General features: G+C 38.2%; 45 protein-coding genes (2 of these 45 cut by a window edge). 25 read left to right on the forward strand and 20 right to left on the reverse strand.

The window, feature by feature from the left end:
* The 6 genes from MHB75_RS00235 to MHB75_RS00260 form a co-directional block, all read left to right on the forward strand.
* Positions 1–767, forward strand: the final stretch of a protein-coding gene (locus tag MHB75_RS00235) for a hypothetical protein (protein WP_340995085.1). Its footprint begins 2,095 nt before the window's first position; 767 of the gene's 2,862 nt are visible here — the last part of the coding sequence; its start codon lies beyond the left edge, outside the window; its stop codon occupies positions 765–767.
* A gap of 568 nt (positions 768–1,335) precedes the next feature.
* Entirely contained in the window at positions 1,336–1,665 is a 330-nt protein-coding gene (locus MHB75_RS00240) for a hypothetical protein (protein WP_340995087.1), read from the forward strand.
* Entirely contained in the window at positions 1,652–1,933 is a 282-nt protein-coding gene (locus MHB75_RS00245) for a hypothetical protein (RefSeq protein ID WP_340995089.1), read from the forward strand. The genes MHB75_RS00240 and MHB75_RS00245 overlap by 14 nt, the downstream gene beginning before the upstream one ends.
* Positions 1,934–2,888: 955 nt before the next feature.
* Positions 2,889–3,368 carry a sigma-70 family RNA polymerase sigma factor gene (locus MHB75_RS00250; protein WP_340995091.1) on the forward strand — a complete coding sequence of 160 codons (480 nt, stop codon included), beginning with the start codon at positions 2,889–2,891 and terminating at the stop codon, positions 3,366–3,368.
* 191 nt (positions 3,369–3,559) lie between these two features.
* Positions 3,560–4,906 carry an Ig-like domain-containing protein gene (locus MHB75_RS00255; protein ID WP_340995093.1) on the forward strand — a complete coding sequence of 449 codons (1,347 nt, stop codon included), beginning with the start codon at positions 3,560–3,562 and terminating at the stop codon, positions 4,904–4,906.
* A 1,551-nt stretch (positions 4,907–6,457) separates the two neighbouring features.
* Complete coding sequence (locus MHB75_RS00260) at positions 6,458–7,822, forward strand: Ig-like domain-containing protein (RefSeq protein WP_340995095.1); 1,365 nt, start codon at positions 6,458–6,460, stop codon at positions 7,820–7,822.
* 1,351 nt (positions 7,823–9,173) lie between these two features.
* Here MHB75_RS00260 and MHB75_RS00265 read toward each other — a convergent pair.
* The 6 genes from MHB75_RS00265 to guaD form a co-directional block, all read right to left on the reverse strand.
* Complete coding sequence (locus MHB75_RS00265; protein WP_340995097.1) at positions 9,174–9,701, reverse strand: hypothetical protein; 528 nt, start codon at positions 9,699–9,701, stop codon at positions 9,174–9,176.
* Between the two features lie 190 nt (positions 9,702–9,891).
* Positions 9,892–10,083, reverse strand: a complete 192-nt coding sequence (locus MHB75_RS00270; RefSeq protein ID WP_445666989.1) for a DUF4017 family protein — start codon at positions 10,081–10,083, stop codon at positions 9,892–9,894.
* A gap of 77 nt (positions 10,084–10,160) precedes the next feature.
* Positions 10,161–10,670: a hypothetical protein gene (locus MHB75_RS00275; protein WP_340995099.1), complete on the reverse strand. Its 510-nt coding sequence runs from the start codon at positions 10,668–10,670 to the stop codon at positions 10,161–10,163.
* Positions 10,671–10,686: 16 nt separating this feature from the next.
* The gene (locus MHB75_RS00280) at positions 10,687–11,214 is read right to left on the reverse strand and encodes a hypothetical protein (RefSeq protein ID WP_340995101.1); all 528 of its coding nucleotides are present in this window, start codon (positions 11,212–11,214) and stop codon (positions 10,687–10,689) included.
* A gap of 66 nt (positions 11,215–11,280) precedes the next feature.
* Entirely contained in the window at positions 11,281–16,605 is a 5,325-nt protein-coding gene (locus MHB75_RS00285; RefSeq protein WP_340995102.1) for a toxin Cry1Ac domain D-VI-related protein, read from the reverse strand.
* A 317-nt stretch (positions 16,606–16,922) separates the two neighbouring features.
* The gene (gene guaD / locus MHB75_RS00290) at positions 16,923–18,263 is read right to left on the reverse strand and encodes a guanine deaminase (RefSeq protein WP_445667011.1); all 1,341 of its coding nucleotides are present in this window, start codon (positions 18,261–18,263) and stop codon (positions 16,923–16,925) included.
* 811 nt (positions 18,264–19,074) lie between these two features.
* Here guaD and MHB75_RS00295 point away from each other — a divergent pair.
* Complete coding sequence (locus MHB75_RS00295; protein ID WP_141275092.1) at positions 19,075–19,656, forward strand: DUF1643 domain-containing protein; 582 nt, start codon at positions 19,075–19,077, stop codon at positions 19,654–19,656.
* Between the two features lie 8 nt (positions 19,657–19,664).
* Here MHB75_RS00295 and MHB75_RS00300 read toward each other — a convergent pair whose 3' ends face one another.
* Positions 19,665–20,144 (reverse strand): GreA/GreB family elongation factor, encoded by a 480-nt coding sequence (locus tag MHB75_RS00300; RefSeq protein WP_340995107.1) that lies wholly within the window; start codon positions 20,142–20,144, stop codon positions 19,665–19,667.
* An 86-nt stretch (positions 20,145–20,230) separates the two neighbouring features.
* Here MHB75_RS00300 and MHB75_RS00305 point away from each other — a divergent pair, with 86 nt between their 5' ends.
* Together MHB75_RS00305 and MHB75_RS00310 are read left to right on the forward strand one after the other, a co-directional pair.
* Positions 20,231–21,259, forward strand: a complete 1,029-nt coding sequence (locus MHB75_RS00305) for a helix-turn-helix transcriptional regulator (RefSeq protein WP_340995109.1) — start codon at positions 20,231–20,233, stop codon at positions 21,257–21,259.
* Between the two features lie 60 nt (positions 21,260–21,319).
* Entirely contained in the window at positions 21,320–21,505 is a 186-nt protein-coding gene (locus MHB75_RS00310) for a DUF3955 domain-containing protein (RefSeq protein ID WP_340995111.1), read from the forward strand.
* A gap of 896 nt (positions 21,506–22,401) precedes the next feature.
* Here the strand turns inward: MHB75_RS00310 and MHB75_RS00315 are convergent.
* The gene (locus MHB75_RS00315) at positions 22,402–23,334 is read right to left on the reverse strand and encodes a LysR family transcriptional regulator (RefSeq protein ID WP_340995113.1); all 933 of its coding nucleotides are present in this window, start codon (positions 23,332–23,334) and stop codon (positions 22,402–22,404) included.
* Positions 23,335–23,463: 129 nt separating this feature from the next.
* On the opposite strand from MHB75_RS00315, the gene MHB75_RS00320 reads away from it, so the two are divergent.
* From MHB75_RS00320 to MHB75_RS00345, 6 genes are all read left to right on the forward strand, one after another.
* Positions 23,464–23,721, forward strand: a complete 258-nt coding sequence (locus MHB75_RS00320; protein WP_068455689.1) for a YhdT family protein — start codon at positions 23,464–23,466, stop codon at positions 23,719–23,721.
* Positions 23,721–25,166, forward strand: a complete 1,446-nt coding sequence (panF, locus tag MHB75_RS00325; RefSeq protein WP_141275002.1) for a sodium/pantothenate symporter — start codon at positions 23,721–23,723, stop codon at positions 25,164–25,166. Before MHB75_RS00320 ends, panF begins: the two co-directional genes overlap by 1 nt.
* Positions 25,167–27,151: 1,985 nt before the next feature.
* Entirely contained in the window at positions 27,152–27,769 is a 618-nt protein-coding gene (locus MHB75_RS00330; RefSeq protein ID WP_087682296.1) for a LysE family translocator, read from the forward strand.
* 115 nt (positions 27,770–27,884) lie between these two features.
* On the forward strand, positions 27,885–28,496 hold the full coding sequence (locus MHB75_RS00335) for a DUF1643 domain-containing protein (protein ID WP_340995119.1): 612 nt from the start codon (positions 27,885–27,887) through the stop codon (positions 28,494–28,496).
* A gap of 68 nt (positions 28,497–28,564) precedes the next feature.
* Positions 28,565–28,996 (forward strand): universal stress protein, encoded by a 432-nt coding sequence (locus tag MHB75_RS00340; RefSeq protein WP_307723186.1) that lies wholly within the window; start codon positions 28,565–28,567, stop codon positions 28,994–28,996.
* 128 nt (positions 28,997–29,124) lie between these two features.
* Positions 29,125–29,748: a hypothetical protein gene (locus tag MHB75_RS00345; protein WP_340995121.1), complete on the forward strand. Its 624-nt coding sequence runs from the start codon at positions 29,125–29,127 to the stop codon at positions 29,746–29,748.
* Positions 29,749–29,817: 69 nt separating this feature from the next.
* Here the strand turns inward: MHB75_RS00345 and MHB75_RS00350 are convergent, their stop codons facing one another.
* On the reverse strand, positions 29,818–30,147 hold the full coding sequence (locus MHB75_RS00350; protein WP_340995122.1) for a hypothetical protein: 330 nt from the start codon (positions 30,145–30,147) through the stop codon (positions 29,818–29,820).
* A gap of 108 nt (positions 30,148–30,255) precedes the next feature.
* On the opposite strand from MHB75_RS00350, the gene MHB75_RS00355 reads away from it, so the two are divergent.
* Complete coding sequence (locus MHB75_RS00355; protein ID WP_340995123.1) at positions 30,256–31,641, forward strand: S41 family peptidase; 1,386 nt, start codon at positions 30,256–30,258, stop codon at positions 31,639–31,641.
* Here MHB75_RS00355 and MHB75_RS00360 read toward each other — a convergent pair.
* Both MHB75_RS00360 and MHB75_RS00365 read right to left on the reverse strand, forming a co-directional pair.
* On the reverse strand, positions 31,638–32,045 hold the full coding sequence (locus MHB75_RS00360; protein WP_340995124.1) for a PaaI family thioesterase: 408 nt from the start codon (positions 32,043–32,045) through the stop codon (positions 31,638–31,640). The two genes, MHB75_RS00355 and MHB75_RS00360, sit on opposite strands and share 4 nt — an antisense overlap.
* Positions 32,046–32,123: 78 nt before the next feature.
* A complete protein-coding gene (locus MHB75_RS00365; RefSeq protein ID WP_141274932.1) occupies positions 32,124–32,525 on the reverse strand; it encodes a PaaI family thioesterase in 402 nt (133 codons plus the stop codon).
* Between the two features lie 212 nt (positions 32,526–32,737).
* On the opposite strand from MHB75_RS00365, the gene MHB75_RS00370 reads away from it, so the two are divergent.
* Positions 32,738–33,190: a hypothetical protein gene (locus MHB75_RS00370; protein ID WP_068455661.1), complete on the forward strand. Its 453-nt coding sequence runs from the start codon at positions 32,738–32,740 to the stop codon at positions 33,188–33,190.
* Positions 33,178–33,468: a DUF2653 family protein gene (locus tag MHB75_RS00375; RefSeq protein WP_068455658.1), complete on the forward strand. Its 291-nt coding sequence runs from the start codon at positions 33,178–33,180 to the stop codon at positions 33,466–33,468. Before MHB75_RS00370 ends, MHB75_RS00375 begins: the two co-directional genes overlap by 13 nt.
* Before the next feature lie 40 nt (positions 33,469–33,508).
* Here MHB75_RS00375 and MHB75_RS00380 read toward each other — a convergent pair whose 3' ends face one another.
* Entirely contained in the window at positions 33,509–34,684 is a 1,176-nt protein-coding gene (locus MHB75_RS00380) for a tetratricopeptide repeat protein (protein WP_340995132.1), read from the reverse strand.
* Complete coding sequence (locus MHB75_RS00385; RefSeq protein ID WP_340995134.1) at positions 34,663–35,109, reverse strand: hypothetical protein; 447 nt, start codon at positions 35,107–35,109, stop codon at positions 34,663–34,665. The genes MHB75_RS00380 and MHB75_RS00385 overlap by 22 nt, the downstream gene beginning before the upstream one ends.
* A 720-nt stretch (positions 35,110–35,829) precedes the next feature.
* Here MHB75_RS00385 and MHB75_RS00390 point away from each other — a divergent pair.
* Positions 35,830–38,499, forward strand: coding sequence for an Ig-like domain-containing protein (locus MHB75_RS00390; protein WP_340995136.1), 2,670 nt, complete (start codon positions 35,830–35,832; stop codon positions 38,497–38,499).
* 1,381 nt (positions 38,500–39,880) lie between these two features.
* Here the strand turns inward: MHB75_RS00390 and MHB75_RS00395 are convergent.
* Entirely contained in the window at positions 39,881–40,609 is a 729-nt protein-coding gene (locus tag MHB75_RS00395; RefSeq protein ID WP_340995138.1) for a WecB/TagA/CpsF family glycosyltransferase, read from the reverse strand.
* A 290-nt stretch (positions 40,610–40,899) separates the two neighbouring features.
* Between MHB75_RS00395 and MHB75_RS00400 the strand changes: the two genes are divergently transcribed.
* The gene (locus MHB75_RS00400; protein WP_340995140.1) at positions 40,900–42,372 is read left to right on the forward strand and encodes a S1C family serine protease; all 1,473 of its coding nucleotides are present in this window, start codon (positions 40,900–40,902) and stop codon (positions 42,370–42,372) included.
* A gap of 433 nt (positions 42,373–42,805) precedes the next feature.
* Complete coding sequence (locus MHB75_RS00405) at positions 42,806–44,029, forward strand: ISL3 family transposase (protein ID WP_223196490.1); 1,224 nt, start codon at positions 42,806–42,808, stop codon at positions 44,027–44,029.
* 109 nt (positions 44,030–44,138) lie between these two features.
* Here the strand turns inward: MHB75_RS00405 and MHB75_RS00410 are convergent, their stop codons facing one another.
* From MHB75_RS00410 to brnQ, 4 genes are all read right to left on the reverse strand, one after another.
* Complete coding sequence (locus MHB75_RS00410; RefSeq protein ID WP_340995143.1) at positions 44,139–44,831, reverse strand: C40 family peptidase; 693 nt, start codon at positions 44,829–44,831, stop codon at positions 44,139–44,141.
* Between the two features lie 350 nt (positions 44,832–45,181).
* Positions 45,182–46,267, reverse strand: coding sequence for a C40 family peptidase (locus MHB75_RS00415; RefSeq protein ID WP_340995145.1), 1,086 nt, complete (start codon positions 46,265–46,267; stop codon positions 45,182–45,184).
* A gap of 617 nt (positions 46,268–46,884) precedes the next feature.
* Positions 46,885–48,483, reverse strand: a complete 1,599-nt coding sequence (locus tag MHB75_RS00420) for an FMN-binding glutamate synthase family protein (RefSeq protein WP_340995147.1) — start codon at positions 48,481–48,483, stop codon at positions 46,885–46,887.
* A 198-nt stretch (positions 48,484–48,681) separates the two neighbouring features.
* Positions 48,682–50,004, reverse strand: a complete 1,323-nt coding sequence (gene brnQ, locus MHB75_RS00425) for a branched-chain amino acid transport system II carrier protein (RefSeq protein ID WP_141274765.1) — start codon at positions 50,002–50,004, stop codon at positions 48,682–48,684.
* Positions 50,005–50,315: 311 nt separating this feature from the next.
* Between brnQ and MHB75_RS00430 the strand changes: the two genes are divergently transcribed.
* Together MHB75_RS00430 and MHB75_RS00435 are read left to right on the forward strand one after the other, a co-directional pair.
* Positions 50,316–51,992 (forward strand): methyl-accepting chemotaxis protein, encoded by a 1,677-nt coding sequence (locus tag MHB75_RS00430; protein ID WP_340995151.1) that lies wholly within the window; start codon positions 50,316–50,318, stop codon positions 51,990–51,992.
* Between the two features lie 285 nt (positions 51,993–52,277).
* Positions 52,278–53,315: a glycosyltransferase family 4 protein gene (locus MHB75_RS00435; protein ID WP_068455627.1), complete on the forward strand. Its 1,038-nt coding sequence runs from the start codon at positions 52,278–52,280 to the stop codon at positions 53,313–53,315.
* A gap of 605 nt (positions 53,316–53,920) precedes the next feature.
* Here MHB75_RS00435 and MHB75_RS00440 read toward each other — a convergent pair.
* Positions 53,921–55,123, reverse strand: a complete 1,203-nt coding sequence (locus MHB75_RS00440) for an LCP family protein (RefSeq protein ID WP_340995155.1) — start codon at positions 55,121–55,123, stop codon at positions 53,921–53,923.
* Positions 55,124–55,256: 133 nt separating this feature from the next.
* Positions 55,257–55,883 carry a YigZ family protein gene (locus tag MHB75_RS00445; protein ID WP_340995158.1) on the reverse strand — a complete coding sequence of 209 codons (627 nt, stop codon included), beginning with the start codon at positions 55,881–55,883 and terminating at the stop codon, positions 55,257–55,259.
* A gap of 191 nt (positions 55,884–56,074) precedes the next feature.
* Here MHB75_RS00445 and MHB75_RS00450 point away from each other — a divergent pair, with 191 nt between their 5' ends.
* Positions 56,075–57,223, forward strand: a complete 1,149-nt coding sequence (locus MHB75_RS00450; RefSeq protein ID WP_141274761.1) for a sensor histidine kinase — start codon at positions 56,075–56,077, stop codon at positions 57,221–57,223.
* A gap of 41 nt (positions 57,224–57,264) precedes the next feature.
* Positions 57,265–57,671: the 5' portion of a response regulator gene (locus MHB75_RS00455; RefSeq protein WP_068455618.1), read on the forward strand. The gene runs 268 nt beyond the window's last position; 407 of the gene's 675 nt are visible here — the first part of the coding sequence; the start codon lies at positions 57,265–57,267; the stop codon falls past the right edge of the window.

Genomic DNA, 57,671 nt, shown 5'->3' on the forward strand with positions numbered 1-57,671 from the left:
CAGGTACAGTAACAGATGTTCATACAAACGCTTCACAAGTAATTTCTGTAAATACTACTGTAGATTCAACAACTACAGATTTAAAAGCAACAGCATTTGCTAATTCTGGAACTAACCATTTCACAGTTGCATTTAATAAACCAGTTACTGCAGCGACAGCTTTAAATGCTGCAAACTATAAATTAGATGGTTCAGCTTTACCAGAAGGAACAGATATTTATTTCGATAGCACAGACACTGCTACTAAAGTACACATCGTATTACCAACAGGTTCAATTAATATTGGTAATCAAACTGATGGTGCTAAAGCTCGTTTAGCAGTATCAGGTGTACAAACTGCTTTAGGTCAAACAGTATTACCTACTTCAGATTCAGTAACTGTAAAAGATAATACATCTGCAACAGTTAAATCAGTTTCAGTTGTTGGTAACACAATCTTTGTTAAATTTAATGAAAACCTTCTTGGTTCAGTAGCACAAAACAACTTTGATATTACAGTTGATGGTGTAGCTCTAGATTTAGGTACAGCTGGTACAGGTGGTACAGGTGGTACAGCTGGTTCAGTTAATGCTACAATTGTATCTGGTCAAACTGATACAATTCAAATCACAGTAGCTCCAGCAACAGAAGGTACTGGTACTACAGGTTATGTAGCGTCTAACTGGAACCCTGCAAAAACAATTGCAGTTGCATACAAAGGCACAGGATTAACAGATGCTAATGGTTTTGCAGTATCAGCTTCTAAAGCTCCAGTAGCAAACAAATAATCTAACCGATTATTAAATCCACACCCCTTACCTTATTGGGCAAACGGATTCAAAGACTCCTATCTTCTTCGGAAGATGGGAGTTTTTTTGTATTTCAATCACATACTTTAATGAGATTTTTAGAATTCGATCAGTTGCTCTTTACACTTGTATTTGCCATTTAAACAGTGATTTTTCATTAGGCTGTTCTTTCATCGTTTCGTTTCTTACATCCTGTATTTTAGGGTAATCTGCTGCTTGTGTGCGTTCCTTCTTTCCTTTCCTTTCCGCCATTTAAGAACCGTATCTACTTCCTTTTTTAAATAGATATTATTTCTTTGATGTTTTAGCTCTTCTTTTTGAACAAGCTGTACATCTAATTTGATGAGTCCATTTGGTTGTTTATTTATTCTCTTATTGTACGAAACATCTACTTTTAAACGAGTAGGTGTTTTTCTATGGAAGAAATGGCTGTAAACGCGGTATTAGGCAATTATTCAAGGATATTTAAAAAAGCCTCTACTTTATACCTTCCTTCCAAAGGATAAGGGATTAACCACCAATCTGCTCGTTCTAGGGGGATTATAAAATGGTTCGACCAATTATTTATGCATTTGTTTTAAAACGTATTCATCAAAGCTTTTACATGTCCACACCTATTGTAGAAGTAACGGTAAATACATTACCTGTTCATCATCCAGATGTAGCACGCTATCAGTATCTTTTACCATCTATCGCTACATTAACGAATTGTACACATGCTTATCATTGTCAGTTAAAGAATGAAAGTGGTGAAGTGTGGACAGTCTATTTAGTCGGAACAGATAAGTCTGTCATGTTTGAATTGTGGAAGAAAGAAGATGAGGTCATTGCATATGAATACTATGAAATGGGAGGTTGTTTGTATGAAAACGTGTAAAGCCTACTTAATGAATTATTTACAGAAAGAATATGCTCTCGAGGTGAATGAGAAAGAGATAGGGATCGAAACAGTGGAACTGGAGAAAGAAGAGTTAGATAAGCGCTATTTTACAGAAGAAGAGTGGTTGTCTTTACCTGCTTCTTGTTTGATTACATCCGTAAATTACGACAATGGAAGAGACATGTACACACTCAATTGTGTTCATCAATACAAAATTCTTTTAAAAAATGATGAGCGAATCGAATGGAACTCACGAGAAAACTAACAAAGAACTCACGAAAAAAGTAGGGTGTATCAGGTGAAATGAATTAAAAGGGAGATACATCAACGAATTGTTGGTGATTTCTGAAAGAAAAACTCACGACATTATTATAAAACTGTCGTGAGTATGTGAAAGTGAGGTGAGCTGAACATGATTGAAAAATTACTCATTGCCGCAACGATTGCGGTTTTAACTACACTGATTACAGAATTGAAAGAAGAAATGTAAGCGATACACATAGAGACAAGGTGGCTACAATAGCGCCTTGTTCTTTTTTGTGGAGAAGGAGTGACGACACGATGACATTTGAACAGTGGTTGCATCATCCCCTCAACCATCCCTGAATCGTCGCTTTCGGCACGTCAAACTGGCGTGTGGCGTATCCAAGCGAGTGAGTTTTCGCCACAGTTGTCACAAGTTTTCGGTAGTTCGCTGTCGTCTTTTGGATCACACCGAGTCCACCGTCATGTCGCGTTGTTACGTGGCATGTCTGGCAGCGCTCATAGTACATGGTCAGTCTGATTGTGATCGTCCCGTACTCATAGGTGTACGAGTGGCGAATGTTCTGTTCCTTTTTATGATGAAGATGTCGCCTTCCACCACATGGACATATTTTGTCTCTTTTTGGTGTCGCATAGAGTATGTCGTCGATGAAGTCCAATTGAAATGTCAGTGGTATATTAAAAAATGTATGCATAAAAAAACTCCCCTTTTTCGAAAACAAGCCCTTTTTTCTTTCTATTTTCCTTCATTTTCAGAAAAAGACCTATTCAAAAAAGAGTGTACGAAAAGTATGGGGAATTGATAAAGAAATAGAGGTTTTTCAAGGATTTCCCCACCATATACATACGAAAAAATTCATTCGGAAAACGTCGTTTCGCCAACATTCGCACATTTTAGTAAGCTAGGTGTACCCAAGGGAATACAAGCATGGTCGACTGTGAGAAGCGAGTATAAGATGACGTTTGAAGCGATGTTAGAGAAGTTGGAGCCGATGATTTCCGCGCATATGCGCAAACTGCATATTTATAAGGAGCATGAGCAATTTCGCCAGTCTGCACGCGTAGCCATCTGGCGTGCGTGGCAACGATTCGATGCGGAAAAGGGTGATTTTGAACCGTATGCATTCCAGACAATTCGCGGTGCATTACTCGATGAATTGAAGATGAGCGCGCGTTACGAGGAACGATTCGTGCCAACAGAAGATGATGCCCTGCATGAGCAAATTCAAGGGGAAGGGTGCCAGCGTACACGCGACTTCGTGGAATTCCTAGCACCCCACACAACACCCGAAGAATGTATGATTCTCCACGCCTATTATATCGAAGGGTACGATCACACCGAGATTGCCGCAATGCTTGGCATGAGTCGCGCCGCCCTACAAAAGAAGAAAAGCCGCCTGTTGATACGCCTTCGAAAAGAGATGAGCCGACTATAAGAAAAAGCCGCGATTTGCGGCTTTTTTGTTTGGAATCGCATAAAAATATCATCATCTCTTGAAGAATTCCTTAAATAAAAAATATAAATAATAGATTTTTAATAGAATACTATAACTTTGCATCTATTTTGCTATCTCCAAGGAATAATTTTACTCTAGAATGGTATAATTAGTAAAAAAGGAGTGTTAAAATGAAAAAGTTTTTCTTCACATGTTTTATAGCGTTTGCACTATATTTCATTGTCGCAAGCCCACAAGCACAAGCAGCAGACTACCCAGTGATTCAATCAGGACAGACGATTGAAGGTACTTTAGCTGATGAGGATCGAGTACTGTATCAAGTGAATGTAACGAAGCCAGGCTATGTTAAATTCCAAGGAACTTCTTATTCACATGATTTGTATTTGTCTTTATTAGATGAAAATCATAATACAATTGTCGGTCTTCATAATAGTTTTGGTAACGCAACAGCTACGGCACCTGTTACACGAACTAATTGGGAATATGTAGAGCCAGGAATTTATTATATTGAGGCTTACAGTAGTGGATGGCATAATGAATATTTTAAATATCGTTTTACGATGACAGTCGTAGACAGTAAGACTACAGAAATTGAGCCGAATGATGGTTCTGAACTTGCGATGGCGATTAAACCAACACAAAAACCTATCACAGCACAACTTAGTTGGAGTGACAGTACGGATTATTATAAAGTAAAATTAGACCAAGCAGGTTTACTAAATGTTAAAATGACAGCGTACATGGATAGGATGTATGTACAAGTTTTTGATTCTGACTTATATGAAGTCGAAAGTTGGAGTAATTATTATGGTGGTTCTGAGCTTTCAGGTAAGGTGAGCCAAGATGGATATTATTTAGAAAAAGGAACGTATTATATAAAAGTTTCACAATGGGATTCCTACACTGGTAAATATAAAATCGAAACAAAATTTTCAAAAACACCTAATAATGAAAAAGAGCCGAATAATGGGCTTGAACAAGCTCAGAAAATCAAGCCGAATGTACAATCTGTGACGGGTTTAATTAGTTGGAATGATTCGTCTGATTTTTATAAAGTAGATGTTTCAAAAACAGGTGTATTAAATGTTCATTTGACAATTTATCAAAATAAGGATATCAAAATTTATGATCGAGATGGTGATACACTACTGGATCGTTGGATTTATAAATCGAGTAATACAAGTTCTGATAAATGGTCTACATCTTTAAATGTCAAAAAAGCAACGTACTATGTTCAAATTTATGGTAATACAGGACTTTATAAATTAAATGTAAAAGTACCTGAGATGTTACCAAAATCTCCAAAAGCAAAAGCCACAAAAACAAAAGTGACAGGTACAACGTATGCGAACAGCAAAGTCACAGTGAAAATCGGAAGCAAAAAATACACAGGCAAAAGTAACAGCAAAGGTGCATTCAGTATCAAAATACCAACACAAAAAGTTAAAACAAAAGTCTATGTATCCGTTACAACAGGTGCAGGAACGAGTAAATCAACTAAAGTACAAGTAAAATGAGCCGCGCATGCGGTTCTTTTTTTTATGGTAGTGGGCGAGATTCCCTTTCGTGCGTGGAATAGTCCCTTTCGGAGTGAGAGATTCCCTTTCGCGCGTGGAATAGTCCCTTTCGGAAGGTGAAATTCCCTTTCGCGCGTGGAATAGTCCCTTTCGGAAGGTGAAATTCCCTTTCGCGCGCGGAATAGTCCCTTTCAGAGTGAGAGATTCCCTTTCGTGTGCGGAATAGTCCCTTTCAGAGTGAGAGATTCCCTTTGGCGCGCGGATTAGTCCCTTTCAAAGTGAGAAATTCCCTTTGGCGCGCGGTTTTGTCCCTTTCGCGTGTGGATTTGTCCCTTTCAGAAGCCGAGATTCCCTTTCGCGCGTGGAATAGTCCCTTTCAAAGTGAGAAATTCCCTTTGGCGCGCGGAATAGTCCCTTTCGGAAGACGAGATTCCCTTTCGCGCGCGGATTTGTCCCTTTCAGAGTGAGAGATTCCCTTTCGTGCGCGGAATAGTCCCTTTCGGAGAGCAGAATTCCCTTTCGCGCGCGGAATAGTCCCTTTCAAAGTGAGAAATTCCCTTTCGCGCGTGGAATAGTCCCTTTCAGAGTGAGAGATTCCCTTTCGCGCGCGGAATAGTCCCTTTCAGAGTGAGAGATTCCCTTTCGAGCGTGGAATAGTCCCTTTCAAAGTGAGAAATTCCCTTTCGCGCGCGGAATAGTCCCTTTCAAATGCCAAGATTCCCTTTCGTGCGCGGAATAGTCCCTTTCAAAGTGAGAAATTCCCTTTCGCGCGCGGAATAGTCCCTTTCAAAGTGAGAAATTCCCTTTCGCGCGCGGAATAGTCCCTTTCAAATGCCAAGATTCCCTTTCGCGCGTGGAATAGTCCCTTTCAAAGTGAGAAATTCCCTTTCGTGAGTGGAACAGTCCCTTTCGGAGAGCAGAATTCCCTTTCGCGCGCGGAATAGTCCCTTTCAAATGCCAAGATTCCCTTTCGAGCGTGGAATAGTCCCTTTCGAGGAGCAGAATTCCCTTTCGCGCGCGGAATAGTCCCTTTCAGAGTGAGAGATTCCCTTTCGTGCGCGGAATAGTCCCTTTCAGAAGTAGAAATTCCCTTTCACGCGTGGAATAGTCCCTTTCGGAGAGCAGAATTCCCTTTCGCGCGCGGAATAGTCCCTTTCAAAGTGAGAGATTCCCATTCGCGCGCGGAATAGTCCCTTTCAATGGCGGGGATTCCCTTTCGCGCGTGGTTTTGTCCCTTTCAATGGCGGGGATTCCCTTTCGCGCGACCATTTGTCCCTTTCGGAGAGCCAGATTCCCTTTCGCGCGACCATTTGTCCCTTTCAACTGCATCGATTCCCTTTCGCGCGTGGTTTTGTCCCTTTCAACGGCGGGGATTCCCTTTCGCGCGCGGATTTGTCCCTTTCAACGGCGCGAGATTCCCTTTCGCGCGCGGTTTTGTCCCTTTCAAATGCCAAGTTTCCCTTTCGCACACGAATCAGTCTCTCACCATTGTCTATTCCCTCACTTAGTGAGATAATAATATGGAATAATTAGACATTAAAGGGGATTGACATGAAACGATTATATATAGTAGGAATTCTTTTGTTGGCCGCCATCTTTTTTATACCGCAACAAGCTTCAGCTGCAACAACTCTTACATCGGGAAAGTGGGTAACCGGTGAAATTACCGATACAACAACAAAGCAAACATATCAATTTAAGTTGACGAAGCCGAGTAAGGTGACAGTGGAAGTGAAGTCGTATATGAATGAATTGGAGGCATTCGTCTACAATTCGAAAGAGATAAGTATGGTGAAGCCGATGCATTTCTTCGCGGCAGATCCAACAAATCCAATTACACAAAAAGAGACGGTCTATTTGCAGGCTGGGACATACACAATTCATACGAATCGCGTAGCATTCTCTGGTCAGACGGGAAAATATCAAGTGAGAGCGTCTTGGAAGACGAATGGTTCGAATGAAGTTGAGCTGAATGATGAGCCGAACCAAGCGCAACCAATCGAAGTAAATAAAACGAAGATTAAAGGACAACTCGGACTCGACGATTTGGCAGACTATTATATGGTGGAAGTAGACCGAGCGGGGAAATTAACGATTCAAACAAAATCGTATATGCCTTTTTTACAAGTTGAACTATACAATTTAGCGCAAGTTCAAATGACGAAAGTGAATGATTTTCAACAAGCAACCAATACAAAAGCCGTAACAAGAAGCGGCTCTATGTACGTCGAAAAAGGACAGTATCTCATTAAAATATCAAATACAGGTGTCCTCGATAGTATGGGATTATACGAGATGCAGGCAAAATTTGTAGGGGCGAGTAATAATGAAAAAGAACCGAATAATAGCACAGAAAAAGCACAAATACTTAAGCCGAATGCTGCGCCAATTACAGGATTAATTAGTTTTGGTGATCGACTCGACTATTATAAATTGAATGTACCGAAGACAGCGGAAGTAAAGCTACAAGTAAAGTCGCATATGAAGTGGCTTGAGGTTTCGATTTATAACCAATCATTTAAAAGAATCGACACATATAATTATTTCCCAAGTGCGAGCGATCAATTACTCGTATCGAAAACACTAAAAAATAAATTAAAAACAGGCGTCTATTATATCGGTGTGAAAGAACTCGGTTACTTTGGCACATATCAAATAAAAGCGAGTATTCCAACCATTATGCCGAAAGCGCCAACTGTGAAAGCAGTGAAAAAAGGAGCGACACGTGTCACAGGAACAACGTATAAAAAGAGCCAAGTGACTGTGAAAATTGGCAAGAAAGAATACAAAGGCAAGAGTAATTCAAAAGGTGCATTTAGTATTAAAGTGCCGAAGCAAAAAGCCAAACAGAACATTTATGTATCAGTCACAACAGATAATGGAACAAGCAGTTATAAAAAAGTACAAGTAAAATGAGCCGCGAATGCGGCTTTTTTTATTTAGGGGGTTGTTTGTGCGAGTGGCCCATTTTCGTCCTCGAATGTCCCAATTTGACAGATGAGTGACCCAAAACGAGGAGCGAGTGACCCAACTACTTATTCGAATGACCTGTTTTGTCGGTCGAATGTTCGAATTTACCCACTCATAGTCAAATGAAGTCCTTTTGAATTACTCAAAAGCCTTGAAGAAAGTGCGGAAAGGGAGTAATTTAGTCTTTTGTGCGAGTGACCCGTTTTGCCACTCGAATGTCCTGTTTGATCGGGTGAATGTCCCAAAACGAGGAGCGAGTGTCCCAAACACTTCAGCGAGTGACCTGTTTTGCCGGTCGAATGTTCGAATTCACTCACTCATAGTCAAATGAAGTCCTTTTGAATTACTCAAAAGCCTTGAAGAAAGTGCGGAAAGGGAGTAATTTAGTCTTTTGTGCGAGTGACCCGTTTTGCCACTCGAATGTCCCAATTTGACAGGTGAGTGACCCAAAACGAGGAGCGAGATTCCCTTTGGGGCGAGGAATAGTCCCTTTCGTGGAGCAGAATTCCCTTTCGCGCGCGGAATAGTCCCTTTCGGAAGCCGAAATTCCCTTTGACGCGTGGATTAGTCCCTTTCAAATACCGAGATTCCCTTTCGCGCGCGGAATAGTCCCTTTCGGAAGCCGAAATTCCCTTTCGCGCGTGGAATAGTCCCTTTCAGAGTGAGAAATTCCCTTTCGCGCGCGGAATAGTCCCTTTCAGAGTGAGAGATTCCCTTTCGCGCGCGGAATAGTCCCTTTCAGAGTGAGAGATTCCCTTTCGCGCGCGGAATAGTCCCTTTCGGAAGACGAAATTCCCTTTGGCGCGCGGGTTAGTCCCTTTCGGAGGCATCGATTCCCTTTCGCGCGCAGAGTAGTCCCTTTCAAATACCGAGATTCCCTTTCGCGCGCGGAATAGTCCCTTTCGGAGAGCAGAATTCCCATTCGCGCGCGGATTAGTCCCTTTCGGAGGTAGAGATTCCCATTCGCGCGCGAAGTAGTCCCTTTCGTGGAGCAGAAGTCCCTTTCGCGGGTGGATTAGTCCCTTTCAAAGTGAGAAATTCCCTTTCACGCGCGGAGTAGTCCCTTTCAAATACCGAAATTCCCTTTCACGCGCGGAATAGTCCCTTTCAGCGGCGGGGATTCCCTTTCGCGCGCGGTTTTGTCCCTTTCGGAAGACGAAATTCCCTTTCGCGGGTGGAGTAGTCCCTTTCAACGTGAAAAATTCCCTTTCGCGCGCGGATTAGTCCCTTTCGAGGAGCAGAAGTCCCTTTCGAGGAGCAGAATTCCCTCAAACAAAAAAACCTCGAATCCTCGAGGTTAGTTTTCGTTTGGTGTTTGTTTTTCAATCGCTCCGCCAAATAATACGATGGCTTTCGTGATGCCGCCGCCGACATTGGCAAATTCATGGATACCGAGTGGGATGCCAACGACTTGGAGTGAGTCGTCCAGTGCGATGTTGCCAATTGGTTCATATGTGATGTAGAGATAGGATTGTCCGTCCTCTGCATAGAGATGAATGAAGCGGTAGGGTAGCGCACCTTCTTCTTTTTCATGGAAGGAGACGACATCGCCTTTGAAGGAGACGACGGTTTCAAAGTAGTCTTCGACGTTGTTCGTCAGTTGTTGCGGGGTGATGGTCGAATCGACTTTTTCTTTGATGCCAACGCCTGCAAAGAGTTTTTCTTGTTGGTCGATGTATTCGCGTGAGCGTAATCGTAAATTGAGTGTATTTTCTGTTATTTCTGGCAAATCGACTGCTAATTGATCGCTTAATCCGAGTGTAGCTGCTTCAACTTCGATTTCTTGTGCTTCTGTTTTTCCATCTTGAATAGTGTTAGCTGGCACTTTTTCATCGCCACACGCTGCAAGAAATAGTGTCAGACAAAGACCTGTATTAAGCAGGAACTTTTTCTTCATGTATGCACCCCTCCTTTTCCTCTATTATATAACGTTTTTAGGTTTTAATGGATAAATTTATCATTTTTAAATATTAACAAAATCCCCATCGAATATACTTCAATGAGGATTTTATTTACTAATAAATTTTCTTTTTACTTCCCCAAAAATAAAGAATTAACCAAGCAGCAATGAAGGCAGGAATCGCATAAACTTGTCCAACGAGTAGTTTCCAACTCCAAACATCATAACCAGGTGAAGCAGGTAGCAAAATCGTAATCCCACAAACGATCACATAGACAACGAGTGCATAACCAAGTTTTTTCATCATGGCGACCTCCTTATTTTTTCCATTATAACATAATGGAAGAATAAGGGTTTAAATTAGATGTTTTATAAACAATCATTTTATTTTCTTTTTTCGACTTTTATTAATGCATACGTGACTCTTTGTTGTGCATTACGAATTTGAATGAGGCCCTGATGAGGTGCGAAGGTGACAGTTTCGCTTCGTACTTTTGCAACCGTACAATTTTTGAATGTCCCAGCAGGTGTTTTGACGGTAGCGGAAGTTTGGAGGACTTCACCAACCACTTCCGTATTATAGGCGGAGACAGGAGAGCCTTTTTTGACATCGCGTTGAATAACGTAGAGAACACCGAGATCACTGCCCCAGTAATATTTTTCGGTCGTTTGTAAATCCCAAAGCTCCTGTTGCTTCGTCCCTTTCCAATAGCGATAAAGTGTATGGTATCGATAGGTGGTCTTCGACGTTTTTTTCTTCCCATATGTCGCATAATGATAAATTTTCGATGAATCGAGTGTAAAAGATTTGGGAGCGGCTTGAACGGATGTGCTGACGAAACAAGTAGAACTGAAGAAGATGAGTACTAATAGAATATGTCTATAACTTTTCATAATAAGCTCCTTTCGCTTAACGACGTTTACTAACTTTGATTAATTCCTTGATCGTGCGACCTTTTTCATCTGTGACCTTTATGATTCCATGACGTGGAGCGTAATAGAGGGATGCGCGTTCTTTCGCAATCCATACACAATTTTTGAATGTTCCAGCTTTTGTTTTCACAGTTGCCTTCGTACTAATCACAGCCCCAGTAAAGTATAGATTGCTAGGCGTTTTTGTGAAAATACGCTCACCTTTTTTCAGATTACGCTTAATTTCACCATCTGTTCCACCATGACTACCAATTGTATAGACATCCTTCGTTTCATACTCCCAAAAGAAATCATCCCCCTTACCTTTCCAATGACCAGACTGTTGATCAAAAGCGTAAGTGCTTTGATAACGCGTAGCACGATTCCCATCATAATATATAAATAAATGTGTATACGTCTTCGTACGATCATGTAAAAAACTTTGCTTTTTTGCCTCAGATTTAAAAGGAAGCAGGGGACTAATAAATAACAATACAAAACTCAAGACGAGTACATACTTTTTCATCTCATATCCCTCCTTAGCATATTAAATGTAAGAAAAACGAGCTGCCGAAGCAACTCGTTTTTGGTTTTATGATTGTGGTGTAGGGAAATCACCATTTGTTTTAGTTGATTCTACAAATTTAGCCGTTACAGATGTTTCAGATTTTTGGAATAGAATCTTGTAAGCTGGTGTATAGGTAGAATCTTGGTGTGTGTTTACCGTTACAAGGTAAGCTCCATTGCCGTCACCATCTAATTTTGAGAATTGCTCTGGAGTTAAAGTTGGTTCAACAGTGAAGATTGTATAACCATGCTTTTGTTCTGATGAAAATGCGATAGAAGCCTTATCAGGGTCACCAGCAGGATCCTTACCTAAAATAGTTGCTTTTAATCCGTCGATTACTTGAGTTACTGTTAATCCTTGAGCTTGTTCATCAGTAGATAAATTTTCTTTATGAATAAGCTTATTTGTTTCAGAAGCATCAAATTTAATACCTGCCATTTGGAATGTGAAACCAGCAGCGTCGATTGTGTCAAAGTTGCCTTTCACAGCAAGAGAACCGTCAGTTTGAAGACCTTTATTAGCATCGTATTTATCAGTAATAGCTTTTAATTTATCTTTAGCTGAAGTGATTTCAGCACGTAAATCTTTGTAATCTTCTTCGTTAGTAGATAGTGCATTAATTTTTGCTAATGCATCAGCAATCGCTTTTTCATCTGTAGATTCTTTGATTACTGTTTTACCTTCATCAGTGAATAGAGCTTTAACAGTCTCAGTAGCAGCTTTTAATTTAGTTGCTGTATCAAATAGTTTTTGAGCCTCAGTAACCTTTGTTGTTAAATCATCCTTTTTAGTTGTATTTGTAATTTTTGCTACTAAAGTTGTAGCATCATCAATATTCTTTTGAGTCACATTGTCAGCAAGATTTTTGTAATCAGGAACAGTTTTGCCACCATCTTCTTTTGTACCGAATAAAGCATTAACTGCTTTTTCAGCCGCTGCAATTGAATATTGATCGTCTGTCACTGTATCAGCTACAAATGATGTAGTGATCTGACCGTCTTTCAATTCAACTAACACTTTATGAATGCGTGTATATTTATTATCTGCACCTTTTGTATTCACTGTCACAAAGTAAACACCGTTTAGGTTGCCGTCTAATACGTTGAATTGGTCTACCTTTAATGTGTTTTCAACAGTGAAGATCGTGTAACCGTATTTTTTCTCGGCTTTGAATGTGATAGATGCATTGTCAGCAGAAGTCGCTGGTTGTTTACCTGTAATTGTTGCTTGTAATCCTTGTGTTACTTGTGCAGCTGTTAGGCTTTGAGCTTGATTTTCAGCACCACTTTCATATTTGACTCTGGTATTGTCTAACTCAATACCTGCCATTTGGAATGTGAAACCAGCAGCGTCGATTGTGTCAAAGTTGCCTTTCACAGCAAGAGAACCGTCAGTTTGAAGACCTTTATTAGCATCGTATTTATCAGTAATAGCTTTTAATTTATCTTTAGCTGAAGTGATTTCAGCACGTAAATCTTTGTAATCTTCTTCGTTAGTAGATAGTGCATTAATTTTTGCTAATGCATCAGCAATCGCTTTTTCATCTGTAGATTCTTTGATTACTGTTTTACCTTCAACAGTGAATAGAGCTTTAACAGCCTCAGTAGCAGCTTTTAATTTAGTTGCTGTATCAAATAGTTTTTGAGCATCATTAACCTTTGTTGTTAAATCAGCCTTTTTAGTTTCATTTGTAATTTTCGCTACTAATTCACCTGCTTTTGTAATATCAGCTTGAGTTGTTGTAGTTTTTAAAGCAGTGTCTTCGAATAAATCATTAACCGCTTTTTCAGCCGCTGCAATTGAATATTGATCATCTGATTCTGATTTGTCTACAAACTTAGCTGTGACTGTGTCACCAGTAAGTTGGAACAAGATTTTGTAAGTCAGATCAAACGTAGTTCCTCCTTTTTTATTCACACTCATTAGATAAACACCATTTGAATTACGATCTAGCTTTTTGAATAGTTCTACAGAAGGTGTATTTACTGTAAGGATTGTGTAACCATGTTTTGTTTTAGAAGAGAATAGTTTTGGTTCACTAGTACCACCTGCAAATTGTTTTAATAGACCTTCAACGTATGCAACTGTTAAACCTTCTGCTTCTTTCACATCTTTCTCAGGTTTTACAGTAGTTGGTTGACCATCAGTTCCAACGTAGACACCCGCTACTTGTAATGTGTAAGTGTCGTCAAAGTTGTCTTTCACAGCAAGAGTATCATCAGCTTGAAGTGGTGTAGCAAACTTAGCAGTAGCTGCTTGTAGTTTTGTATTTGCTGAAGCGATTGCATCTTTTAAATCTTTAAGACCTTCTGTATTTTCAGGCAGTGCCTTAACTAATTTTTCTGCATCAGCAATCGCTGTTTCATCTGTAGATTCTTTGATTACTGTTTTATCTTCATCAGAGAATAAAGCATTAACAGCATCAGTAGCTGCTTGTAATTGAGCTGCATCAGCAATTTGTTTATCTAGTAAACCTTGAGCTGTAGCTACGCGATCTTGTAATGTTTTTAAAGTATCTGCATCTTTTACTTTTTCAACTAAAGTTTTAGCATCAGTAATATTCTGTTGAGTTGTCCCAGCTTTTAAAGCAGTGTCACCAGTGCCGTCGAATAAAGCATTAACAGCATCAGTAGCTGCTTGTAATTGAGCTGCATCAGCAATTTGTTTATCTAGTAAACCTTGAGCTGTAGCTACGCGATCTTGTAATGTTTTTAAAGTAGTCTCATCTTTTACTTTCTCAACTAAAGTTTTAGCATCAGTAATATTCTGTTGAGTTGTCCCAGCTTTTAAAGCAGTGTCACCAGTGTCTTCGAATAAAGCATCAACAGCATTCGTTACAAGGAAGTCTTGAGCTTTATCAATTGTGTCTTGAAGAGCTGTTTGAGATTCTTGAGGAAGCGCGTCAACTAACTTTTGAGCTGCGTCGATTTGATCTTGATCTACGCCCTCAGCAAGAGCATTATCTTTTAATAAAGCATTAACAGCATCAGTAGCTTCTTGAATGTTTAGTAAATCTTGGGCTTTAGCTACGCGATCTTGTAATGTTTTTAAAGTAGTCTCATCTTTTACTTTCTCAACTAAAGTTTTAGCATCAGTAATATTCTGTTGAGTTGTCCCAGCTTTTAAAGCAGTGTCACCAGTGTCTTCGAATAAAGCATTAACAGCCTTTGTAGCTTCTTGGATATTTAGTAACCCTTGAGCTTTTTCAACATGAGCTGATAAAGCAGAACCATCTTTAAGAGCTTTTACCGCAGTATCAGCAGCAGTAATTTGTTCTTGAGTAACTCCCTCAGCAAGTTTCTCGTAATCAAACGAGTTATTGTCATTTTGAACAAATAACTTATTAACAGCATCAGTAGCTGCTTTTAGTTTAGCATCAGCGATTTGTTTATTTAGTAAATCTTGAGCTTTATCAATTGTACCTTGAAGCTTCGTTTTAGCATCTGAAGCATCAAGAGTTCCTACTAATTTCTTTGCTTCACTGATTTTGGCTTGATTAACATCTTTAGCAAGCTCCTCGCCATTAAATAATGCATTTACTTGCGCTGTAACTAACTTAATTTTATCTGTATCAGATGGTTTTGTATTAGCAGGAAGCTTATTTAAAGCCTGTTCTAATTCAGTGACAGAACCACCAGCAGCTTTGATATCTTTGATAGATAATGTAGCTTGTAATGTAGTAATTTGTATAAATTGTAACTGATTTGAATCAAGCGCTACAGCAACTGCTTCTTTGATAGCCCAAAATAATGTATCTGTTTTTTTAATTAAAGTAGTTGTAGTAGTTTTAATTTCTTTATCTAAAAGTGATTTAACAGCGCTTAAATCTTCTCGGAAATTCTCAATATTAGGTGCTGACGAGTAGCCATCTGGATAGCGTTTAAAGAATTCTTGAATAGTTGTAACTACTTCATATTTAGAAGAAACACTTAATGTTTTATTTTGAGTTACTTCCTCAATATCTTCTTCCATAGAATTGATAGCTTCTTGTTTAGCTAATAAGTCATCTAATTCTTTTTGAGCCGTTGCAACTTCTGCTTGAGCATCTTTAACAGCATTTACTTTAGTTTGTGTTTCTTGCTCAGTTGATCCACCGCTGTTATTGTTACCGCCGCCAGTTGATCCGCCACCGCCAGTTGAACCGCCACCGCCAGTCGAACCACCGCCGTTATTGTTACCGCCGCCTGTTGTTCCACCAGGTAGTTTGCTTAGGACATTTTCAAATTGTACGGTGTCATAGCCAGCTGCTTTTAGAGAAGCCACAACCGTTGTAGCAGTTGCAACTGCTGTTTTGATGTGCGCTAGTAAGGCATCATCTGTTGTTGAAGCGATTACAGAGGCTGCTGCAACGAATGTGTTCACTGCGTTCGTTACATTTGTACTTGCTGTTTTTAAGTTCTCTGTTGCCAGTGTTAAGTTTGACGCAAGTGCTGATTTGAATTCTGTTAATTCAGCACCTTCTAATTTTGATACATCTACATCTTTATATTTTGCTAAGAATGCATCAATATCAGCTGCATTTTTTGTTTGTAAGTTAGCTTGTGTTGAAACACCTGCTTTTTTCGCTAAAGCATCCAATGCGTCTTTTTGTTCTTTTGCTTTTTTGAATGCATCGTTAGCTTTTTGAACTTCAGCTTCTGCTTTTTTGAAGTTTGCTACATTTGTTTGATCTTCATCTTTTTTACCGTCTTTATAGAAGATCCCGTCTTTTTCACCTGTGAATGGTTTACCTGCTTCATATAAAATTCCGTCGAATTCGCCTGTCGCTAATTTACCTTTCACATAGTAATGACCTTCGTGTGAACCAGTGCCGAGTACACCGTTTTTGTAGTAAGTTTTGCCAGAAAGACCTGTGAATAACTTACCTTGTACATATTTTTTACCTTTGAAAGTACCTGTACCAAGTACACCTGCTTTGTAGTAAGTTTTGCCAGAAAGACCTGTAAGTAGCTTACCTTTTGCATATTTTTTGCCTTTGAAAGTACCAGTGCCAAGAGATCCTGCTTTGTAGTAATGGTTTTTGTAGATACCTGTACCAAGAGCACCGTTTTTGTAGTATTTCGACTTGTAAAGACCAGTCGCTTTCTTACCTTTTTTGTAATACGCTTTATTTAAAATACCCGTAAATACTTTACCATCTTTATAGATTACGCCTTTGTATGACACATAACCTTTGATGACTTTACCATTTGATTTTTTTACGAGTTTACCTTTTTTAATTTTTACATCTTTTACTTTTTGAACTTTCGTTGCAGCGTCTGCAGTTGTCGCGAACCCTGAAAGTGAAGAAACGATTAGTGCTGAACTAAGTGCAGCTGTTGCAAGTGGTTTGAGCTTGTACTTTACCAAATAAAACGCCTCCTAATAATTTTTTATGACAATTATATTACAGTAAATTAGTTCTATTTGACCTGTAAAAATAATCGCTTATTGAATACTTTACCTTATATTTTAGTAAAAAAGAAACATTTTTTCGACTTTTTATTATAAAATGGTCTTTTTTGAAAAAAGATAATATAAAAAAAGATATATAGTATATTTCGTTATAAAAGTTATTAAATAAATCAATTAAATATTAAAAATTACTTTTTTATAACATGGACATTTTCAGGGTAAGGAAAAAACTGCATAAAAAACGCCCAATCTGAATCGATTGAGCGCTCAATTTATTTCTTGTGTACACATTCACCTTGAACAAATACTTGTTGAATATGTTCAGGTCGTGTTAAGTAGAGAATCTTTTGGAAGATGTCTTCGAGTGATTCTGTCGCATCGAAAATTGGCAGTGACGTTGTATCAATCACCTGTGCGTCAAAACAGTAGCCTTCTTCTAGGCGTCCAATCGGCAGGCTTAATGATTCGCCACCACCCGCTGTCGCGAGGTAGAACGCTTCATTCACTGTAATACGGCTATCTTGTCGTCCGCGTACATGCGGCGCAAGGTCAGGGTTCACACCGTCCTCTAGCATACGCGAAGCCATAACAGCTTGACGAATATTATCATATAAGCTCGGTGAGAAGCCGCCCGATACGTCTGTTCCAAGACCAATCTCCACATTCTTCTCATGAAGATGTGCAACAGGTAGAACAGAATTCGCAAAGTACGCATTTGAAATCGGACAGTGTGCAATCGCCGTCCCTGTCTCAGCAAATAGGTCTGCATCTGCATCCTCTAAAAAGTTACTATGCGCCATAACCGACTTGTCGCGTAGTAGACCGAAGTCGTGCAGCGCGGATGCATCATTTTTTTTGAAACGATCTTTTACAAAACCATGCGCCCAGTCACTCTCGCTACAGTGCGATTGTACATGCGTATCATATTTTTTCGCCAGTTCGCCAAGTCCTTGAAGTGCCTCATCTGTACAGCTCGGAATAAAGCGTGGTGTCACAACAGGGTAAACGCCTTGTTTGACTGACTTCGCCAATTCTTTCACCGCGATAATGAACTCCTCCGTATCTTGCAGGGCATCAGCAGTGGTAGCATCGCGATAAAAGTCTGGATTTTCCTGTGCATCATCCATAACCACTTTCCCAACTAGTCCACGTTGACCACGCTTTGCACAAATTTCAGCTAATTTATAACTCGCTTCTTTATGAATCGACGCAAAATAGAGTACCGTCGTCGTCCCATTCGCTAAAAGCGTATCGACAAGATGTGTGTACACCTTTTCCGCAAAATCAACGTCCGAAAACTTCGCTTCAAGCGGGAATGTATATGTATTCAACCAATCATAAAGCGGCAAATCGAGTGCTGTACCCGACTGTGCCCACTGCGGTGCATGCACATGCAAATCAACAAAACCTGGCAGTAAAAACTGTCCTTCTGGTAATGTCGTAATAGGTATGTCTGCGTCCACTAGATGCGCGTCTTCAGGACGTAACACTTTCGCAATCATCCCTTGTTCATCAATGCAAAACAGATGATCTTTTAGCACCGCTACCTCCTTCAGTGAACGACTTGTAAATGTAGTCCCACGTATAACATGCGTATATTCCAATGTAAAAATCTCCTTAATGTTCGTAAATTAATAGATTTATTATATATTTTATTAGATAAGATGTCTATAGAATGTGAAAGACGGATGAAAGGAGTAGTGGGGTTGTGGGCCATTCGAGTGGTGATTTGGGCCACTCGTTGCTTGATTCTGGACATTCACTCGTCCAAACGGGACATTCGAGGGCGGAAACGGTCCACTCGCTATTCGTTTTGGGCCATTCGCCCGATCAAACGGGTCATTCGAGGGCGAAAACGGGTCACTCGCTACTCGTTTTGGGCCATTCGAGGGCGGAAACGGTCCACTCGCCCAAAAGCCCTTAATTGCTCGCTTTCCGTACTTTCTTCAAGTCATTTGAGTAATAGAAGGGGACTTGAGTTGACTATGCTGGTGTGAAAACGAACATTCGGTTGGCGAAACGGGTCATTCGAATAAGTAGTTGGGTCACTCGCTATTCGTTTTGGGTCATTCGCCCGATCAAATGGGCCATTCGAAGGCGAAAACGGGTCACTCGCCCAAAAGCCCTTAATTACTCCCTTACCGTACTTTCTTCAAGGCCTTTGAGTAATCTAAGAGGACTTGAGTTGACTAGGTTTGGGTGAATTCGAACATTCGGTTGACGAAATGGGTCACTCGGAGAAGGAGTTGGATCACTCGCTACTCGTTTTGGGCCATTCATCCGATTAAACGGTCCATTCGAGGGCAAAATTGGGTCACTCGCCCAAAGGAACAGGTCATCTGCTAATTGAACATTTACAGAAAGTTGTCTACCCATAGGATTCCATATATTTGATATAATAAATAAAAAAGGAGTGTGTAGATAATGGCGAGGTATCCTCAAAATACGTTTGTAGATTTAATTGAGCGCGATGTCATTCGGATTGATGGAGAACGGCATCTGCTTCGTTACGTTTTGACATTAGATAATATGGAGAGTGAGTCGGAAAAGACGGTGACCGTTATACACTTACATCCGATGGGAGCGGAGCAGCAATATTCCGATGCGATGACGAATCAGATGGTACGATTTTTAAGTAAAGAGGACTTTCAAAGTATATCGTTTGTGACGCTTTTTCCCTATCATGTGCCGACTGCTACGCAACTACGAGAATTAATTGTTGATCCGAGATTGGAAGAAGTAATGGAGAAAAATCGACGCTTTATTCACGAGCGATTGATGAATAGCGACGTATTTGTACTTGCGTGGGGGGATCGCCCATACTACATCCCCAATCGCCAATTTGATGAGACTTTTCAATATGTGATGCATCTCATTCAAATGTGGCAAAAAGAAAAGAATGTTTATGTTTTTCGTTATAGTCACGCACCTTCTTTTACGAAAAACGGACAACCCGATACACCACAAAAAAAAGTAATTGAAGGAATATTACCTATTCATACATAAAAAATCTATTAGTTTAATTGAGGTTTAACATCGAGGATTTTTACGCGATGCTCAAATCCGTTTTGTACAAAAAAGAAACACTCGTTGATTTTTCGTTTTAAAATTGCCTGTGCAAGATTGGTCGTATAGGAAAGGTGATTTTTTTGTAAATCGCCTTCACCATATCCGACAATTGTATATTCATATAACTCTTCTTCGTTAAATTGAAGTGTGACAATTGTGCCCACATGGACTTCGTTCGGTAGTCGCTTTTGATAGGTAGGAGAATCTTCAATGATCTTCGAATGTTGAATAACCTCGTCAAGCTGTTGAAGCGTTTTTTGAATTTCTTTATATTTTAAAAACTCCTCTGTTAAATTATCTGAACTATGATCCATTTGAATCACTTGATTTAACAAATCATATTGCTCTTTTTTAGAAAATTGTAGGGTTTCATATTTTACTTGAAGTTGTTCAAATGTTTTTTTAGAAAACCAATACGTATCCATTTCGCCACATCCTTATTCGCTATGTTACACTTATCATATAAAATAACATGTGCATTTTTTTACACACTTGAAAGGAATTTAGAAAAATGTTACCAACTAAAAATAAATTATTTCTGACATACTATGTATTAAAGCAGTATTCTAATAAAGAAAATCCGATGAATGCAACAGAAGTAGCTAAAAAAGTGCAGGAAGTATTCGAACTTGAAAAAGCGCCAAATCGCCGTACAATTTACGATCATTTCGAGGATTTAGAGTTAATTTCAGAAGTATATGAACAAATTATCTCGTTTCGTTTAGTACGAATGCCAAATCGAGAAGTGTATATAGAGTCAACGATTTCATCTGGTGAGGTGCATTTACTGAGTGATGCCGTTGCTACTTCTCGCTTTATCGATTTAGAGCAAAGTCGGAGTTTAATTCAAAAGCTTGGAATCATTGTCGGACAGAATCTGAAGAACTTTTTCGAACCACGTCTTCATTTTAAAGCAACAGATAAAAAAGAGTATAATGAACAATTATTTCAAAATATCGACGTCTTAACAGAAGCGATTAAAAAAGGAAAAAAAGTGACGTTACAATATTTAAAATATGACGTGAATAAACAGCTTGTACCAAGTCGACCAGACGAAAATAATGGCTATAAAAAAATTCGTCCATACTATTTAATCTGGCAAATCAATAAATACTATCTCATGTATTATTATGATGATAGTACATCGCCGCGTTTCATGCGCGTGGATAAAATGCGTGATGTAACGATGATTGATGAAGCAGTTGGTGAGCTGAAAGATATTCCGAATTTATCAGACTACACGCGAAATCAAGCATACATGTTTGGTGGGATGCCTGAATATATTCGATTCCGCTGCAAGATGTATAGCATCGGTCAAGTAATCGACTTCTTCGGTGAAGATGTCACAATCAAACCAATTGATGAAGAATATTTCCAAGTCGAAGTGTACACGTCATGCGAGAGTATTAAGTTTTGGCTCATGCAATATATTTCTTCAATCGATCAAATCGAACCATTAAAGTTAGCTGTGGAAATCGAAGAAATGTTAGAAGATGGGCTACGCCGCAACCGTGTAAAACAGAAAGAAACTTTTCTATAAAATAGAAGTCTATATAGAGGAATAACAAAATACATTGGAGCAATCTCTATATGAAAAAATATGCATTACCTTTTAGGTGCATTAAGTTTTTTAACTTTCAATTTAATCGGATCACGAGTAGCAACTGATGGAACATTACAAGAACCGTTCTTTTTGATTCCAATAGGTTTCATGTTTTTATTCATCGGCATTATTTGGACAGCATTGCGCTTCATTATGAGTGAAAATCAAAAAGTAAATATATAAATTTAAAATGAGACTTCGTATCAAAGGCGAGGTCTCATTTTTGATTAGTCTAGTTGAAAGGGAATCTTGGCATTTGAAAGGGACAAAACCGCGCGCGAAAGGGAATCGGCGCCGTTGAAAGGGACAAAACCGCGCGCGAAAGGGAATCGGCGCCATTGAAAGGGACAAAACCGCGCGCGAAAGGGAATCTTGGCATTTGAAAGGGACAAAAACGCGCGCGAAAGGGAATCTTGGCATTTGAAAGGGACAAAACCACGCGCGAAAGGGAATCGGTGTCGTTGAAAGGGACAAATCCGCGCGCGAAAGGGAATCTCGGCATTTGAAAGGGACAAATCCGCGCGCGAAAGGGAATCTTGGCATTTGAAAGGGACAAATCCACGCGCGAAAGGGAATCTTGGCATTTGAAAGGGACAAATCCACGCGCGAAAGGGAATCTTGGCATTTGAAAGGGACAAATCCACGCGCGAAAGGGAATCTTGGCATTTGAAAGGGACAAATCCGCGCGCGAAAGGGAATCGGCGCCGTTGAAAGGGACAAATCCGCGCGCGAAAGGGAATCGCCGCCGCTGAAAGGGACAAATCCGCGCGCGAAAGGGAATCGGCGCCGTTGAAAGGGACAAAAACGCGCGCGAAAGGGAATTCCCGCCTCCGAAAGGGACAAAACCACGCGCGAAAGGGAATCTCGCTCTCCGAAAGGGACAAATCCGCGCGCGAAAGGGAATCCACGCCTCCGAAAGGGACAAATCCACGCGCGAAAGGGAAACGGTGCCATTGAAAGGGACAAAACCGCGCGCGAAAGGGAATCCTCGCCGTTGAATGTCCCGAATCGAGCAGCGAATGTACCAACTTCCCATCTTACCTGCCCCCTTGGAAAACTTTTACTTAACCGAAACTTAACTACAATGAAGTTTCGGTTAAGTTGGGTTGCTGTTCTTGGAAATCTTTCTTCAAGCGATAGGCAAATTCTTTCATTAACTGTGTTTCATGGCGGCTCGATTTTGTCACAATACCGAATGAATGCGTTGTTGGAATCTCTGTTAAAAAGTCGATTTTTACGGATGACATATCTTGCATGAATCGTTGCGAATGATTAAAGGTTAAATCGAGTCCAATCGTGTACGCCTTATTTTCTTCCACATATTGCTGAACGATGTGCGGGTTATTCACACTAATAACGATATCGTTTCGTCCGAAGACACGCTTCATCTCATTCATCGTCGCAATCACGATTTTATCGTCGAATAGAATGACAGGCTGTTCACCGAGTTCTTCCGTCACAACCTTGCCTCCTTGAATGACAGGTGAATCTTTATGTGCGACAATGAACACCTCGCAATCTTGAATCTTCGTAAAGGCGAGGTCAGGATATTTTTCTAAATCTTCATGGTTGTAAACAGCGAGGGCAATATCGACTTTTTCGCTTTTCAATTCTTCCAACATCGTCTGTGAGTTTTGTTCACGAATTTGAATGTTGATATCAGGGTAGATGGATTTCATCTGCTGCGCTGTCGCAAAAAGTTGAAAGAACGGGCCAGGGATGGAAGCGACCTTTAACGTGCCTGTTAATTTATTTTGTAAAACTTCAGCTGATTCGTATAAATCGTCGAGTGCGAATAAGATTTTTTTCGCCTGCGCCACAATAATGCGACCTTCCTTTGTAATCGTCGAACCTGTGCGATTGCGCTGGAATAGCGTGAGTCCGAGTTCCGCTTCAATCTTGTTCAAACCTTGACTGAGTGCAGACAAGGTAATATGTAGATGTTCGGCTGCGTCCTTTAACGTTCCGAATTTTTCTACAGTCACAATGTATTTTAATTGTTCAAATGTCATTGAAAACCACCCCTTAGTTTAAGAATACTGAATTAATGTTAATTATAATGAAATTTACATTAACTAAAAAGTTATTTACACTAAATTGAGAGAAAACGTTTTCCATTTTCAAAAAAGGAGTGTTTCCACATGAAAAATAATCGATATCGCATTGCGAATCGAGAAGCATTAATGGGGATTGGACTTGTGATCGTCAACTTCGCCATCTGGTACGGTTTTGCGTATGGGCTTGGTAGTGGCGATCCAGAAAAATATACATACGTTCTCGGTTTCCCAGCATGGTTCTTCTATAGTTGTATCGCAGGAACGGTGTTTATGATTATCTTAATTTATTTCGTAATCAAGTTCTTCTTTAAAGAGGTTGATTTTGAGGAGGAAGAAGAATAATGCAGTGGTCGGTCATTCTACCATTAGCCATTTTCGTCATTATCATTTTTGGAATTGGTTTTTGGTCAAATAAATTTGTTACAAAATCAGATTCGTTCCTATCTGAATATTTCTTAGGTGGACGTGAAATGGGCGGGTTCCTACTAGCCATGACGATGATGGCGACATATGGAAGTGCCTCATCTTTCATTAGTGGTCCAGGAGTTGCCTATAATACAGGGCTTGGTTGGGTGTTGCTTGCACTTGCACAGCTGCCAGCAGGTTATTTTGTCTTAATGATTTTAGGGAAAAAATTTGCGATTGTTACACGCAAATTCAAATCGATTACACTCATCGACTTTTTACGTGCACGCTACAACAGTAACGCCGTCGTTATTTTATCAGCAATCAGCATTATTATTTTTTTATTCGCTTCGATGGTCGCACAGTGGGTAGGGGGCGCACGTCTAATTGAGTCGCTAACTGGTATGAAATATACAACAGCGCTATTCATTTTCGCAGTTGTCGTATTAGTCTATGTAGTCATCGGTGGTTTCCGAGCAGTTGCATTAACGGATGCGTTACAAGGAACGATCATGGTCATTGGTACAATCATTCTATTAGTCGGTGTAGTCATCGCAGGCGGCGGGATTGACAATATTATGAGTGATTTAGTAAAAGAGAATGCGGAACTCGTATCGCCATTCGGTGTCGGTCATGCCTATTCACCAGCCTACGTGTCGTCCTTCTGGATTCTCGTCGGTGTCGGTGTCATCGGTCTACCACAAATCGCTGTTCGTGCAATGAGTTATAAAAATTCACGCGGTATGCACCGTGCCATCTTAATTGGAACGATTGGAATCGCAACCATCATGTTCGGCATGCACTTAGTTGGGATTTTCGGTCGCGCAGTTTTACCAGGAATCGAGCTAGGCGATAAAGTGATGCCAGCCTTAACGATGAACGTTTTACCACCATTCGTCGCAGGAATTGTACTTGCTGCACCAATGGCAGCGATTATGTCGACGGTCAATGCACTACTCATGATGGTGAGTTCGACAATCGTAAAAGATATTTATCTACATTACATTAAGCCAGATTCAAGTGATGAACATGTAAAAAAGACGAGTTTCATCATTACAACAGTTGTAGGGATTTTAGTCGTGATTATGTCACTAAATCCACCTGAAATTATTGTGTGGTTAAATCTATTTGCATTCGGTGGACTGGAAGCCGTATTCGTATGGCCAATCGTTCTCGGTCTCTATTGGAAGAAGGCGAATAAGTTCGGCGCGATGGCTTCTATGCTTGTCGGAGTAGTCCTCTACATCGCCATTACCCAATTCTCACCAAATATCTTTGGTGTACACAGTATTACATTCCCAATTGTATGTGGTCTGATTACATTCGTGATTGTTAGCCTACTTACACATCACAAAATCAAAGAAGCACCACAATATATTTAATAGTTGAAGCAGCATGCGATTTTGCATACTGCTTTTTTTGTGCGAGTGCCTCGTTTCGCTGGTCGAATGACCCGAATCAGGGAGCGAGTGCCCCGTTTCGCTGGGCGAATGTTCCGAATCAGGGAGCGAGTGCCCCAATTTCGCCCTCGAATGACCCGAATCAGGGAGCGAGTGCCCCGTTTCGCTGGGCGAATGTTCGAATTCACCCAATCCTAGTCAATTCAAGTCCCCTTCTATTACTCAAAAGCCTTAAAGAAAGTACGGAGAGGGAGCAATTTAGTCTTTTGTGCGAGTGATCCATTTTCGCCCTCGAATGCCCCGGTTGGACGGGCGAATACCTTAATTTCATCACCGCTGAAAGGGGATTCCCGCCACTGAAAGGGACAAATCGACGCGCGAAAGGGAATCCTGGCAATTGAAAGGGACAAAACCGCGCACAAAAGGGAATCCCCGCCACCGAAAGGGACTATTCCGCGCGCGAAAGGGAATCGGCGCCACTGAAAGGGACAAATCCGCGCGCGAAAGGGAAACTTGGCATTTGAAAGGGACTATTCTGCGCGCGAAAGGGAATCCCCGCCATTGAAAGGGACAAACCCGCGCGCGAAAGGGAAACGCTGCCACTGAAAGGGACAAATCCGCGCGCGAAAGGGAATCCCCTGCCACTGAAAGGGACTATTCTGCGCGCGAAAGGGAATCCTGGCAATTGAAAGGGACTATTCCGCGCGCAAAAGGGAATCGGCGCCTCCGAAAGGGACAAATCCGCGCGCGAAAGGGAAACTTGGCATTTGAAAGGGACTATTCCGCGCGCGAAAGGGACAAATCCACGCGCGAAAGGGAATCGTCGCCTCCGAAAGGGACAAACTCGCGCGCGAAAGGGAAACGCTGCCTCTGAAAGGGACAAATCGACGCGCGAAAGGGACAAATCCGCGCGCGAAAGGGAATCGGCGCCGTTGAAAGGGACAAACTCGCGCGCGAAAGGGAAACTTGGCATTTGAAAGGGACAAAACCGCGCGCGAAAGGGAATCCCCGCCACTGAAAGGGACAAATCCGCGCGCGAAAGGGAATCGGCGCCGTTGAAAGGGACAAAACCGCGCGCGAAAGGGAATCACTGCCTCCGAAAGGGACAAATCCGCGCGCGAAAGGGAATCGCCGCCATTGAAAGGGACAAATCCACGCGCGAAAGGGAATCGGCGCCTCCGAAAGGGACAAAACCGCGCGCGAAAGGGAATCGGCGCCACTGAAAGGGACAAACTCGCGCGCGAAAGGGAAACTTGGCATTTGAAAGGGACAAATCCACGCGCGAAAGGGAAACACCGCCTCCGAAAGGGACTATTCTGCGCGCGAAAGGGAAACGCTGCCTCTGAAAGGGACAAACCCGCGCGCGAAAGGGACTCCCCGCCTCCGAAAGGGACAAACTCGCGCGCGAAAGGGAATCATAGCCATTGAAAGGGACAAATCCGCGCGCGAAAGGGAAACTTGGCATTTGAAAGGGACAAATCCGCGCGCGAAAGGGAATCGGCGCCGTTGAAAGGGACAAATCCGCGCGCGAAAGGGAAACGCCGCCTCCGAAAGGGACAAAACCGCGCGCGAAAGGGAAACGCTGCCTCCGAAAGGGACAAATCCACGCGCGAAAGGGAATCGCCGCCTCCGAAAGGGACAAATCCACGCGCGAAAGGGAATCCCCGCCGCTGAAAGGGACAAATCCGCGCGCGAAAGGGAAACTTGGCATTTGAAAGGGACTATTCCGCGCACGAAAGGGAATCTCGCTCTCCGAAAGGGACAAATCGACGCGCGAAAGGGAATCCCCGCCTCCGAAAGGGACAAATCCACGCGCGAAATGGAAACGCCGCTCACCGAAAAGGGCATATTTAACGTTTTACCATGCTAAAACGTTATCAAACTAACAAGTGAACTACTTTTCTCAAATAGCGTTTTGCTCGAAAAATATGTGATATGATGATGAAAAAATAGAAGGAGTGTTGGAAATGGCGATCCTTGGGACATTTTTATTGATGTCTTTTTTACTTATTATTTTGCCGGGACCAGACTCTAGTTTGGTCATTCAAAATTCGATTATGTATGGACAAAAAGCAGGTTTTAAGACAGTGATGGGGTCGGTGTCAGGTCTACTCATTCATACAAGTGCTGCAGTTCTTGGATTATCGGCTCTACTAATGCAGTCGGCAACATTATTTACTATATTAAAATACATAGGTGCAGCTTATTTAATTTATATCGGTTTTAGTGCATTGCGCACATTAAAAAATCCACCGACAGAGGAAGAAATTGTCGTAAAAGGGAAAGAAAAATCCTTTTTCTTACAAGGCTTCATTACATGTGCATCTAACCCGAAAGTAGCCGTATTCTTTTTAACGTTCTTGCCACAATTTGTGCAGCCAAATTATAACCATATGTTACAATTTGCAGTTATGGGAATCATCTATGCAGTGATGACGATTATTTGGTTTTTATTATATGTCTATTTAATTGATGTGTTTTCAAAGTGGCTGAAAAGACCAACTGTACAAAAGTCAATTCAAGGCTGTACAGGCATCGTTTTATTACTATTCGGTCTTCGCTTAGCATTAGAAAAAACAAATTAAGTCCTCAAATAACTATTGAGGGCTTTTTTTTATGGGTATAGGAAATGTAGTAAAAAAGCAAGTAGTATTTTGTCAAATATTGTATAATTAATTTTATAAAGGGGAGATGCTCTATATGAAGAAAGTGGCGTTGAATGTGAGAGAATATCAAGGGGTTACGTATTATTCGGATGACGAAAAAGAACGTTATCTTTTAAAAGTTATTTGTGACCCAGAAGTGGATAAGTCTGTTACAGTTATTATGTTAAATCCAACAACGACAGAAGAAGCATTAGCAGATCCTGTTATACAAAAAGCGATCCACTACTTTCCAAATAAAATAGGTAAAGTGAATATTATTAATTTATTCCCTTTTCGAGAAAATCATATTCATCAACTAGATGAACATATGAAGGAGCAGAATATGCGCTATTTTAGTATTATTAAACAAAATCTGCATATGATTAAATTAGCAATTAAAGACGCCGATGAAATTATTTTAGCCTGGGGGAGCTTACCAGATGATTTTTCTGAGGCACACTGTCATACATGTATTCGTGATATTGTTCATCTAATTCGTATGTTTCATAAGACGAATCACTGTTATGTTTTTGAGATTGAAGGACAGGAATCTTTACTGACATGGGACAATCATCCGCATCATCCAAGAGAAGGAAAAATTAAAGGTTTACAACATGTGTCTGAACTTTGGATAGAAGATGGTTGCTTAGTACTTCGTTTTCAATAGAATAGCTGTTTTTCGTGGTGAAAAATGTTAAAATGAATACATTAATTTAAGGAGGGGATCGTGTGACTATGTATAAAAATATTATTATCGCAATGGATGGCTCCGAAAATGCAAAGAAAGCACTAGATCGTGCAGTAGTACTTGCCAAAACGAATAAAGCAAAACTGTATATCGTGAATATAATTGATACACGTACATGGGCGAACATTGAAGCGCATAATGCAGAGAAGCTTCAACAAGAGGCAGAGGTATTCTCAAAAAGTTTAATGGATAGTTATAATGAAGCAGAACTAGCAGATATTGAAGATGTAAATATTATTGTGGAAGCAGGTTCTCCAAGAACAATGATTACACATGAGATTTCTCGTCGTGTAAACGCAGATTTAATTATTTGTGGAGCATCTGGACTTAGCAAGACAGCTCGTTTTCTTTTAGGAAGCGTTTCAGAAAATATTGTTCGCACAGCAGAATGTGACGTATTAGTTATACGTCATCAGTGAAGAAAGAGGCCATTAATCAGCCTCTTTTTTTTGAACCTTAACGCTCATTTTATTCCATAAATTAGTTGTTTTAATATGAATTAAGTACTATAATATGGAAAAAAGATCTATTCCGAAGGGGTGTTTAGATGAAGAAAACGTGGTTTATTGGCTTTGAATCGTATGATGTAATATTTCAAAAAGATTTGTATAAAAGAGAACTTGATTTATCGAATATACTATGTAGATTAGGTAATTTATTAGAAGTTTCATACATGAGTGAAAATTATACAGAGGAATATCAATTATATACGTATGAAAAAGAACAAGAATGTTTTCTAAAACTCTATACACAATTTAAACAAGGAATTATTCACATTGAGCAGAAGATCATAGATGAAAAGGAGAGACGAAAAAACTTTTTGATTCAACATCAAGTCCAAGAATGGATTACAATGTTACCAAATGCATTCGACATGCATAAACAGCTATCTACATTTGAACAGGGCGAATGGAAGATGTGGCTAGATTTTTGTCTAAAGCAACATCAAATTACACCTTTAAAAGCATATACATACCAAAAATTAGTTGAATTAGCCTGTCTTTTTTATGCGTGGTATTTTCTTAATCACGTAATAGATTGGGAGCGATTTGATATAGATCCAATTTATCGTGCAAATCAACAATATTATTTAAAAAAACATTATGATGAAGCTACTTTTAATAAATTAGAACACCTGATGATTTTTCAAAAAATATATTTACTTTTTTAAAAGAAAACAATCTAAATTGGTTCACTGTAAAGAAAAATGAAAGAACCTATTTAGATCGTTTTTTATGTTTTATTTCTTTTGTAATGTATAAGACACTTGGTCGCTAATAGTTCCATCCTCTTGAATTCGATAGAGTTCATATGTATTAGCATTTGTTTCAACAATTGTATAAGTCGGTTTGTCATTTAACAGAAGTTGTCCTTCTTTAATAGTGTATTCACTAATTGTTTCATGTTGTCCATCTTTTAATGTAAGAAGATTAGCATCTTCATTGAAGTCCATTTCAATTGAGTGGTCATTAGTTCTTGCTGTATACTTTCCATTTAAAGAAATAGAACCACAAGCAGCAAGTAGGGTTGTTAGGACAAAAATAGCCCCTAAATTTGAAAGTTTTCTCATCGATTCAAACCTTTCATACTAGCATTCTATACTATCATAGCATAGGAATAGCTATTACTAAGTAAATTTTTTGTCAAAATCGTTACATGAAAAGAGCGGAGGGATTGAATGAAAAAGAAATTTTTAACTAGCTTTACAACGGTATTCTTGGGGATTGGGTTCATCATAACACCTACAGCACAGGCGGCTGAGCCACTTACAGAGGTCAAAAATATTGTCAAACAAGTCTACTATCCTGGTGTATCAGACAAAACGCTACAACAAGCAAAAACAATTAAACAATTAATGAGTAAACTCGATCCATACTCAGAATATTTAACATCTGCGCAAATGAAGCAATTCATCAATAGTATCGAAATGAATTATGTCGGAGTGGGTGTTACAGTGCTAACTCATACAAAAGGATTAAAAATTACAGAAGTAGTTGCCACTTCGCCAGCTAAAAAACAAGGAGTTCAAACAGGGCATATCATCACAAAAGTGAATAACAAAAATTTAAAAGGAATGAAGTATGAACAAGCTATTTCCTTATTAACAGGTAAGGTGAACACAAATGTGACGATAACAGTTTTGAACCCAAAAACGAATCAAACGAAGTCGTACACAATGAAACGCCAAAAACTAAATGTACCAAATGTTGAAACGAAGCGACTGGCAGGAGGTGTTGGTTACATTCGTCTTAATAGTTTTGCATCGAATAGTGCGCGTGACTTACAAAACCATATGACGAAATTAAAAGATGTGAATAGCTGGATTCTCGATTTACGTGGTAATCCTGGAGGCGACGTAGAAGCAGCTGAAAAAGTAATTGGTATGTTTAAAAAGGCAAAGTACGCATACTATATTAAATTCGCAAAGGACAAAACCTATTACTATCAGCCACCTGTTAAACAAAAAAAGCAATTTAATGGTTCTGTAGCAGTTCTTGTAGATCAACATTCAGCAAGTGCTTCAGAAATGACGGCTGCAGCAGTAGAGGGACAAAAATTAGGGACAGTTTACGGACAAAAAACCTATGGAAAAGGCGTGCAACAAGGCTTATTTCCACTTAAAAATAATAAAGGCTATTTAAAATTAACAATGGCAGAATTTTTCGGCCCAACAACTGGAACAGGATTTACAAAGATTAATCGCGTGGGTGTTACACCAAATGTTAAAACAGTAGTTGGAGCAGAAGTACAGACGAGTCATAAAGCATTACTTCAAAAGGCTCTCGCAAAAAGTAGTGTAAAAATGAATAGCTATGTCATGTCTTACCATAAGCAAACGATGACCGTTAAACCTTCGAAAACATTGTCGTGGTCGAAGTTGAAAAATGCAAAAGTATATGTCATGCAAATTGGTGGTACAACACAAAAAGTAACCATCAAAAAAGCCTCTCAACAACTCGTTATTCAACCGAAAACGATATTGAAAAAAGGCTCAACATATTATGTGAAAATAAAGCCATCAACAGGTAAATCGACGTACACCTATATGCGTGTTGGAAATTAAGATGCTTTAATAAGCATCAGTGATGAAGTAATCGTCGCAATGACACGATTACGCTGATATACTTCTGACTCCACATAGGCAATCGTCTTGCCTAACTTTTTAACGATTGTACGAATTTCTGCTTCGCCAACTGTGCCGGAGCGATGATAGGTTGATTGAATGGATATACTTGTGAAGGCGATATCGGGTTTTACGACACTGAGTAAAGCATAAGCCATACCAATATCGGCAGCCGCAGTAATAAAGCCGCCAAGTACTGTACCATTGCCATTTAGTTGTTCAGGTGTAATGTGCCAATAACAAGTTGACTGTCCTTCATTCGCTTCTTTAAATGTGACGTTCAGTAAACTTTCAGAAGGTGATGCTTTGATTCCTTGTTTTAATAAAAAGTCGAGTCGATTCATCTTTAAAACCTCCAATTTTTGTATAATTATATAGTGAAAGGAGAAATCTCGCTTAGATTTCTCCTTTTTAACTGCATGTTATTTTTCGATAATGCCTTTGAATGTAGCTGTACAAAGTGCTACCAATTCACCAGCTGGATTGTGAATACGACCTTCTACAATAACTGTTGAACGTGTTTTTTCGATGACCTGACCTGTGATTTTTTGAATACCTTCATCGCCTTGACGAATAAAGCGCGTTTCCATCTGAATCGTTAGGACATTATCAAAACCAACAGACATCGTTGCCATTCCCATTACATTATCGAGTGCCATCATGATAATACCACCATGCAATGTCCCACTTGTATTTTCTATTTCTTTTTTAAATGGTAGATGAATCTCAGCGTAACCGTTTTCAGCTTTTACAAATTGAAAACCAACTTTATGCCAAAGATCAAGTGCTTCAAAACGTTGTTGAATTGAAAGTTTCGTTGTCAAAAGAATTCCTCCTGAATAGATAAGCTTACTATTAATCATAGTAAACAATGCATAAAATTGCTATATAAAAATGGTTTTTTCCATTAATTTGGAATAAAAACGTTTTGACAAATTTTCGACAATTATTGAAAACGGAACCACACATATTATTTCGGAAAATATATATTTCATGATATGATAGTGTTAAATACATTATAGGAGGTTTTTTTCAATTGAAAAAAATAATTGCAGCACTTTTTGTAGCGACATTAACATTCGCTGCGGTAGGACCAGTTCTATCATCCACTCAACCATTAACAGCAGATGCGCGTGGCTATAAATCAGGCAAAAGCGGCTTTAATGTCAGCAAAAGTCCATCAAATAACAACACAAATTCAAATGTACAAAATAAATCAAATACAACAAACAACAAAACAACAAACCAATCAGCAGCGCAAAAAAGTAACAAAGGCGGCCTAATGAAAGGCTTAATGCTTGGTGGGTTAGCAGGGTTATTATTCGGTGGTTTATTATCTGGTATGGGTGCTATGGGGAATATTTTAGGATTATTAGTAAACGTAATCGCTATTCTAGTCGTTATTATGTTAATCGCTAAAATCGTATCAATGTTCCGTAACAACAAACGTGATAAAGAGGAAGAGGATCGTAAAGCATGGAAATCGTAATCCCAGAACAAGACGTAATTAACTCAATTTGTTTATATCATGCACGCGAGAAAAATATCATTCCTGAAGATGTTGAAGTAGAGTTAATGTATGACGATGAATTAGGTTTTGAGGCAGAAGCATTCTCAAATGGCATGTCAACACTGTATAAAGAAGGTAATATGATTTCAGCGCTTCGTGTTTGGGTAGAAGATTACTTAAACATGAATCCATTCTCAACAAGTATTCGACTTGAACTGGATGACGAGCAAGGAATCATTGCATACGCAGCAGAATAGACAGTAAAGAACCTCAGATTTTAAAATCTGAGGTTCTTTTTTATACGGGAATAAGATCTTTTTTCAATCTACTTAACATTTTTTTAACTTTTGCAACTTGTTTACGTGAACTGAATTCTTCTAATACGTTAATGGCAGCTTCGCGATTCCCATTCGCTATATAAGCTTCTGCTAATAGAATCGCAAATTTATATTCTTTAGGGAATTTATCGTAAGCCTCTTTTGAAAATTCAATTGCTTCACTCAATCTTTTAAGAGCTACTAAAGCTTTACTGATTGATACATAAGGACGGTCGAAATCAGGCATCATCTCTTTTGCATGTTGCGCAAAATCAAGCGCCCATTTGGCATGATTCTTTTGTAAGCAATAATCAGAAACGACCCAATAGTACTCAGACGATTTTTTACGCAATGCGCCACGTTCGATTTCTTTTAACGGTTTCTTTTGTAAAAAGTCCATAACAAGTGGCTTTAATTGTTTCGTTTGTGCTAAAAAACGAGGTACGCGATGCCCAGCATACGGAATTTGTAAAATACGTGCTTTTGGATAAGACGGCAAAATTTCATGTTTGATATAAGGTTCATCTACTAAATTTTGCGGATCATATACAATCGTAATATTTGGGTTATGTGAAACAGGGTGTGGAGAAATATGTTTAAAAGGCTCTTTTACAACGATGGTACGCGCACCATAATCTGGATTAGCAGAGTTTCTAGGAGCCATCGCTAAAATACGAATATCTGATATAGGGGAACCAAAGTATAATGCAGCATAGCCACCTAAACTCGTTCCATAGGCAAACTTATCTTCATATGTAGAGAAAACAGGTGAAGTAGAGTCGATATAATCTTCTCGAGATAAATCTTGGTGAAAGTTACGCACATGGTCACGGCGTAAAGCAACTAAGTCCATATCATTCTTTTTAATTAAGTTAAATGAGAACGGTATATCATGCCATGTTTTATCAATCGTATCAAATGTTGCGACGACACGTTCATTAGGTATTCGGTGTTTGTATAGTTCGATACGTGATTTACCATTATTAAAAATAATATATTTTCGGTAGGAGTCTTTAAATAACTTACTATATTCTTCAGGATTCTCATTTCTTATCGTTTCAACGAGTTGTTTTGACTCTTTCTTTTGTCCGAGTAATTGTAAACAAACGGAATAATCATATAGTGATGTGGTAGTTACTTCTTGATCATGTAACAAGGGGAATAATTGCGAAGCCCATTTCCAATCAAAGATTTGCATAGCTTTTTTCGTAACAAAACGAAGATAAGGGCTATTTTTTTGTTTTGCTCAATTCCAAGCATGGCAATTTTTTTAGCTAATGCCTTTTCTTCTATATTTAACAAGTAATTGATACAGCTTTCATAGAAAAAACGAGACGCGGCTTTTTTACCAATCATTTTTTTTATCATTTTGCGAAGTACAAAAGTCTTTTCGTTTTTAGCCTTTAATAAGGAACGAATTTCATGGTTACACGGATAATGTTGTAAACCTTCCTTTAAAAGGCGTGAATAATTTTTTCCTTGTATTTGTTTTGCTAATTCTATGTATTGATGTGCAGATGGTTTTACGGGGGCTTGCTGAATCATGCTACATAATTCTGCTTGTAATGCTTTTGAATCCATGAAGGATTCACTCCTTTCGAAATACAGTCAATACAATTAAAACATAATTCCCAGTAACATTTTTACAGAATAGTGAATTGTAATAAATTTTAAAGAACCTGTAACTGATAAGTAATATTAGGTGTTTTTGTTAAAAGAATGTAATAGCATTTTTAATAAACTTCTGAAACAAGTCGTTTATTTGTAATTAAATCGATAGATAGTGACATCATTAAAAAATAACAGTTTGATTCATAAGTGAAAAAACACAACTTTTAGTCGAAGTTTGTCGAATATTGTCTAGTTAGTCAGTCTTTATTTGACTATTTTTGTAAATAAAGCGCTTTATTTATTATAAATTCTAATAAAATATACCATTTTATTAGTCTTTAAGTAACTTTAATGGGTAATAATTATGTCGAATGTTATTTTTTTGATAAAAAGTAGAAAAGTATCGTAATTTTATGATTGTTTTTTAGAAAATAGTAAAATAAATTATAAAAAACAAATAAAATAGTATTTTAATGATATTTATCATTAAAATAATAGGTAAAATAAATTATTATTCTATATTTTAGTAAGAAATTTAGAAAAAGGCTAAAAAAATAAGAAATGATATGATATAGTAGTCAATAAGTGATACATGAAGGACTTATGTAGGATATTGTTTAGTATTATTCTCATGCACTCGAGTGTATTACGAATAAATAACATTTATGACTGAAAAGGAGATTTTCAATTATGCGTAATTTCAAATTAATTAAAACTGCAGCAGCCCTAGCATTAGGAGCTTCAGTAGTAACATCAGCTGTAGTAACAACTGACGCTTCAGCAGCAAGCAAGTACAAAATCAAGTCTGGCAAACTAGTTGTTGCCAAAACTGGTAAAGTAGCTAAAGGCTATGTTACTTATAACAAAGTAGTTTACAAAGACGGTAAAAAATTCACTGGTCTAAAAAACAAGGTTTATTACAAATTAGGTAAAAAAGCAACAGGAACATATAAAGGAGCTTACTACGTAAAAGGCGCTAAAAAAGTAACGACTGGTACTTACAACAAAGCTTACTACGTAAAAGGTGTTAAAAAAGTATCTACAGGTCTTTACGCTTCTAAATACTACAAAGATGGTAAAGTAGCAACAGGAACATATAAAGGTGCTTACTACGTAAACGGTGTTAAAAAAGTAACAACAGGAACATATAAAGGTGCTTACTACGTAGCAGGTAAAAAAGTTGTAACTACAGGTCTTTACAAGGATCAATTATATGTAGATGGTAAATTAAACCAAGGTTACAAATTATACAATGAGGAACTTTACAAAGATGCAGTATTAAACACTGAATTAGCATTATTCGAAGGTAAATTATACGATGGCGCTAAATTAAACGAAGGCATCAAAGAATTCGACGGTAAATGGTACAACAACGCAGAACTTGCTAATGGTACATTCACTATCGAAGGTAAAGAAGTAGCAATCGAAAAAGGTATCGAAGTAGGCGCTAAAGTTGCTTCAGTTGAAGCAGTAAACGGTACAACATTTGTTGTGAAATTCAACAAAGCAGTAGATAAAAAATCTGCAGAAGCAGCAACAGTAAAAGTTGGCGCAACTAGTTTAACAGCTGGTAAACTATCTGAAGATGGTCGTACATTAACTTTCACAACAGCAGCAGCAATCGTAGCTGAAGATGCAACAGTTGAAGTACCTGCAATCGTAACAAAAGCAGACGAGAAAGTATCTACACCTAAATATGTAACAGTATTAAACTACAAAGATACAGTAGCACCAGTAATTGCTTCAGCATCATCAGCAATCGCTACAATCGATGCAACAACTACTAATAAAGTAACTGTTAAATTCTCAGAAGCAGTACAAACTGCAGGCATCGCTTACGTAAATGGCGAAGCAGCAACAGTATCACAAGGTACTAACAAAGATGAGTTAATCTTAACTTTCACAAAAGCATTAAAAGCTGGTGAAGCAGTAGAAGTTAAATTAACAAATGTAAAAGATATCGCTGGTAACACAATCGATCCAAACCCAGCTACAGTAACAACTCAAGTTGTAGCAGCAGATGCAGTAGCACCAGTCGTTACAAACGTAACAACAAAAGGCTTAACTGTAACAGTTGCATACGATAAAGAAGTAACTGCTGGTGATGTTAGCAAAACATACGTATCTTCAAATGGCGTACAAGTAGCTACTTTATCAAATGCAAAATCTTCTGAAGATAAAAAATCTGTAACATATACAGTAACATTCGGTGGAGATGCAGCAGGTTTAGCGGCTAAAGCAGCATACGAGAAAGATCACACATTCACAGGTGTGTTATATGCACAAGAAGGTTTAGTTTTAGATAACGCTAAAAACAAATCTGCAGCATTCACACAATCAGTGAAATTCGAAGCAGATACAACTGCACCAACACTTGTTTCTTCTGAATTCAAAGAAGGTAAATTAGTACTTTCATATGATGAGGAAGTAGTATTAGGCGCTGGCGCGAAAGTAACTTACTTCGAGAAAAACGCATCAACTGGTTACATCGGTTCTACACAAGACATTACATTAAATACTACACCAAAAACTGGTAACACAGTAATCGATGGTAAAACAGTAACAGTAACAGTACCAGCTTTAGGTGCAGAGAAAACATACGAGTTTAATGCAGCAAAAGGTACATTCAAAGATGCAGCAAACAACGAAGTAGCAGCATTCACAAAAACAATTACAACTCCGAAAGAAGAAGTAGTTGAAGCAGAAGATAAAGTAGCACCAGCTATCACAGCAGAAAAAGGTAATGCAGAAGCATATACTTTAACTTACACAGTAACAGATGCATTAAATAACTTAGACTTCGCAAGTATTTTAGATGTAGCGAACTACACATTTGCAGGTAAAGCATTACCAGCAGGTACAAAAATTACAACTAATGCAACTGGCGCAGCTAAAACAGCTAACGTTACAGTGACATTACCAAAATCAGCATTTGCTCAAGATACTAAAGGTGTATTCACAATTACAGGTATCAAAGATGTTAAAGGTAACGCTGTAAAAGAAATCGTAACAACTAAAGAAGTAACATTTAAAGATGCAGTAGCTCCTGAATTAACAGCAGCTAAAATCAATGCAGACGGTACAATTACAATGACATTATCTGAAAAATTAGCAACACCTTTAGTTGATGGTGATGTTAAAGTAACAGCTACTAAAGGCGGTACTCCAACAGTGATCGCAGGAGCAGTAGCTGCAGGTAAAGGTGCAGACGCAGGTAAATATGTATTCACAGCAAATACTCAAGCAGCAGATATCTTAGCAGCAGATTCAGTAGTAGTTGAAACAGCAGCTGAAACTACAGGCGCAGATGCAGCAACTAACAAAGTTGTTGGCGGCACAAAAATTACTGCAACAAAATAATTCAAACGCAAGTTAATAACCCAAACTTTATGTGTTCACACATAACAACAGTAGGAATCGCCACGTGCGATTCCTACTTTTTGGTTATTGGAAAAAATGGCTTCAGAGCATGAGGAGGAGCGAGTGACCCGTTTTCGCCCTCGAATGTCCTGTTTGAATGGGTGAATGACCCGAATCGAGAGGCGAGTGACCCAAACACTTCTCCGAATGTCCCGTTTCGCCGGTCGAATGTTCGAATTCGCACTATCATAGTCAATTCAAGTTCTCTTGAATTGCTCAAAAGCCTTGAAGAAAGTACGGAGAGTGAGCAATTAAGGGTGTTCGAGCGAGTGACCCGTTTTCGCCCTCGAATGTCCTGTTTGGACGGGTGAATGACCCGAATCGAGGAGCGAGTGACCCGTTTTCGCCCTCGAATGTCCTGTTTGAATGGGTGAATGACCCGAATCGAGAGGCGAGTGACCCAAACACTTCTCCGAATGTCCCGTTTCGCCGGTCGAATGTTCGAATTCGCACTATCATAGTCAATTCAAGTTCTCTTGAATTGCTCAAAAGCCTTGAAGAAAGTACGGAGAGTGAGCAATTAAGGGTGTTCGAGCGAGTGACCCGTTTTCGCCCTCGAATGTCCTGTTTGGACGGGTGAATGACCCGAATCGAGGAGCGAGTGACCCGTTTTCGCCCTCGAATGTCCTGTTTGAATGGGTGAATGACCCGAATCGAGCGACGAGTGACCCGTTTTCGCCCTCGAATGTCCTGTTTCGCCGGTCGAATGTTCGAATTCACATGAGCATAGTTAACTCAAGTCCTCTTAGATTACTCAAAAGCCTTGAAGAAAGTACGGAGAGTGAGCAATTAAGGTTGTTCGGGCGAGTGACCCGTTTTCGCCCTCGAATGTCCTGTTTGGACGGGTGAATGACCCGAATCGAGGAGCGAGTGACCCGTTTTCGCCCTCGAATGTCCCGTTTAGACGAGCGAATGACCCGAATCGAGAGGCGAGTGACCCAAACACTTCTCCGAATGTCCCGTTTAGACGAGCGAATGACCCGAATCGAACGGCGAGTGACCCATTTTCGTCCTCGAATGTCCCGTTTAGACGAGCGAATGACCCGAATCGAGGAGCGAGTGACCCGTTTTCGCCCTCGAATGTCCTGTTTGAATGGGCGAATGACCCGAATCGAGCGACGAGTGACCCGTTTTCGCCCTCGAATGTCCTGTTTGAATGGGTGAATGACCCGAATCGAGAGGCGAGTGACCCGTTTTCGCCCTCGAATGTCCCGTTTCGCCAACCGAATGTTCGAATTCGCACAAGTCTAGTCAATTTAAGTTCCTAACACTCAGCTTAAATTAAAAACCAGAACAGTCCGTTCACTGTTCTGGTTCCAATTTATTTTCTTTTTTCACGCTGTACGGCGAGTAAAAATTGTGGGATTTTTAACATACGTTTAGCACGAGTTGGTTGTGTAATTAGGCGATAAAACCACTCTAAATTAAGGCGTATAAAGAGTTCTGGCGCACGATTGACTTGTCCTGATAGAACATCAAAGCTACCGCCTACACCCATCATAATGACGTTCTGGAAGCGATGAGCGTGCTCTGCAATCCATTCTTCTTGTTTGGGCGCACCGAGCGCAACAAAAATGTGAGTTGGCTTTAGTTTAGCAATTTTTTCAGCTACTTGAACGCCATCGCCATCGCCACCATAACCGTCAGAAACACCGACGATTTGAGCATTTGGAAAACGTTTTTCAGCTTCTTCAGCGGCTCTTTGGGCTATGCCTGGTTTACCACCATAGAAATAAAAACGGTGCTTTTCAACATTTGCTAGCGATAAAAATTCAAGTAATAATTCATAACCAGCAATACGTTCTTGGAGAGGTGTGCCGAGCATCTTTGCGCCCATAACAACACCAATTCCGTCTGCTACAACATGATCGCTCGCACGTAAATAGCCCTCATATGTAGGATTTTCTTTAGCTAACATGATAATTTCTGGGTTGGCTGTGACAATTTGAATGGGACGTTTTTGTTTTTCTAACAAAATCATCATTTTTTTTGAAAATTGTGCTTTTGTTGTATTCGTAATGGGTATATTTAAAATGTTTACTTTATTCACGAGTTGTTCATTCCTTCGAGTTTAGTCCATTTCATTATATAAGAAAATGTAAAGAAAAGAATGTAAAAACCGATAAAATAATTAGGAATAATATGGATTTTAAGGGATGATTATTAAATTCACACTATAGACATAGTTTGTGCCAAAAATTTCATTACATTGACACATTAATTTTCTAAAAAGAATGTGATATGATATGCTTTGTGAAAACAGCCATATATCGATGAAACTTTTTAATATGTTCATCCGTTAATATGGTAGACAATATAATAAGATTGGAAGTGGATGTTATGAGTGAAAACAGACGTTTTAAACCGAAGAAGGCTGCGTTTAAGCGTTTAGTAGTAGCTTTCATCCTCATTGCAGTTGTTGCAGCTGGCATCTATGCTTTAGTAACTAAGACGGATGACCAGGCGAAAGACAACAACATTCGTGTTCAAAATGAAGAAAAAGAAGCGAAAAAAGAGCCAAAAGATGAGGGCGAAAAAGAAGCAAAAGGTACGGTAACGAAAGAAACTTCAAATGAAGAAACTTCTTCAAAAGACACAACAAACCAAGATGAAACACCAGTCAACATGCCGACCTATAATAAAGATGCGATTATTGCCAATGCGAAAACGCAAATTTATACAGTTTATACCGATCTACAACAAGGTTCTGGCTTCTTAATAAATAATAAAGGTGACATTTTAACAAATGCGCACGTAGCAAAAGACGCAGGGTTTGTTGTGGTGAAAAATGAATTAGGTCAAGAATTCCAAGGGAAAGTCATTGGTATTTCTAATAAAACAGATGTTGCATTAATTCGAGTACCTGATTTAGAAGGGAAAAACCCGCTTGTACTTGATACAGCTACTGCAAAAGTGGGGACGAAAGTTGTTGCAATTGGTAGTCCAAAAGATCAATACGGCACTACTACAGAAGGTGTTATCAAAAGTATCGGTGCTGAATTCGTGGACGATTATACATACAAAAACTTGTATGAGATTACGGCACGCTTAAATAAAGGTTCAAGTGGTGGGCCACTAATTAATGCTGAGACAGGTAATGTCATCGGTATTAATTCCATTATTTTAGAAGATCACCCGGAGATTGGTTATGCAATTCCTCTAGCCTCTGTGATGGGGCTAGTAAATAAATGGTCAGCGCAAGATATTAAAATTGATTTCAATGAAGATACAGAGTTTGATAATAACCATGCAGATGAAGCTTACTTTGATGAGAACTTCTTAAAAGAAAGTATGGAAAGTTATTATGTATTATTAATTCAATCTATTAAAAATGGTAAGCACAAATACTATGATACGTTCATCGGAAACCGTCCAGCAATGAAAGAAGCAGACGCGATGGTATCACGTTATACAAAAGATAAGCAGTTTAAATCACTTGATTACAATGTAACAGGTGTCACAATTAACAAAGATTATGCAACAGTAACAATGAATACTGTAGCGAAGTATGTAGATCCAAAAACGAAAAAGACACATACGATTACAGAAAATGTGGCGTATACAATTATTATCAATGATATTGGAGAGTATGAGATTTCAAGTATTATTGTAAACAGTTCTGTAGATACAGGTAAACAAGTAGAAGAAAAACCTGTAGAAAAACCGACAACTCCTGTTGAAAAACCAGAAGTAGATGAGCCAGAAACAGAAGAGCCTCCAACTACAGATGGTAAAGATGATACAAAAACAGATACTGAAAAAGAAGATGTGCCAGCAGATACATCTAGCGTAGATAGTACAACAGAAGAATAGTGAAACAGGTTGGGGCATAAATGTAAAAACTATTATCCCACATGAACATAAGAAAAACTGGAATCGCGCTGTGTCGTGGTTCCAGTTTTTCGTTGCAAACACTAAAAAGGAAAGTAGTGTGTTTGTCCTAGATTGTTTGTCTCTATACAAAAAAAGAGTAGCTTTACATGAGCTACTCTTTTATCACGAATTTAATTGGCTCTACAATAAATAACGTTGGTGAAGAAAAAAGCACCGAACTCACATGAGATCGGTGCTGGAACTTCACTTGCGTTATTTTTTTATATAAAACCATAGAAAACAAGTGAGTTTCCCGATAGAATAAAAGTCGACTAAAACCCATACTAAAGGAGAGACTCACTTGCATACTACTCATGATATTAAAAATTTACTAGATATACAAGACCCAAACATCACTTTTTCCGATGCATGTGTGGAAATAAAGCAAGATAGAGGAAAGGTATGTAAATTTATTTCCGCTACACTTACCTATATACCGACCCATTGCGCGGTTTGTGGTATGAAAAATGAACATTTTTCCGTGATTAAAAACGGGACACAAACATCCCGCATCACGTTGCCACTCACGGGGGTGCATCGTACCTTCCTTTTACTCAAAAAACAGCGCTTCTTTTGTAAAAGCTGTTCCTGTACTTTCGTGGCGCGTTCGTCTATTGTCGATCGCCATTGTTTTATTTCCAATCAAACGAAAGCACGCGTTACGATGAAAGCGACCGAAGCGCAATCCATCACGTTGATTGCCCAAGATGCGATGATTTCGGTGTCTTCTGTGCAACGCTTTATTCAAGCGTATGCGAATGAATGCCTGAAACCAACGAATCGACTACCGGAAAACCTGTCGTTCGATGAATTTAAATATGCCAAAGGGCGCATGGCTTTTCAATATATTGATGCCCAAACAGGCACGATTTTGGATATTTTACCGAGTCGCTTCAGTTTTCATATTAAGAACCATTTCTACACGCGTTACAGCTATCGTGAACGCTGTTCGGTCAAAACCATTACGATTGATATGAATGCCGGATATGAAAAACTCATACAAGAACTGTTTCCAAAAGCGAAGATCATCATCGACCGATTCCATCTCGTTCAATTGATCAGTCGTTCGATGAATCAACTGCGAATCCAAGTCATGAATGGTTTTAGACGCGGGCACAACGAAGATCAGAAGAAATATCGTCGACTGAAAAGATATTGGAAACTACTTTTAAAAAACGAAAAAGACCTAACCTACACCGCTTATAAACCGTTTGGGTTATTTGGGCAAACGACGGACAGGACCGTTGTCGATACATTATTGAGTTATGATGAACGTTTACAAGTCAACTATACACTGTATCAATCCCTATTAAATGCCATGAAAGACAAAGATATAAACGCCTTACAAACGCTCTTAAAACAGCCTTTACACGAAGCGATTTCACTTGATTTCAGAAGAAGTATACGCACATTAAAACATCACTTAAGTTCCATTGAAAATAGTTTTATGTATCCATTCAATAACGGAAGAATTGAAGGCATCCACAATAAAATCAAAGTCTTAAATCGTGTTGCCTATGGGTATCGTAATTTCACGAACTACCGTCAACGAATCTTCATTCATTTCAAATTGAAAAGAGCGAGCTGCGTTTCATAAATGAAACACAACTCGCTCGAAAAACCGACTCGTTTATTCTGTTAAATAGTCTCACCAACGTCATTTGACAAAGAGCCATTTAATTAGACAACTTGAATTAATTTAAGAATTAGAAACGGCCGTAACCTACTACATAACGATCCCAATAACCAGAAAGAGATTGGTACTGAACACGGTTACCAGCAGCATGTAATAATTGACCATTACCAGCATACATTGCTACGTGTGTAATACGGCTGCTACCTACAGAGAAGAATACTAAATCGCCAGCTTGTAATTGGCTGCGAGATACCTTCTTAGAAGCTGCGTATTGAGCGCCACTTGTACGTGGGATAGATTTGCCAACTTTATTTTTGTAAACATAGCTAGTGAATCCAGAACAGTCGAAACCGCGTGGTGTTGTACCACCCCATACATATGGAGTACCTAAAAACTGAGAACCATAAGAAATTAATGCTGAACCGTTGTTAGATGCTTTTTTTACTTTTTTAGATGAAAGATACTTTGCATTCATCCAACCAGATTTACCAGTATATGTACCATAAACCCAAGTTGTACCGTTTACAACTTTTTTAGATGATAATTTAACTTTGTTACCGTTTTTAAGTGTTTTTACAACTTTAGAGTTTACTGTAGCACTAGAGCGCATATTTAGTGATCCGTCACCTGAGTAAACATATTTTGTAGCTGAGTATTGAACTGCTTTAGAAGTAGCAGCAGAAGCATCCGTAGTTGCTCCAAATAAAGATGATAGTGCGATTGCGCCCGTGGCGATTGTTGAGATAACTAATTTCTTAAACATGTGAGTCCTCCAATAAATTCGTTTTTTATGTAATCGTTTTGTTTAAATTCGTAAGTAAAAATTAACTACACTAACTTTATAAAAAAACAACACATCAAACAAGGTTAATTCAGTTACAGTTATATTACAGTTATATTACAAAAATACGGTTTAAAGATATTAATATTCAGATAATATAAGTTTTATAGGATGGTTTTCATGTTTTTTTGAGAATTTATGCTTTTTTTTATTATATGTATATAGAAATAGAAAAAATACTGCTGGCGTATATTACACTATGTAATATATGTCGAAGAAAAATAGCCTAATACAAAAAGAGAAACCGCTTTTTAGCGATTCCTCATCTTTTATTATAAGCGACCATAACCTGCAAAGTGTTCTTTCCAATAACTTTGATAAATACTAGAAATTTCTACGCCGTTATCGCCAGAATGAATGAATTGGCCATTACCCATGTAGATACCTAAATGGGTAATACCTGCTGCATACGTATTTTTAAAATAAACAATATCTCCAACCTTCGGAGAACTTACTTTAGTGGATATATTATAATATCCTGCTGCACTGGTACGTACAATTTGTTTACCAGATTGGTTGAATGTGTAATAAATAAAACCAGAACAGTCGAAGCCTCTTGGAGTTGTTCCACCCCAAGTATATGGTGTTCCAATAAAACTTTTAGCAATGTTAATGAGGTCATTTTTGTTCGTTGGATTGCTAACTGGTTTTGTATTACTATTTGAACCAGATCCCGTATTTGGTTTTGTTACAGTTACTTTGCCTTTGACTTTAAGTTTTTGTCCAACATAAATGATATTAGTTTTCAGATCATTCAGTTGACGAATATTTTCAACTGTTGTGTTATATTGTGCTGCAATCTTCGCAAGATAATCTCCATTTTTCACAATATATACAGATGTATTTGTAGAAGATGAAGGCTTCGAGTTTTGTACAGGCTTTTTATTAGGTGTTGTAGTTGATGGTTTTGAAATAGTTGTTACTTTGCCTTTAACTTTAAGTTTTTGTCCAACGTAGATGATATTAGTCTTTAGATTATTCAGTTGACGAATTGAATCGACTGTTGTGTTATATTTCATGGCAATGGCGTATAAATAATCTCCATTTTTAACAGTATAGACGCTGCTAGAAGTACTTGATGTATTCAATTTTTTATTCGTAGTTGAACTTGATTTTTTTGGTGTTGTTATTTTTGATGAAGATGAAACTTTTAATTTTTGATTAACAAAGATTAAGTCAGACTTTAGATTATTTAGCTGTTTTAACTTTGCTACCGTTATATTATGCTTCATTGCAATGACATATAAACTGTCTCCACTTTTAACTGTATAAATTTTTGAACTGGCTTCTGCATCGGTGTGACCTGCGACCATAACGGCAGCCCCTACTGCTACAGCTGCATAGAGTGACTTTTTCATTCTAATTTCACGCTCCTTCGAGTCAATACCATCTTTAGTTAATTACCTTTAATAAAATTAACTAAACAAGTTTTTTATGTAATAAAGTATTAAAACATTCAAATGTTTGGTTCAATAGCCTTATATTTGTATTTATTCTAACATAGTCTAAAAGTATTGAGAACGCTATTTTTTTTAGGTGAAATGAATTTTTTTTAAATATTTCAACTCAAATCAAGTTTGATAGTATGCATATTTGATAGTGAAGATGAAAATTAACAATTATAATAAAAATATATCAAGAACGAGGTCTTTTGAACCTACTTTTGAAATATTTGTCACGTACAGTATTTCACATAAAAGTTACATAAAACGGATGGAGAAATACTAGATGGCTGTGGAGTTTCTTCTATTTAAATGTTATTAAGGTTATAAAGAGTAGGGCGAATTCAATGATTGATTTGGTCACTCACTTTGGTGTTCGGTTCACTCATAGTTCGATTCGGGACATTCACCCATCTAAACGGGTCATTCGAGGAGGGAAGTGGGTCACTCGCCTAGATACTTGCTTCATTCACTCAAAATCATTCCATATAAAAATACCCTCTCAGAAATCTTCCGAGAGGGTATTTTCTTATTTATACAAGTGAGTGCTCTGAGACACTTTTCTTTTGTAGTTCATCAATTGAGTACACACGTCCAAGTTCATCTTTATAAACGATATGTTCTTTTGAGAATTTAGTTGGTGAGTCAATACCTGCAGCAGCAGCAACACGGTATAAACCTTCACGCAAGTTTAGAATGTAGTTCGATACGCGATATTTCTTCTCGTCTACAATTAAACCATTTTGTAGTTTCGGGTTTGTTGTTGCTACACCAGCTGGACACTCATTTGTATGACATTTTTGAGCCATGATACAACCTACTGAAATCATAAAGCCACGTGCAATGTTAATTAAATCAGCACCTAATGCTAGAATAATGGCTGCTTTATCAGCTGTAATGACCTTACCTGATGCGATAATTTTCACGCGATCACGGACGCCATAACGTACAAGTGCATCTTGTAGTAATGGTAAAGCTGTATGAAGTGGTAAACCAACGCTATCAGCTAGTTCTTGATATGTTGCACCTGTACCACCTTCACCACCATCAATTGTGATGAAGTCAGGACTTTGACCAGATTCAGCCATATAACGTGCTAACGAATCGGCATCTTCAGGGCTACCTAGAACAATTTTAATACCAACTGGAAGACCACCAGCTTCACGAATATCATCAATAAAGTTGAATAGTGTAGGGAAGTCATCAAATTGACGGAATCGGTTTGGTGAGTTGATTGTTTTACCAACTTCTACACCACGAATTTCAGCAATTTCAGGTGTTACTTTTTCACCTTCAACGTGACCACCACGTGTTTTTGCACCTTGTGCTAATTTTAATTCAAAAGCTTTTACTTGTGGAATTGCAGCTTTTTCTTTTACTTTTTCAATGTTAAATTCGCCTTCAGGAGTACGGAAACCGAATAAACCTGAACCAATTTGAACGATTAAATCTGCGCCACCTTTTAAATGATGGGGTGATACGCCACCTTCGCCTGTGTTCATCCAAGAACCCGGAACTTGACCGATACCAGTTGATAATGCTGTGATAGCATTTCGACCTAATGCACCGTAACTCATTGCTGATTGACCGAACATGCCTTTTACATGGAATGGTTCGCGGCAGTTTGGACCTAACACAACTGCGTTTTCATCTGTTAATAACCAAGGTTTCGCATCTACAGGAACGGTATGTTCTTTACGGGAGAATAACTCGTCATGATCGATTACATATTTTTGGGTTTTAACAGGATTACTTTGATCTGCTTGCATCTCTTCAACTTGTTTTGTGAACGTAGCATTACGAATATAAAAACCTGCTTCTTCAAAATTACGTTTTGAACCGAAGCCTATTACACTGCCTAAGTATTTCCCAGGTAATACAATGTGTAAGAATTCTTCACGAGAAAATGGTTTCCCTTTATTGTCATCATCGAAAAGGTATTGACGAAGCTCAGGCCCGATTTTTTCAGTTAAGTAACGTACACGTCCTAATACAGGGAAGTTACGTAAGATAGAGTGTTGTTTTTGTTTGCGGTCTAATAAATAGAAAGCGATTGCAAAAATGATTGGAATAAAAATTACCAAGCTAATAATAACTAATAATACAGTTGTCAACAGATTTTGCGAATCCATTGTGTCACGTCCTTTTCATGTTTTGATTATGTCTATTTTGTGAATGTATATCAATAATGGATTAAATATATCACAATTCGAGATAGATACAACCCCTTTTTATAAAAACTATATAAAAAGAAAAGTCAGATTTTTTACGTCTTTAATGTTTAAAGAAAAAGAGCGGAAAGTAGATTTCACGCTCTTTTCATTTATAGATTATTTTTTCTTCATTATAAGAGAAATAATATAGCCGATAATGGCACCAATTAATGCTGGAATAAACCACCCAAGACCATATTCAGCTAAAGGGATTGCATTTACAAAGTCAGTGTATGCTTTAAATTTAATGCCAGCAGCGCCTAAACCATCATAGATGCTGATGAAAGCAGTGAAGATCATCGCTGTAATATAGACAGGGCGTGCATCATTAAACCATTTTGAAGCAAGAACTAATAGCATTAAAACGATTGCTAATGGGTAAATCGCGAATAGAACAGGCAATGAAATTTTGATTAGTGATGCTAATCCAAAGTTTGCGATACCTGTACTGAAAACAGCAAATATAATAACCCATGTATTGTAGCTAAACTGAGGGAAAATTTTATAGAAAAACTCAGATGAAGCTGTCATCAAGCCGATTGAAGTTGTTAAACAAGCTAAAATGATTACGATTGTTAATAGTACATTCCCGAATGAACCATATAATTCATAAGCTGACTTTGTAATAATTTCTGTACCTGAACCGATGAAACCGATTGTTTGAACAGAAGAAGAACCGATGTAACCAAGTGACACATATACAAGCGCTAAACCAATTGCTGCAACAAAAGCAGCGAAGATTGTGATTTTTACAACAGCAGGACGATGTGTAATATTTTTACCCTTTAATGCTTGAACAATAACAATACCGAAAATTAAAGCGGCTAAAAAGTCCATTGTTAAGTAACCTTGTTTAAAGCCTTCACCGAAAGGACTCGATACATAACCTTCAACAGCTTTACCTGGACCAGCCATTGGTGTAACGATCGCTTTAATAGCTAATGTCGCAATAACGATTAATAAAGCAGGCGTTAATACACGTCCAACCGAGTCAATTAATTTGCTTGGCTTCAATGCAAAGAACATTGTAACTGTAAAGAAGATGATTGTGAAAACAAGTAAAGGCCAATGTGCATTCGCTGTTGCTTCTGATAAGTATGGTTTTACACCTAATTCATAAGAAACGGTACCTGTACGCGGCATCGCGAAAAATGGGCCGATTGCTAAATAGACAATCGCTGTAAAGATGATACCGAATTTTGGACTGATACGGCTTGCCATATCTTGTAGTTCACCACCTGATTTTGCAACCGTGATTACACCAAGTAATGGAAGACCTACACCTGTCACTAGAAAGGCAATCATCGCGATGACAAAGTGATCACCCGATTTTTGACCTAATTCTGGTGGGAAGATGATATTACCCGCACCTAAGAATAGTGCGAATAACATGAAACCTACTGAGATTTTTCCCCATAGGGACAATGTTTGATTTTGCATATACAGAACTCCTTTTCCGAAAAAAAAACTTAAATAATTTATAATTACGAAATATTTGTTTTTATCTGAAAATTCAAATTACAGATGGAAAACTAACTTAAATATACTAACATGAAAATGACCTAAAGGAAATGAAAACTTTATCTTGCAAACATATTTTACGTTTTAAAGAAGTAATTGTGTATGTTAAATAGAAAAAAGAAGTATTTTAAAGGCTTGTAATGTTGATGTAAAAGGTATGTTAAGGTCTTGTAATTCTCCACTTAATTCCAAATACCTATGGTAATGTAGTGAATATGGAGGTGTGTGAGATGCACGTGTGGAAAAAACTACCCATTTATAAAAAATATTTATTTGCAGTAAGTGTAACAATTCTTTTATTCGCGGTTATGACGATTCTGTTAGTTGGTCAAATTATCGAAAATCGAAAATGGTCCAATGAGTTAAATGAATTATCAACAGAAGTGAATCATTTAGAAAGTCTCTCAAAAGGATATGCGACATTGTACATCGCCATCAATCATTATGTAGGTGATCCGTTACCAAGTTTTGAAGAAGATTATCAGAAAGCAAAAGAGAAGGTGCAGCAAAAAATCAAAAATGTACAGTCCATGAGACAAGAGGAAATGCAATCGGTGTTACAGACAATGGATGATTTATACGAAAATCGTTTAAAAAAATCCGTTGAGAAAAAAGATAACATTGCAAAAAGAAGACAATTGAATTCAGTATATTATACATATAATCAGTTTGATGAAAAAATTATGAAGGAAACAGAAGCTTTATCGAAAGAACGTGTTTACATTGTAAAGCAAATGCAAACTTCCCAACAAAGTACACTTGTATTATTAATCGGATCCTTTCTGATTGCAATTTGCGTATCGTTCCTTCTTTTATTTATAACAAACCGACAAATTAAATTGCAATTAAAAAGTTTGTCAAATTCTGCTAAAAATGTAGCAGAAGGTAATTTACGTATTGCAGATGTACCTGTTGAAACACAGGATGAACTAGGTGATGTAACAGCCGCTATGAATCATATGAAGGAACAATTGAAGGATACACTTCGAATGATTCAATTTGGTGCTGTGGAGATTTCGCAACATACAAGAGAGTTGAAAGACATAACGCGAGCGTCTTATGATGGTTCTGAGAATATGGAACTTCGTTTAAGTGAGGTACTTGCGGAATCGCAAGAGCAGCAAGCAACTTCAGAGGCAATTATTCATTTTGTTACGCATTTTTCAGAGAGTTTAGAAGATATGATTGGGCGTTTAGATGAATTGACGACAAGTGCTGTTACAACTGTGAAACATGCAAGAGTAAGTAATGAGTCGATGCACCATTCAGTTCAGACGATGTTTAAGTTGCAACATTTAGTCGGTGAAGCAGACGAAGAACGCCGCATATTAGAAGAAAGAATGACGGATATCGTACGCGTGTCAAATAGTGTAAAAGAGATTTCACGTCAAACACATTTATTAGCATTGAATGCAGAAATTGAAGCAGCGCGTGCGGGTGAAAGTGGAAAAGGTTTTGCTGTAGTGGCGACTGAGGTACGAAATTTAGCAGAACAGGTGAATGTAGCAGCACAACATATTCAAAATGTATCCCAAGAAATTCATGCGCAAGGTGCACGCATGGCAGAAACATTCGAGAAAAGTTTAGAGTGTTCGCATGATACATTGGGGGCTGTAGAGAAAACATCTAATAATATGAAGAAAATTATGGAAGGGTTAGAGACATCACAATATCATTTCACTGCAATAGAAGAAAATGTTCAAACAATTGAGCGAGAAAAAGAACAGGCAGTCGAATTAATTGAGCAATTAGGTGATACGTTAAAACGTAGTACGCATCAAATTGAAGAAACGAATCAGCTCGTACAAGAGAATAAGCAACAACATTCAACCGTTCTATATGAGGTGGGGCAAGTTTATGAAAAGGTGCAGGAGATGCAAAAATCAACTGAACGTTTTTCAATATAAGGTTTCATTTTTTAAAAAAGTAGGTATTGAAAGGAAATAAGGGAATTTATGAGTGCTTCTAAGTAGTTTTTAGCTTTTATATAAAATGATGCGAAGAAGCACTTCTTTTATTGCAACCTCTTTAAAAATGTAAGCGTCTTATTGAATAGGACATACTATAGTTAGAAATAAATAGTAGACACTATTCTCTTTTTTAAATTTCATGCTATAATACAGTGTATTTAGAATTACATTAAAATGAACTGTTGGTATAGAACAGTTTTTCATTATATAAGGAGGAAGGGTATGAGCTACCTCGCGTTGATTGCAGCTTTTGTTGCATCTGTATTACTAACTCCACTCGTTAAAAAGCTTGCATATCGCGTTGGTGCCGTCGATCGACCAAACTATCGTAAAGTGCATGCTAAAATCATGCCACGATTGGGTGGTCTTGCAATATTCCTCGCGTTTTTAATAGGTGTATTAATTTATCGACCTGAAAATGATGCGATGATTCCAATCTTAATTGCAAGTTTCATTATCATTTTAACGGGTGTTTTAGATGATATGCTCGAGATTTCAGCGAAGTCAAAATTCTTAGGTCAGACGATTGCAGCAGCAATTGTCATTTTCTTTGGAGATATTCAACTCGCATCAATTAACTTGCCATTCGGTGGCGAATTAGATTTTGGTTATTTAAGTATTCCGTTAACATTAATTTGGATTGTTGGGATTACGAATGCGATTAACTTAATTGATGGGCTAGATGGTCTAGCAGCCGGTGTGTCAACGATTGCATTATTAACACTCGCTGCCATGGCATTCATTATGAATGATGTATTTGTTCTTATGATGGCGCTAATTTTAGCAGCTAGTTCATTCGGATTCTTATTTTATAATTTCCATCCAGCGAAGATTTTCATGGGGGACACAGGTGCATTATTCCTTGGTTTTATCATTTCTGTATTAGCCTTACTTGGATTTAAAAATGTTACATTCGTTTCATTAATTATTCCTATTATTATGTTAGGTGTACCGATTTCTGATACATTCTTTGCTATTGTGCGTCGTTTATTAAATAAACAACCGCCTTTCCAACCAGATAAATCACATTTACATCATCGATTATTAAGCATTGGTTTTACACATCGCCAAACGGTCTTAATTATCTATGGAATTGCTGCGATGTTCGGTTTAGCAGCCATTATCTTCTCTATGGCTAAGTTATGGGGAGCAATCTTACTCGGTATTATTTTATTACTTGTAATTGAATTATTTGTAGAAGTAATTGGACTAGCAGGAGCGAAATACCGCCCACTACTCAATCTCGTTAAAAAAAAATAAAAAAATGAGTAACTAAAGGTTTTCAGCAGAATGATTCTGTTGGAAACCTTTTTTAGTGGATTAAATTAACTATTCCAGTGTGAAAACGAGCATTGATGTGGCGGAACGGGTCACTGGTAGAGGGAGTTGGGTCACTCGTCATTTGATTCGGGACACTCGAGGGCGAAAGCGGGACACTCGAGGGAGAAAACGGGACATTCGAGGGTGAAAATGGATCACTCGCTATTGGATTCGGGACACTCGAGGGCGAAAACGGGACACTCGCCCGAAAGCCACTCCTGATTGAACTTTCTTCAAGGCATTTGAGTAATTAGAGAACTTAAATTGTCTATGGTTGTGTGAAAACGAGCATTGATGTGGCGGAACGGGTCACTGGTAGAGGGAGTTGGGTCACTCGAGGGTGAAAACGGGACATTCGAGGGTGAAAATGGATCACTCGCTATTGGATTCGGGACATTCGAGGGCGAAAACGGGACATTCGAGGGTGAAAATGGATCACTCGCTATTTGATTCGAGACACTCGAGGGTGAAAACGGGACACTCGCCCGACCTTCAAAAACCATAAAAAAGCATGTGTACAAAATGTACACACGCCAATCATTTCATTAATTGTTATCACTATAAGAATTTGAGCTATATCCTTGTCCACCATTACTATTCCCACTATAGTTTGAATAACTACCATCTGATGGATTTTCACTCTGTTCTTTCGTTCCGGCTACGCCGTTATCAGTAGTGGTAGATTCGCCATCAGTCGCATTCGTTGTTGTTGAATTGCTTGCATTCCCACCTTTATTACTATGAGAATCTAAACTTTGATCAGGTGTTAAACCAAGTTGTTTTTGAAGTTGTTGACGTACCTTTAATACGCTCTCATCATTCAATTTAAAGTAGTAAACACCAGTTGACATGTCATTTGTTCCTTCTAATTTAAGTGATGTGATTTTAGGCATCCCACCTTTTAAATAAGAGAAGAATGACTTCATCTCATCGAATTTCATATTTGTTGTCATGTTGTCACCAATTGCTGTTAGTAAAGCATCATATTTTGTGAAAGATGAAACAGAGGTTGCTTTTTTCGCAATTGCTTCTAAAATCATTTGCTGACGTTCACCGCGCTTAAAGTCATCGTCATAATGGCGTGTACGTGCTAAAGCAAGTGCTTCACGACCATTTAATGTTTGAACACCCGGTTGTAAATGAACTGTACGTTTATCATTTTCATCTAACTCGTCTAATTTGTAAGGTACATCGACTTCAATACCATCTAGTGCATCAACGATTTGAATAAATGCATCAAAATTCAATTCAAAATAATAATCGACAGGGATATTTAATAAATTCTCGACAGAATCAATCGTTGAAAGAATACCTGTTGAATCTGTATGCGCATGTGTAATTTTATCTTGGTATTTAAACGCAGGAATATACACATAAGAATCACGAGGAATGCTCAATAGTTTTACGCTATGATCCTTATTGTTGAGTGTAGCGAGCATCAATGAGTCTGAGCGTGAATGGATATTTCCTTGCCCACGTTTTTCACTATCATCTACACCTGCAAATAGAATTGAAATATTATCTTCAAGCGGTTTTACTTGTTCTGTTCGTAATTCAGATTTCACGCGACCGTTATTGTCATAAGCTTTATCTGCCGCTTTTTTACCTACATAATATAAATAAGCAAGGTAAGAGCCTGCAACGAGTAAGGCAATCAATAAAATAATTAAGGTTACTTTTAAAATACCGCCACTCTTTTTTTGTTTCTTTTTGACGTGACTTTTGTAAACCTGTCTTTTTCTTGGCATAAAAGTTCTCCTTTAAAAATAGTCTTCATCGTATTCATGTCTTCTAGGTTGTAAGACGCTATTGTTTTTTAAATGGTTGCTTGCCAAATAAAATCAGACAATAATTTTTATTATACTATGTTTTTACTGAAAATTAAAATTCTAAAAAGCGCTCTTCTATAACGGAGATAGTACATTGTCCACTTGTTAAATTTGTCATCCATTCTCTAAATGTATCTTCTTGAAAACGATCAACGAATACAAAGAAATCGACGCCTTCCATATAGACAATATCATCTAATATATAATCAGATTGTCTAATTTCATTTTCGATTTTACCTAGTAATGTGTAATCAACTGATACCTTCATTTTTTTGTGTAATTTTCGTTCGACAATTTGAGCTGCTTCTAATCCTTGTGAAGTCGCTTTACCATATGCACGAACTAATCCACCAGCACCTAATTTTATACCACCATAGTATCTAGTCACGACAACAACACAATCTTTTAATCCTTGTTTTTTTAAAACATCGAGCATTGGAACACCGGCTGTACCACTCGGCTCACCATCATCGTTTGCTTTTTGAATTTGATCATGTTCACCAATTAAGTAAGCAGAACAGTTGTGTGTAGCACTACTATGCTCTTTTTTTATGTGTTGAATGAACGCTAAAGCCTCTTCTTCTGTTTCAGCTCTGGTACAATGTGCTATAAATCTTGATTTCGAAATAACGAGTTCTTTAGTCCCTAAAGACTTAAGTGTTCTATAATTTTCTCGCATTTTGTTTCCTCCTTGTTAAAAAAATAGTAGACCCCTTTAAAATTTCACTGATTTGAAAAATATTTTATATATAGTTTTGACACAAAAATGTTATAATTGAATAGACAGTGCGAATTATTATAAATATAATTAACTAATTCAACCTAAAGACTAAGAATTGTAATGTAGCATGATTTATAAGGAGTATGGATATGACACAAGACAAATTCGATATAAAGTCACTTGATTTAGTATTTAATCGAATGGTAAAAACGATTGATGAATCAAAACATGATATTTTCACAATTAGCGAACAAAGCCGTCGCTCATTTGAAGAAATGAAACTCGAGCTAGATGATATTCGTCATAAAATAAAGAATATCATAGAAGAGAACGATTTATTAGAAAAAAGATCAAAACATGCGCGTCAATATTTAGCAGAAGTATCAAGAAACTTTAATTCCTATACGGAAGAACAAGTACGAGTTGCATATGAGGAAGCTAACAAGATTCAAATTCGTCATTCAGTGGTACAAGCTGAAGAAAAGACGTTACGTGAACGTCGAGATGACTTGGAACGACGTATGCGTAGTCTTCTTGACACAATTGAAAAAGCAGACCATCTAGTAAATCAAGTGAATGTTGTGTTAAATTACTTAACGTATGATTTAAAACACGTAGGTCCGGCTTTGGAAAATGCTAAGTTGAAAGAAAGCTTTTCCATTAAGATTATTGAAGCAACAGAAGAAGAACGCAAGCGAATCTCACGCGAAATTCATGATGGTCCCGCTCAAATGCTTGCAAATGTACTTTTACGAACAGATTTGATCAACCGTACATATGATGAAAAAGGTGTAGAAAAAGCGCTAGAAGAGATTCTTTCGTTAAAAGGAATGGTTCGCGATGCATTACACGAAGTAAGACGAATTATTTACGACTTACGCCCAATGGCATTAGATGATTTAGGCATCGTGCCAACACTAAAAAAATATTTGCACTCAGTAGAAGAATATAATCCAAGCACTAAAGTTCATTTTTCTTCAATTGGTGAGGCGATTCGTTTAAAAACCAATTATGAAGTGGCTGTATTCCGTCTTGTACAAGAATGTGTAAATAATGCAATGAAGCATGGTCAGGCTACAGAAATTTTAGTTACGTTTATTTGGAAAAAAGATCATGTTGTCATGTCAATTAAAGATAACGGCACAGGATTCAATCCAGAAGAAAGTAAAGAAGGTTCATTTGGAATTATCGGTATGCGTGAGCGTGTAGAGTTATTAAGTGGTAAAATGGAATTAAACTCCGCACCACAACAAGGAACCGTTGTATTAGTAACGATTCCGCTTGATAAAAAGAAGTAAATATAAATATATGATTTCGTTTCTATAGGAGGAACAGTAACATGACAAAAATAGTTATTATAGATGATCACCAACTATTCCGTGAGGGAGTAAAAAGAATACTTGATTTCGAAAGTACTTTTGATGTGATTGCAGAAGGTGACGATGGTGTCGATGCACTTCGTTTATACGAAGAATATTCACCAGATGTCATTCTAATGGATATTAACATGCCTCAAATGAATGGTATTGAAGCAACAGAGCAACTAATTGCGAAATATCCAGAAGCAAAAGTAATTATGCTGTCTATTCATGATGATGAATCATACGTATCACACGCATTAAAATCAGGTGCATTGGGTTATATGTTAAAAGAAATGGATGCCGATGAGATTGTTGGTGCGATTAAAATCGTAGCTAAGGGTGGTTCATATCTACATCCAAAAGTAACACGTAACTTAGTAGCAGA

This window comes from Kurthia sp. FSL E2-0154 (genome assembly GCF_038003625.1).
In the GTDB taxonomy this organism is placed as follows: Bacteria; Bacillota; Bacilli; order Bacillales_A; family Planococcaceae; genus Kurthia; species Kurthia gibsonii.

Coding starts and splice junctions, on each gene's coding strand:
- MHB75_RS00240 (WP_340995087.1), top strand. CDS start 1,336: ATGGTTCGACCAATTATTTATGCATTTGTTTTAAAACGTATTCATCAA.
- MHB75_RS00245 (WP_340995089.1), top strand. CDS start 1,652: ATGAAAACGTGTAAAGCCTACTTAATGAATTATTTACAGAAAGAATAT.
- MHB75_RS00250 (WP_340995091.1), top strand. CDS start 2,889: ATGACGTTTGAAGCGATGTTAGAGAAGTTGGAGCCGATGATTTCCGCG.
- MHB75_RS00255 (WP_340995093.1), top strand. CDS start 3,560: ATGAAAAAGTTTTTCTTCACATGTTTTATAGCGTTTGCACTATATTTC.
- MHB75_RS00260 (WP_340995095.1), top strand. CDS start 6,458: ATGAAACGATTATATATAGTAGGAATTCTTTTGTTGGCCGCCATCTTT.
- MHB75_RS00270 (WP_445666989.1), bottom strand. CDS start 10,083: ATGATGAAAAAACTTGGTTATGCACTCGTTGTCTATGTGATCGTTTGT.
- MHB75_RS00275 (WP_340995099.1), bottom strand. CDS start 10,670: ATGAAAAGTTATAGACATATTCTATTAGTACTCATCTTCTTCAGTTCT.
- MHB75_RS00280 (WP_340995101.1), bottom strand. CDS start 11,214: ATGAAAAAGTATGTACTCGTCTTGAGTTTTGTATTGTTATTTATTAGT.
- MHB75_RS00295 (WP_141275092.1), top strand. CDS start 19,075: ATGGCGAGGTATCCTCAAAATACGTTTGTAGATTTAATTGAGCGCGAT.
- MHB75_RS00300 (WP_340995107.1), bottom strand. CDS start 20,144: ATGGATACGTATTGGTTTTCTAAAAAAACATTTGAACAACTTCAAGTA.
- MHB75_RS00305 (WP_340995109.1), top strand. CDS start 20,231: ATGTTACCAACTAAAAATAAATTATTTCTGACATACTATGTATTAAAG.
- MHB75_RS00310 (WP_340995111.1), top strand. CDS start 21,320: ATGCATTACCTTTTAGGTGCATTAAGTTTTTTAACTTTCAATTTAATC.
- MHB75_RS00315 (WP_340995113.1), bottom strand. CDS start 23,334: ATGACATTTGAACAATTAAAATACATTGTGACTGTAGAAAAATTCGGA.
- MHB75_RS00320 (WP_068455689.1), top strand. CDS start 23,464: ATGAAAAATAATCGATATCGCATTGCGAATCGAGAAGCATTAATGGGG.
- panF (WP_141275002.1), top strand. CDS start 23,721: ATGCAGTGGTCGGTCATTCTACCATTAGCCATTTTCGTCATTATCATT.
- MHB75_RS00330 (WP_087682296.1), top strand. CDS start 27,152: ATGGCGATCCTTGGGACATTTTTATTGATGTCTTTTTTACTTATTATT.
- MHB75_RS00335 (WP_340995119.1), top strand. CDS start 27,885: ATGAAGAAAGTGGCGTTGAATGTGAGAGAATATCAAGGGGTTACGTAT.
- MHB75_RS00340 (WP_307723186.1), top strand. CDS start 28,565: ATGTATAAAAATATTATTATCGCAATGGATGGCTCCGAAAATGCAAAG.
- MHB75_RS00345 (WP_340995121.1), top strand. CDS start 29,125: ATGAAGAAAACGTGGTTTATTGGCTTTGAATCGTATGATGTAATATTT.
- MHB75_RS00350 (WP_340995122.1), bottom strand. CDS start 30,147: ATGAGAAAACTTTCAAATTTAGGGGCTATTTTTGTCCTAACAACCCTA.
- MHB75_RS00355 (WP_340995123.1), top strand. CDS start 30,256: ATGAAAAAGAAATTTTTAACTAGCTTTACAACGGTATTCTTGGGGATT.
- MHB75_RS00360 (WP_340995124.1), bottom strand. CDS start 32,045: ATGAATCGACTCGACTTTTTATTAAAACAAGGAATCAAAGCATCACCT.
- MHB75_RS00375 (WP_068455658.1), top strand. CDS start 33,178: ATGGAAATCGTAATCCCAGAACAAGACGTAATTAACTCAATTTGTTTA.
- MHB75_RS00385 (WP_340995134.1), bottom strand. CDS start 35,109: ATGGATTCAAAAGCATTACAAGCAGAATTATGTAGCATGATTCAGCAA.
- MHB75_RS00390 (WP_340995136.1), top strand. CDS start 35,830: ATGCGTAATTTCAAATTAATTAAAACTGCAGCAGCCCTAGCATTAGGA.
- MHB75_RS00400 (WP_340995140.1), top strand. CDS start 40,900: ATGAGTGAAAACAGACGTTTTAAACCGAAGAAGGCTGCGTTTAAGCGT.
- MHB75_RS00410 (WP_340995143.1), bottom strand. CDS start 44,831: ATGTTTAAGAAATTAGTTATCTCAACAATCGCCACGGGCGCAATCGCA.
- MHB75_RS00415 (WP_340995145.1), bottom strand. CDS start 46,267: ATGAAAAAGTCACTCTATGCAGCTGTAGCAGTAGGGGCTGCCGTTATG.
- MHB75_RS00420 (WP_340995147.1), bottom strand. CDS start 48,483: ATGGATTCGCAAAATCTGTTGACAACTGTATTATTAGTTATTATTAGC.
- brnQ (WP_141274765.1), bottom strand. CDS start 50,004: ATGCAAAATCAAACATTGTCCCTATGGGGAAAAATCTCAGTAGGTTTC.
- MHB75_RS00430 (WP_340995151.1), top strand. CDS start 50,316: ATGCACGTGTGGAAAAAACTACCCATTTATAAAAAATATTTATTTGCA.
- MHB75_RS00435 (WP_068455627.1), top strand. CDS start 52,278: ATGAGCTACCTCGCGTTGATTGCAGCTTTTGTTGCATCTGTATTACTA.
- MHB75_RS00440 (WP_340995155.1), bottom strand. CDS start 55,123: ATGCCAAGAAAAAGACAGGTTTACAAAAGTCACGTCAAAAAGAAACAA.
- MHB75_RS00445 (WP_340995158.1), bottom strand. CDS start 55,883: ATGCGAGAAAATTATAGAACACTTAAGTCTTTAGGGACTAAAGAACTC.
- MHB75_RS00450 (WP_141274761.1), top strand. CDS start 56,075: ATGACACAAGACAAATTCGATATAAAGTCACTTGATTTAGTATTTAAT.